Genomic DNA, 56,554 nt, shown 5'->3' on the forward strand with positions numbered 1-56,554 from the left:
CAGCGCACGCTAAGGAGATCGGGCGTATGTTTAATGATATCGCGCAGCGCATGGATAACGGTGTCCTGCGTGTTGGCACAAATCTGCAGCAGCAAATCACCATGGCACAGCGCCGCATCCAGCGAATCATTCGGGAAGCGGGTCATTTTTTGCAGCTTTTTCGGCATCTGCGATTTCAGGCCATAACGTTCATCAAATAGCGAGGCGCCGACTGACAACGTCATCGTCAGGTTGTCTGGCGCAATGTATGCGCCGAGGATACCGGAATCCATAGGGGGTAAACGCGGGTTCGGCGTATCCGGCGCCGGCCCGCCCGTGGTCAGAAACGCAAATCGGGTGGTCAGCAAGCGGAACAAGCGTTCCAGATCAGCCTTATCGCTGGCGAGAACATCGAACGCCACCAGCATCATCGATGCCTGCTGTGGCGTCAGGATCCCTGCCTGATGCTGACCATAAAACGGCTGCACTTCACTACGCGCATCGGGGGACAACGTTCCCGGCGCGCTTTGTGGTTTTTGCGCGTGGGCAACCGGACATCCACCCGCCAGCGCCAGCGCCCCACCCAGGGCGCCCATCCCTTTCAGTAAACGTCGGCGTGAAGGTTCGCTCACGCCGTTTTCATTATCTTGCTGCATTTTGCTTAATCCAGACCCAGAACACCGCGTAATTGCGACAAGTCTTCCGCCAGCGTCGTGATTGGCCCTTTCAGCGCATTGCGATCGGCGTCGGTCAGTTTGTCATAGGTTTCAAAACCGTCTTTGGTACGGTACTTACTCAGAATGGTATCGACTTTTTTGAAGTTCGCATCCACCTTCGCCAACAGCTCAGCATTGGATTTTTGTAACTGAGGGCGCAGGAGATCGACGATTTTCTGCGCGCCATCGATATTGGCCTGGAAATCCCACAGATCGGTATGGCTGTACCGATCCTCTTCTCCGCTGATTTTGCTGGCAGCGACTTCTTCAATCAGTCCTGCTGCCCCGCCAACCACTTTTGACGGTGGGAAGGCCAGTTCGCTAATACGCGTTTGCAGGTCAAGAACATCGCGGTTTAATTGGTCGGCATACTTGTCCATGCCTTTGGTGGTGTTGTCGCCGAACAACGCTTTCTCCAGGCGGTGGAAGCCGGTGAATTTAGGATCGGCGGCTTTTTGCTCATAATCATCTTCACGCGCATCGATGCTACCGTCGAGATCGGAGAACAGTTCAGCAATCGGTTCAATACGCTCATAATGCTGACGGGTTGGCGCATACAGCGATTTCGCTTTTTCCAGATCGCCAGCTTTAATCGCATCGGTGAATGCTTTGGTGCCCGCAACCAGTTGTGCAGTTTCGGCTGTCACATAGGCTTTGTATTCAGTAATCGCGCCACTTAGGCTCAGCAGAGCGTCGCCCTGCGCGGCATCCGCCGTTGCGCTACCTTTCACAATTAGTTTGCCTTTCGGGTTGGTCAACAGACCGCAGGTCATATCATATTCACCTGGCTGCAGGTTAGCTGTCATTTTCTGGCTAAAGCCCGGCGCAATGTTTTCACGTTCTTCAACCACCATAACCCCTTTAAGGATCTCCCACTCCAGCGCTTTCTGGCTGTGGTTCTGGATGATGAACTGCGTTTTCCCAGCGTTAACCGTGATCGTCATCGGCTCACACTGTTTGTCGTTAACCGTGACTTTCACCTGCGGGATATCGGCGGCTTGTGCAGAAAAAGCGGAGGCAAACAGCGCGGCAATACCCAACTGCAGCGCACTACGGCGAAAATTAAACGTCATAACCTATCCCTATAAATAAGTATGTTGTAACTAAGGAGTGTTCTGCATCGCGTTTTTATCAGGGTGCGGTACGCGATGCCGTAGTGCCTGAACGCGGCGGCAGTGCAAACATAATCAATGCCGGAATCAGGTAGATAAACCAAATGGCGACTTCACTGACGCTCGGCGCTTCCTGATAGCCGAAAATACCTTCCATCAATGTGCCAAACAGCGAATGCGTTGAAAGCACGCTGCTCATGTCAAACGCCACATCCTGAAAATGATTCCATAACCCGGCTTCGTGGAACGCGCGGATGGCCCCAGCGGCAAGACCAGCGGCCACCAGCAAAATGAACAGGCTGGTCCATTTGAAGAATGCCCCGAGGTTGAGGCGAATGCCGCCGAGGTAAATCAAGTAACCCAGTACCACCGCGGTGGCCAGCCCCAGCATCGCACCTAACGGTGGCCAAATGCCTACATCCTGCTGGAATGCCGCCAGCAGGAAGAACACCGATTCCAGGCCTTCACGGGCAACGGCAAAAAAGACCATCATCACCAGCGCCCAGCCGTGATGATTGCCGCGTTGCAACGCGTTATCGACAGCCTGTTCAAGCTGGACTTTGACGTTGCGCGAAACTTTACGCATCCAGAACACCATCCAGGTGAGGATCACCACGGCAATGACCGCCACGATGCCTTCAAACAGCTCCTGTTCCTTTTGCGGAAATTCACCGGTGGTTTCATTGATGAAAACGCCTAACGCCAGGCATAACGCCGCCGCCAGCAGAACACCAATCCACATCACACCAATCCATCGACCACGCTGAGTCCGTTTCAGGTAGCTGGCAATCAGGCTGACTATCAGCGCGGCCTCTAACCCTTCGCGCAACATAATAAGAAATGGAACAAACATGCGAAGAACCCTTAAACGTTATTCTCAGTCAATTGATGAAAAGAAAAGTAAATTACAGTGATAGTGATTATCATTACAGTAAAGAAAAACTCAAGCAGAATGTTTTGAGAATGATGACTTAATGTAAACAGTTAGGCGGGTAACGATTAGGGCGGTTTTGCAGCGGGGATAAATAAAAAAGCCCGCACGCGGCGGGCTTATGGAGCGAGGCGGATTACTCTGCCTGTAAACGCGATGGCGGAGCTGTGTGATAATGCGCATCAGCCTCGGCAAAACGTTGCTGCATAGCGGCTGAAGGCGCTTTACCCAACAGGCTGAAGACCACAATACCGATGCTGCCGAAAATAAAGCCCGGGATGATTTCATACAGACCCAACCAGGCAAACTGCTTCCAGACGATTACCGTCACCGCACCGATGAGCATCCCGGCCAGCGCGCCGTTACGCGTCATACGCGACCACATTACGGAGAACAGAACCACCGGACCAAACGCCGCGCCAAAGCCGGCCCAGGCGTAGCTTACCAGACCAAGCACACGGTTCTCCGGGTTCGCCGCCAGCGCGATAGACACCAGCGCTACAACCAGCACCATGATGCGACCAATCCATACCAGCTCTTTCTGGCTGGCATTTTTACGCAGGAACGCTTTATACAAGTCTTCGGTGATTGCGCTGGAGCACACCAGCAGCTGGCAGCTCAGAGTCGACATCACCGCAGCGAGGATCGCAGACAGCAGAATACCGGCAATCCACGGGTTGAACAGGATTTGCGCCAGTTCAATAAACACGCGTTCGGCGTTCTGGTTAACAGCACCGGCAAGCTGTGGGTTGTTGTTAAAGTAAGCGATACCAAAGAAGCCAACGGCAACTGCACCTGCCAGACACAGGATCATCCAGGTCATACTGATGCGGCGAGCATGAACAATGCTATGGTGAGAATCAGCCGCCATAAAGCGCGCCAGAATATGCGGCTGCCCGAAGTAGCCCAAACCCCAGCCCATCAGGGAAATAATGGCAACAAAATTCAGCCCTTTGAACATGTCCACGTTCTCAATGCTCTTTTGTTTAATCACTTCCAGCGAATCGTCAAACCCACCCACGCCAATGACTACCATTACCGGCGTCAGGATCAGGGCGAAGATCATCAAGCTGGCCTGGACGGTATCGGTCCAGCTTACCGCGAGGAAACCGCCGATAAAGGTATAAATAATCGTCGCGGCCGCCCCCGCCCACAGCGCTGTTTCGTAACTCATGCCAAAGGTGCTTTCAAACAGACGCGCCCCTGCCACAATACCGGAAGCACAGTAGATGGTGAAAAACAGCAGAATAACCAGCGCGGAGATAATACGCAGAATTCGGCTTTTATCTTCAAAGCGACCGGTAAAGTAATCCGGTAACGTCAGCGCATTGTTATTGTATTCGGTATGCACGCGTAAACGTCCGGCCACCAGTTTCCAGTTGATCCACGCGCCCAAAATAAGGCCAATAGCGATCCAGCTTTCTGAAATCCCCGACAGGAAAATCGCGCCAGGCAGCCCCATCAGCAACCAGCCGCTCATGTCAGATGCCCCGGCGGATAACGCGGTCACGAATGGACCCAGACTGCGTCCACCCAGAATGTAATCGTCAAAGTTTTTGGTTGAACGCCATGCAATAAACCCTATCAATATCATGCCGAAAATATAGACACAGAATGTCACTAACATCGGTGTGCTAATAGCCATCAAAACTCTCCAAAATTATGTATCAGCAATGCCGTGGCTTGCCGTTTTATTACCCTGCCGGAACGTGGCAAAGATATCTATGTTTACCAGGGCGACCGTATCCTGCCGGAAGCGATGGTCATTCACAATCGATTTAACACACCATTTACATCAAATTTGATCCAGAGTAGATAGCATTTTTCTGTAGGTTGCACTCTCTCACACTTTTTTCGGTTGCACCTTTTAAAAGTGTTAACTACCGCAGAGAAAAAGATTCGGCAACTTTTATAGCCCCCGTCAAAACACTCACGTTTATTAACATTTCATTCATTTCCAAGCTTGCAAACCAAGTCACATTTAACACGGTTGCACAAAGTTGCAACATAGTGGATATTTCTCGGTAACTATCAGACCCGTATTTCAGTACAACAGGAGTAAACGGCATGGGAACCACCACGATGGGGGTTAAGCTGGATGACGCCACTCGCGAGCGTATTAAAACAGCAGCATCACGAATCGATCGCACGCCACATTGGCTGATCAAACAAGCCATTTTTAATTATCTCGAAAGACTAGAAAATGACGACGCGCTTCCTGAACTACCGGCCCTGCTGGCGGGTGCTGCGAATGAGGGCGATGAGTCGACCACGTTGCAAAATGAAGCGCATCAGCCTTTCCTGGAATTTGCTGAACAGATCCTGCCGCAGTCAGTTTCCCGCGCGGCAATCACCGCTGCTTACCGCCGAGCCGAAACCGACGCCGTACCGATGCTGATGGAGCAGGCTCGTCTGCCGCAGCCTATCGCCGAGCAGGCACATAAGCTGGCATACGATCTGGCAGACAAACTGCGTAACCAGAAGACCGCCAGCGGTCGCGCCGGGATGGTACAAGGTTTATTGCAGGAATTCTCCCTTTCTTCACAGGAAGGCGTCGCGCTGATGTGTCTGGCCGAAGCCTTGCTGCGTATTCCAGATAAAGCGACCCGCGATGCGTTAATCCGCGACAAGATCAGCAACGGTAACTGGCAGTCGCACATTGGCCGCAGCCCGTCTCTGTTCGTCAACGCGGCGACCTGGGGGCTGTTGTTTACCGGTCGTCTGGTTTCTACGCATAACGAAGCCAGCCTCTCACGCTCACTCAACCGTATTATCGGCAAGAGCGGTGAGCCGCTGGTGCGTAAAGGCGTCGACATGGCCATGCGCTTGATGGGCGAGCAGTTTGTCACCGGGGAGACCATCGCTGAAGCGCTGGCTAACGCGCGTAAACTGGAAGAAAAAGGCTTCCGTTACTCCTATGACATGCTGGGCGAAGCGGCCCTGACCGCCGCCGATGCACAGGCTTATATGGTTTCGTACCAGCAGGCGATCCACGCCATTGGTAAGGCCTCTAACGGGCGCGGTATCTACGAAGGGCCAGGCATTTCTATCAAGCTGTCGGCACTGCATCCGCGTTACAGCCGTGCGCAGTATGATCGCGTAATGGATGAACTCTATCCTCGTCTGAAATCGCTTACTCTGCTGGCACGTCAGTACGACATCGGCATTAATATCGACGCCGAAGAGGCTGACCGACTGGAGATCTCCCTCGATCTGCTGGAAAAACTGTGCTTTGAACCCGAACTGGCAGGCTGGAACGGGATCGGTTTTGTTATCCAGGCCTACCAGAAGCGCTGCCCGTATGTTATCGACTATCTGATTGACCTCGCCACGCGCAGCCGCCGCCGCCTGATGATCCGTCTGGTTAAGGGCGCCTACTGGGATAGCGAAATTAAACGTGCCCAGATGGACGGTCTGGAAGGTTATCCGGTCTACACCCGTAAGGTGTACACCGACGTTTCTTACCTGGCCTGTGCGAAAAAACTGCTTGCCGTACCGAATCTGATCTACCCGCAGTTCGCCACCCACAACGCCCATACGCTGGCGGCGATTTATCAGTTAGCCGGTCAAAACTACTATCCGGGTCAGTACGAGTTCCAGTGCCTGCACGGCATGGGCGAACCGCTGTATGAGCAGGTCACTGGCAAAGTTGCGGATGGCAAACTGAACCGTCCATGCCGCATTTATGCGCCGGTCGGCACGCACGAAACGCTGCTGGCGTACCTGGTGCGTCGTCTGCTGGAAAACGGCGCCAACACCTCGTTCGTCAACCGCATTGCCGACACGACCCTGCCGCTGGATGAACTGGTTGCCGATCCGGTCGAGGCTGTTGAAAAACTGGCGCTGCAAGAAGGTCAGGCCGGTCTGCCGCATCCGAAGATTGCCCTGCCGCGTGACCTGTACGGTAAAGGCCGCGAAAACTCAGGCGGGCTGGATTTAGCTAACGAACATCGTCTGGCCTCGCTGTCCTCTGCCCTGCTCAACAGCGCGCTACAAAAATGGCACGCTAAACCCATTCTGGAGCACCCGGTTGCTGACGGCGAAATGACGCCAGTCGTTAACCCAGCCGAGCCGAAAGACATTGTCGGTTACGTGCGTGAGGCAACTCACGCTGAAGTGGAACAGGCGTTACAGAACGCAGCGAATAACGCGCCGATCTGGTTCGCCACACCGCCACAAGAGCGCGCCGCCATTTTGCATCGTGCCGCCGTTCTGATGGAAGGTCAGATGCAGCAGTTGATTGGCATCCTGGTACGCGAAGCGGGTAAAACCTTCAGCAACGCCATTGCGGAAGTGCGCGAAGCGGTAGACTTCCTGCATTATTATGCCGGTCAGGTTCGCGATGATTTCGATAATGAAACCCATCGACCGTTAGGACCCGTGGTTTGTATCAGCCCATGGAACTTCCCGCTGGCCATTTTCACCGGGCAGATTGCCGCCGCGCTGGCGGCGGGTAACAGCGTGCTGGCGAAACCGGCGGAACAAACCCCGTTAATTGCCGCCCAGGGCATCGCTATTTTGCTCGAAGCGGGTGTACCGCCGGGCGTGGTGCAACTGTTGCCTGGTCAGGGTGAAACCGTCGGGGCTCAGCTCACTTCCGATGAGCGCGTACGCGGCGTCATGTTTACCGGCTCAACGGAAGTCGCCACGCTGTTGCAACGCAATATTGCCACCCGCCTTGATGCTCAGGGGCGTCCAATCCCGCTTATCGCCGAAACCGGTGGGATGAACGCAATGATTGTCGACTCCTCCGCGTTGACGGAACAGGTCGTGGTCGACGTTCTGGCTTCAGCGTTTGACAGCGCCGGACAGCGCTGCTCCGCGCTGCGCGTCCTGTGTCTGCAGGATGATGTAGCCGACCATACGCTGAAAATGCTGCGCGGCGCGATGGCGGAATGTCGCATGGGTAATCCAGGTCGCCTGACCACCGATATTGGGCCGGTAATTGATGAAGAAGCCAAAACCAATATTGAACGCCATATTCAGGCCATGCGCGCCAAAGGACGCCCGGTGTTTCAGGCCGTGCGCGAAAACAGCGACGATGCGCGTGAATGGCAAACCGGTACATTTATTGCTCCGACGCTGATCGAGCTGGAAAGCTTCGACGAATTACAAAAAGAGGTGTTTGGTCCGGTACTGCACGTCGTGCGCTACACCCGTAACAATCTGGGCAACCTGATTGAGCAAATTAATGCCTCCGGCTACGGCCTGACGCTGGGCGTACACACCCGTATCGATGAAACCATCGCCCAGGTCACAGGATCGGCACACGTTGGGAACCTGTACGTTAACCGCAATATGGTCGGCGCCGTCGTCGGCGTGCAGCCATTCGGTGGCGAAGGCTTGTCTGGTACCGGGCCAAAAGCAGGTGGACCGCTGTATCTGTATCGCCTGCTGGCTAACCGCCCAGAAAATGCGTTAGGCATTACGCTTGCCCGCCAGGATGCCGACTACCCGGTCGATGCGCAGCTTAAAGCTGCACTCGTTCAGCCGCTGGAAGCGCTCAGCGAATGGGCAACCGATCGACCCTCACTGCATGCGCTCTGCCAGCAGTTTGGCGAACTGGCGCAGGCCGGTACTCAGCGTCTGCTGCCAGGACCCACTGGCGAGCGCAATACCTGGACGCTGTTGCCGCGTGAACGCGTACTGTGTATCGCCGATGATGAACAGGACGCGCTGGTACAGGTTGCCGCCGTGGCTTCCGTTGGTAGCTTAATCCTGTGGCCAGATGATGCGTTCCATCGTGAACTGGCAAAACGTCTGCCAGCCGCCGTCTCCGGGCGCATTCAGTTTGCCAAAGCGGACAACATAACCACGCAGCCGTTTGATGCCGTTATTTTCCACGGCGATTCTGACCAACTGCGTTCACTGTGCGAAGCGGTAGCTGCCCGCGAAGGGGCGATTGTATCAGTCCAGGGCTTTGCCCGTGGCGAAAGCAATATTCTGCTGGAGAGGCTGTACATTGAACGCTCCCTGAGCGTCAATACCGCCGCTGCCGGGGGGAACGCCAGCCTGATGACAATCGGCTAAGGTTGTGGTTAATTAAGGCTCCGGTTAGGGGGTAATGCCTGTCAATTAAGCATTACGGCGAACATGTGATTTCGGCTCAGGGTTCCGTTCACCTCAGTGGTATCACTTTTCTGAGGCTCAGACACCCGTGAACGTGCAAGAGAGGCTCACCGCCGCCTCCCTTGCATCCCTGGCTCCCGGCGGGAAAATCGTCGCTGCGCGATTCATTCGTCTTATGCCGTCTGCCTTCGGGTCGGGGCCGGGCCTGCGTCCCTGCAGGCCGCCCCCTCTGCCCGCCTCCCTGCGGGCAGACCCGGTCAGCCGTCAACGCCTCATCGATTTTCAGCCGGAACGGGGTCATCGCTGCAACGCACTGACTTCCAGTTAACTCTGTTTTGCTGTTCAGATAAAAAACGCAGGGGGTCAGGTGTGGGCTGGTCCGGCTGAAAATTGCCGACGTGTTTCCGTAAGGCCGGGAGAACCCGCAGGGATGCGGGTTCAGGGCGCGTTTTACAGGGAAGTTTCCTCGCGCCCGGCCCGGTAGCCTGGAGGAATAAACGGAGGGGACCACGAAGTGGCAATTTTCCCGCCGGGAGCCGGGATTGTTAAGGGTACGGCGATAGTACCCTTAACACGTTCACAGGGAGGATCGTTTCAGAGAAGTGACAAACATAAGGTGAACGTAGCAATATACCGGAGGCAACAGATTCATTACCTCCGTATGTGCCACTCATCCTCGTTAACTGACAAGCATGACTCCGGTAACGGGGCCTTTTTTATGGAGCCAGAGGGAAGCATGAAACGAATCGTACTGACATGTGCAGCGCTGCTGTTGAGCGGCCAGGCGCTGGCGGATGACTGCGCCAACGCGAACACTCAGATTGAGATGAACACCTGTGCGGCAGAGCAGTTTAAGGCGGCCGACACCAAACTTAATGACACTTATCAGAATGCGCTTAAGCGCGCCGCCCCGACCCAGCGCGATTTACTGAAAAAAGCGCAAATCTCATGGATAACCCTGCGCGATGCGGACTGCGCGTTAATCAGTTCCGGCACCGAAGGCGGTAGCGTCCAGGCGATGATTTCCAGCCAGTGTCTGACGGATAAAACCAACGAGCGTGAAGCGTTTCTCGCCTCGCTCTTACAGTGCGAAGAGGGCGATTTAAGCTGTCCGTTACCGCCAGCCAGTTAACGCACGCGGATCCCTTCAATAATCATCCGCTGCACGCTCTCCACCGTTTGGTTAAAAAAGGCTTCATCACGCAGCGTTGCGCCCGTTACCGCCTCTACCTGTGGGGCAAAGTCGGCGTAGTGCTGGGTTGAAGCCCAAATCATAAAAATCAGATGATGCGGATCGACCGGAGCCAGTTTCCCACTTTTGATCCAACCGGCAATCAGCGCCGATTTCTCATCAATTAGCGTTTTGAGATCGCCCGTTAATTCAGCCATCAATAAAGGCGCACCTGCCAGCATCTCCATACAAAACAGTCGTGAAGCCTGAGGGTAATCGCGCGACACTTCCAGCTTAAGGCGAATGTATTCTTTAATGGCCGCCAGCGGCGCAAAGTCTTCGCGAAAAGCCTTCAACGGAGCCAGCCAGACGTCGAGGATTTGCCGCAAAACGGCAATATAGAGCACCTCTTTTGACGGGTAGTAATAAAGCAGATTCGTTTTTGACACACCCGCCTGCTCAGCGACCTGTTCGAGACGCGTGCCATGGATCCCATATTGGGAGAAGATATTTAATGCCGCGGTTAATATGGCCTGGCGTTTTGCACTGACGGCCTGCGAGCGCTTACCTGTTTTTTTCTCTGCGCGTTGGACCATGCGCCCTCTCCTTCTTGTGAGGGCGTCAGCATACCAAATCACGCGGTGAATGGTTAAATTAAAGCGACTCCGGCGGCGCCTCTTGCACTCCCCCTTTTTTCTTTTTGAACTTCAGTTCGCTGACCAGCACGCCAACAATAATGAATGCTGCGCCGAGCAAAGCCAGTAGCGGTAAGCGTTCCCCCGCCAGGCGACCAAAGATCCCCGCCCACACCGGCTCCCCGGTATAAATGACCGTCGCGCGCGTCGGCGAAACGCTGCGCTGTGCCCAGTTCATGGTGACCTGAATAATCGCACTGAAAATCCCCAATCCCAGCGCCACCACCAGCAATCCCGTAGACATCGGTGGTACGGTCTCTCCGGCCGGTCCCATCGCAATAAACGCCACTATCGAAGCGGTTGCCAGTTGTACCACCGTTACCCGCCGCACATCCACTTTTCCCGCCCACGCGCTAATCAGGATAATTTCTGCCGCAATCGCCACCGCGCCGGCGAGTGTGATCCACTCGCCTTCGCCTAAAGCCAGCAAATTGCCTCCTGGTCCGGCGAGAAAAATCAACCCGATAAAGGCCAGCACAATGCCGACACACGGCATCAGGGCGGGCATACGCCCCAGACACAGCCATTGTAAAAGCGGGACCAACGGTACGTACATCGCGGTAATAAACGCCGATTTACTGCTGGGAATAAACTGTAGCCCCCAGGTTTGCAGACTATAGCCCAACGCAATTGCGATACCGATCGCAACGCCTGCTTTGACTTCCAGCCACGTCAGTTTATGCAATGTGCGTAGTGACAAAAGCGCGACCGCCAGCGCAGCGGTGGCAAAACGCACGCCGACAAAGAAAAAAGGTCCGCTCAGGGTAACGGCATATTGCACTGCCAAAAACGTGCCACCCCAGAACATAGTGATCACAATGAGGATCGCTTCCTGAGGTTTAACAGAGAAGGAATAACGAGAAAGTAATGACATGAGACACCCGATTAACTGAATGTCGTTAGTCTGCGTTGCGTTTTGTTACAGTTCAACCTTGCAGACAAAAAAACCGCCGGAAGAAACCGGCGGCGGTGGGTGGCTACGTAACGTCTGACTCTGATCCTCAGCCGTCACGGCATATCTGACAGCTAGCCCGGCAATTACGATTTGTTGTTGCCGTGGCTATTTTTGCCCCCTTTTTTGCCTGCCTCTGAAGCGCGTTGCGGGTCATTCTTAAAATTGCCCCCGCTGTGCTGGCCACCTTTTCGACCTGCTTCTGATGCTCTTTCGCGATCTTCCGCAAAGTTGCCGGAACCGCCTCGATGGTTTGCCATTACTGACCTCCGTCATTGATTAGACATCATATTGCATAGGTACTGAGGAGTGATACCTCACGCAGCGTTACGGGCGATACCCTGAAAATAACTGCGTGGGATTAAGCATAGTGAAGCGTGGCCTGAGCAGCCGCTAACTGTAATATCCTGCAACAGGATTGGTGGTGATAGAGAAATAATCACAGCGAGAAATCAATAAGTCTTTCTTATGACTACCAAATTCCACCCGGTTAAATATGTATCATTTTGCAACAAGAGAAGTTGTTATAAAAATTGTTATAAATCAAAGAAGTGATTGTGAAATTTGCACTCCTGACAGTACGTCATATCTTTAAAGGTAGGTAGCGAGTCGCTACGGACACGGTTAACTCGAGGAGTAGTGTAAAATGGCAAAAGTTCTGGTGCTTTATTATTCCATGTACGGACACATTGAAACTATGGCCCATGCAGTCGCAGAAGGCGCAAATAAGGTTGATGGTGCGGAAGTGATTATTAAGCGCGTACCAGAGACCATGCAGCCGGAGATTTTCCTCAAAGCTGGCGGCAAAACACAAAACGCACCAGTCGCAACCCCGCAAGAACTGGCAGATTACGATGCCATTATTTTTGGTACCCCCACACGCTTTGGCAATATGTCCGGTCAGATGCGCACCTTCCTCGATCAGACTGGCGGGCTGTGGTCTTCAGGCGGCCTGTACGGCAAACTCGCCAGCGTATTCAGCTCAACAGGAACCGGCGGCGGTCAGGAACAAACCATTACATCAACCTGGACTACGCTTGCTCACCATGGGATGGTGATTGTGCCTATCGGTTACGCGGCGCAAGAGCTGTTTGATGTTTCTCAAGTTCGCGGCGGTACCCCTTACGGCGCAACCACCATCGCCGGAGGCGACGGCTCTCGCCAGCCAAGTCAGGAAGAATTATCTATCGCCCGCTATCAGGGTGAATATGTCGCAGGTCTGGCAGTAAAACTCAACGGCTAATCTTCAACAGGAGGATTCGAATGCCAACTCAAGAAGCGAAAGCCCATCGCGTCGGCGAATGGGCAAGTCTGCGCAATACATCGCCGGAAATAGCCGAAGCCATTTTTGAAGTCGCGCATTATGACGAGAAACTGGCGGAAAAAATTTGGGAAGAAGGTAGCGACGAGGTGCTCATCAAAGCCTTTAAGAAAACAGACAAAGATTCGCTCTTTTGGGGTGAACAGACTATCGAACGCAAAAACGTCTAGCGCTCAGACTCCCCCGCGAACACGGGGGAGTTTTTCTTTTACTTAGCCGCCTCATTCAACACGCTGTCGAACTTATCTATCGGGCAAAAGCCATCCGCATCTATCGGACACCCTTTCAGCTCCAGCGTTACACGCTGCGCCGGGGATTTCAGAGTCAGAACGTCTGCATTACGCAACTGCTGCGAGCTCTGATACACGTACTCGATTTTCATCAGATCACGATTCGCGTTGCTGTCATGCCAGCGCTGGAAGACAATCTTCCCGCCAATCGGCGTACGCTCGTTCTGATCGTGAAGCTGGTACGGTTTGAAATCCAGCGCGGTGAGCAGCGATGCGATGTTTGAGTCATGCCCCACCAGCACGGTTATTTTTGGCGCTTTTACGCGTTCAATAACCAGCGCATTATCAATATACTTCACCAGCGGTTTGGCGACATTCTGCGCCACTTCCGGGGAGGTGAACAGGCTGTCCTGATAGCCATTTTTCAGCTTCGACAGAACCTTCCACTGTTGATCGGATTTAATCTCGCCCCAGGCGACCTTATCCATCGGGAAGCCTTCGTAATATTGCAGCGTGAAGGCATCAACCAGCGAATTTCCGACCTTCAGCGGCCCCGAAACCCCAGGCTCCTGCTGGTATTTCGCGCTAAACGTATCTTTGGCATCGGTCAGGGAACACTGCTGTTTTTCTTTGCAGGACGGAGAGTCTTTGTAGTCGGTCATTTGCTCAAGCAACTGATAGCTGTCGTTGAGCTGCATTTGGCTACGCTCTTTCTCCATTGCCTGAACCGCCTGCTGGCTGAAGGCGGCGGAATCATCGGTGATCACCGGGTTAAAGGTGGGATCCATGGTGCCCATTTTTTCCTGATGATGGACCGGGACGTCGCAACCCGGGAAAGCACCGGTGACAAAGAACTGCGCCGTCGCGACCGTACGCTGCAGGCTGTTAGCATAGGTATAGACCGTACCCGGCGCCGGACATTCGCCCGATTTCACCATCCCCTGCTCTGCCAGCCACTCTCGCATATAGTGGCCCATATAGATTTCCAGCACGCCGCCTTTGGTGGTGAGTTGTCCGCCGGGGACATCCCATTCTGGCCATTGTTTGGGGGTGGACTGCTCAAGAACACTGCCATTATTGGCTAAAGGTGCGCGTAAGTTATGCCGACTCATCATCAATACTTGCTGAAGCTGATAGCCTTCCGGCGCGGTCTGCGCCTGCGCGGCGGTTGACATTAATACAGCCCCTGCCACGGCTGCGGCGATTAACGATTTATTCATCCCTACGACCTCTTGTTGTTATCAATCACAACAGAGTGTGACAGAAATATGACATATTTCCCGGAACGCTTTCGCAAAACGAACCATCTACGGTGTCGTTTTAATACCGAACTCGGTTTCTAATTTGCGAATGCCAAGCGGGGTGAAGGTGACGCGGCGACCACTCAGCTCCGTTTTTATCCATCGTTTTTCAATCAGCCAGCGTAGCAGCGATGCGCCAAGCACGCCGCCGGGATGGTAACGTCGTTCACTCCAGTCCAGACAACCGCAGGTTAATTTCCGCCGCGATGGGCCCGCAGCCAGGACAATCCCCATTTGTGCCAGTTTTTCCTGCCCAAGAGACGTCAGCGTTGCACCATCCGGCGTTAACCACTGACGGGAAACCAGCGTATCGAACAGCCTCACCGCCACCTCGCCAGCGAGATGATCGTAGCAGGTTCGGGCATGTCGTAAGCCTGGCGGCGTCGTGATTTTTCGTGGCGTAGATGTAGCCCACGCCACGCCCATCAGGCGCTCCAGCAGTTCAGCGATATCAGAGCCTGCAAGGCGAAAATAACGATGCCTGCCCTGCGCGAGCGCCACAACAAAACGTTGTTCGCACAGACGCGCCAGATGCGCACTGGCGGTTGACGCTGACACATCCGCCACTGCGCTGAGCTCGGTCGCGGTCCAGGCGCGGCCATCCATCAGGGCGCACAACATTCGCGAGCGCGATTTATCGGCCATCGCCGCCGCGGTGAGCGCCATTCGCGACTCCAGAGCGCCCTCTTCCTCACTTAACATCACTGATGCCATAGCGACCTCTTTGACCCTGAATGTCTGAATTAACGATGCCATGAAAGCGTTCTAAAGTCACCGCACAGGTCACGCCGCACGCAGCATCATCTCGATACCCAACCCGACCAAACAAAACAGAAAACAACGTTTAAACACGAGCGGAGAAATAACCCGTCGTACACGGGTTCCTAACCACTGACCAATCAGCGCAGGAACAATGGCCAAAGCCGATAAGCTCAACGACTGTACGGGCAGCGCGTTGTGCCACCACAGACCAAGCGCCAAAGCCAATGTCGAAAACGTAAAAGAGATCCCGAGCGCCTGAACCAGTTCATCTTTCTCAAAACCCAATGACTGGATCCAGGGCACAGCGGGCATCACAAATACACCGGTTCCGCCAGTCAATAAGCCAGTAACAAATCCTATGATGAGGGAGTACGGTTTTTCATGCTGCGGAGCCACTGCAATTTTCTTTCCGGCCAGCGTCCAGATAGCGTAAGCCACCAGCGCCACGCCGAGCGCAAACTGGGTACGGGTGGTGTCGCCGCCGGTAATCCAGGCGCTGGCAAGCAATGTCGCCACCACCACCGTCAATAACATCGGCCACAGTCGTTTGACTAATTGACGCGTATTTCCGCCACCGCCAAACTGAAACAGATTGCTAATCAGCGAAGGCAACAGCAGCATGGCCGCCGCCGCAACCGGCGAAATAAGCGATCCGAGGATCCCCATAGCCACGGTGGGCAATCCCATACCAGTGACGCCTTTTACCATCCCGGCGAGGACAAACGTGGCGGCAATCATCACCACCAGAGCGGGCCCAAACGCTAAAGAACTCGTCATGTTGCACTTTCCTGAAAAAGAGAAGATGACCCATTCTGGACGTTAATCGCAATGCTCGCTTCGCCAGGCAACGAAATATGTCTTCCCGCTTACGGGTAATAATATAAAAAATGCCGGGTTTCCCCGGCACATTATCAGAACGTTTTGGCCCACCACAGCCGCAGCTTCATGCCCCAGTAGCTGGTCCAGCCGCTGGTTGTTGACACCACCCGACCTTGTGACACTACCACCAGCGTGGGCGTGACGCTAATCGCCCAACTGCGGGAAATTGCCCCGTTCGCATCATTGATGACCGGAAAGTCCACGCCTTTACGCGACAGCCAACGAGACACCTCAGCTTCACTGCCGGAGCGTAACGCAATGGTCATCACGTTTTCCCCTTCCGAACGCAGCCTGGCGACTTCCGGCGTCGTGAAGCGGCAAACGCCGCACCAGCTCGCCCAGAAATAAAGCAGCACCGGCTCGTCTTTGCTGAGCGCCGCCAGCGTGACGGTTTCACCATCCAGCGTTTGCAAAGGCGTGCTGTCAAAAGAGCCAGGGAGCTGCGGCGCGCGCCAGACATCCATCAGCAGCATCGCCCCTGCCAACAGCGCCAGTAAGATCAGCCCTTCGCGCAGCCAGCGGCGCAGTTTACTGAGCATTGGCCGCCGCCAGCTTTTCTTTGACCACTTCCTCAAGGGTTTCCCACGGCACCGCACCGGGAATAAGCTCATCACCAATAATCGTTGCGGGGGTGCCCTGCACGCCCACCAGTCGCGCCAGTTGCAGGTTAGTGCTTAGCGTTTCAGCGCTTTGGGCATCCAGCGTCACCGGACTGGCTCCCGATTTTTCCTGCGCCTGTTTGATACTGACATCGGTATGGTAACCCTTTTTCTGCATCAGTTTTTCATGTAGCGCCAGAAACTGCTGCGGATGCTCAAGCCAGGTGGTCAGCACGGTCCGCGCCGCCAGTTCCGAACTTTCCCCTTTAAACGGCAGCGGTTTAATCACTACCGCCACGTCAGGATATTTCTGCACAATTTTTTCCAGCATGGGATCCAGTTGCTTGCAGTACGGGCAGTTGTAATCGGTGAAGTTTATCAGGGTCAGTTTCGCCTGCTTAGCGCCAATCCGCGGGCTGTTGGGATCGTTAAACAGAGCCTCCTGGATTAATGCTTCAATTTGCTTTTCCTGTTCCGGGGTAAACGGTGCAGGCTCTTTCGCTACGCTGACGGCAGAAAACAGGGTTAACAGCAGAACAATCATTATTTTCATGGGGTTACTCCTTTGGCATCGGTCAACGTTTGCAATACCGCATCGCGGGTCAACAACGTTGGTAACGCCTGGCCTTCCGGCAGACCGGGGCCATAAATTTGGTTATACGGCACAGCAACCTGGCCGCGTTTTTTCAGAAATTCGGTGATGGCTTCAGAAGGGAGCGTCCAGTCGCCGCGCAGCGCCACTACATCCGGCTGTTGCAACGCGGCCTGTACGTCATCTTTATGCAACACGTTGTATTTGTTCACCTTACAAGTGATGCACCAGTCGGCAGTGACGTCAATGAACACACGCTTATGTTGCGCCAGCGCATCCTCAATCGCCTGCTCGCTAAGCGGTTGCCAGTTCACGCTTTCTTTAGCGCTAGCGTGTCCGGCCAGCCCTAAATGTGGGAGCAGCAACGTCGCAAGCCAGATAGCCGACCCCAGCATCATGACACCGAGAAGACGCCGCAAAATATTCATCCAGCGTCCCGGACGCGGCAAACGCAGCGCCAGACCGGGACGCAGAGCCACCAGCAGCCACGGCAAGCTCATCCCCAGGCCAAGTGCGATAAACAGTCCCCACAACGTTGGCAGCGAAGCGGTCAATGCCACCGCTACCGCTGTTCCCAGAAACGGGGCGCTGCACGGCGTGGCGAGCAGGGTCGCAAATGCGCCTTGCCAGAAATGTCCCGACAAGCCATTGCCACCGCGAGTCGCCAGCGTGGTGGTCATCGCCGAAGGCAGGCGGAATTCAAACCACCCGAACAGGCTGGCGCTGAATGTCAGCATCACCACGACCATGACGCCAATGAACCACGGGTTCTGAAACTGGATCCCCCAGCCCAGCGCCTGATTGGTTAAACGTAGCACTGTCATCAATAGCGCCAGGGCCATAAAGGAGACCAGGATCCCGGCTACCGATGCGAGGAATTGACGGCGGATCTGGCGACGGCTTTTTTCCTCAACCAGCAAAATAGAGCCCAGTTTCATGCCGAGAACCGGTAATACACAGGGCATCAGGTTGAGGATCAAACCGCCCAGCAGCGCCATTAGCACCACCTGCCACAATGGGAGTGAGGCGTTCTCAATAACCGGGGCTTCGCCAATCGCAAGACGACTTTCCTGGGCAACACTGTTATCTGACAGCACCAGCGTGACCGACTTACCGCGTAAATCCGGCGCGCCTTCCCCCCAACCGTCATGAACAGGTACCGTGGCGCGTAACGTCTCACCTGCGACGTGAATTTGCGGCATGCCAAAATCAGCATCATCAACGGCGTCCAGATACAGCCCAGGCGCAGTCCAGCCTCCCGCGCGGTGAGCCTCGACGACCAGCTCGCCGGCCCGTGCGCCAGCGCGCAAAGTATCGGTCAGGCCGCTGGCAAGCGGGATCTGCCCCATTGCCTGCGCATAGTCATGCGCAAAAGTCGGGTCCTGGGTCGTGGAGGTCACGGAAAAAGGAAAATCCGTCAACAGGCAAACGTTGCTACAGGTGGATAGCGTCAAAACACCGCTAAGCGTGGCGGGCGATCTGCCGCGCACAACCATCGGGAACGTCACATTATCGTGATAGCCCTGGGTCGTGATATTAGCGACCTCAAAGCGTGCAGGGGTTGGCCAGAACCAGTCGACCGCAGGCATTTCCCCTTGCCAGGCGATAGATGGCGCGACGCCTCCCTCACCCGGCGAACGCCAGTAGGTTTTCCAGCCGTCCTGCAGTTTAACATCCAGCAACAGACGAGTTTCGCCGCCTGAGGACGTATCAGCGCGTAACCGCACACTGGCGTGATCGTTATCGGATGAACGCAGCCAGCCGGGTTCAGCCGCCCAGGATACGGGCAGCCATAGCAATAACAGACAGAGCAGCGCCTGCCTGAAAACAGTCATCATATATTTTCTCCGTGAATAATTATCTAACAGTCAGCAACGGCTGTTCTGTCATTCACGGAAGACACAAAATCGCAGATGTACCCTTAGCGTGGGCGGCGAGATGGCTCGCGGTGGGAAAAAAGGCAGACGAAACGCCCGCACTGGCGCCAGCAGCGACAGCAGCAGACACAGCACCAGAATAGCGCCTTCGAACAGTACCGGGGGCGCCGCCAGTAATGATTTCGCGCTCAGTTCACAAGGGGTAACAGACGAGGCCTCATCGGTCTGCGCTTGTGCGCTTACGACCACGCTTGTGGCAACGGTGTTCATCTGCAACGCGTGCAGGCCCGCCATGCGTTGTGCGGTGCAAACCATCACCACAACACATGCCAGACAGAAGAACCACCATCCCATCCGTTGACGTTTCGCCATTATACCCTCACTGATTGATGCGAGTTATCTTAACCACTCACCAGGTTTTGGCAACCTTTGCGCTGTAAAGTTATGTCCTGTCATCAGCAGGATATACCGCGATTTCAATCAGATTGAGATCGGGATCTCTGACATAAACCGAGCGAATCGGTCCCATCGCACCGGTTCGTGCAACCGGTCCCTCAACAATATCGACCCCGTGCGTTTGAAACGTGGCAATCACCTCTTCCAGCGCACGCGTGGTGATAAAACACAAATCCAGCGCCCCCGGCGTTGGCGCGTGAGCTTTGGGTTCAAACTCTTTTCCCCGAATGTGGAGGTTAATTTTCTGATTGCCAAAGACGAAGGCTTTCCGCCCTTGCGCGAAGGTTTCCAGCCTCATCCCTAAAAGTTCGACATAAAAACGAACGCATGCCTCTTCATTATTGGAGGTCAATACCAGATGATCCAGGTGGTCAATCATAGCGATATCCATTTTGGTTGCTCATCTCAGACACTTACCCTATTCATTCACACGCTACAAGAAAAAGAGAATCTTACGGCTGCGTTGACAGAACATAGCGCAAGGCGTTGCGGCTCACGTTTTATAAATTAAATGATAATTAATCATATTTTCGTTTTTATTTATTACAATATAACATTTCCAAAATAATTGCGGAAATATCACGGAAGTGATCATTCACTATTTACGAAGAGTACCAAAGGATATTCGCAGAACAGTACATAAATACTGTCCCGCTACGTATTGATGCGTAAATGAAAGTAAGGGTCAGCGCATTTTTAGGTGATTATCGTATTATAGCCCGACGCAATGAAGAGCGTATTCATTCGCAGAAAATTTGTTTATTGAATGTTATTTAGAGTATATGGAAATGAAAAAATATTTATTACCCCTGATTGGGTTACTTTTTACCGTTAGCGCTCAGGCAGCACCATTTACCGACGGCAAAGAGTTTATCTCACTGGAAAAACCCGTCGCTTCAGCCCCGGCAGCGCTGAAGTTTTTCTCATTCTATTGTCCTTCCTGCTATCAGTACGATGAAGTTTTTGAAATCACTGATAACGTGAAAAAAGTTTTGCCTGCTGACGTCAAACTCACCGAATACCACGTCGACTTTTTAGGCCCTCTGGGGCAAGACATGACGCACGCCTGGTCCGTCGCCATGCTGTTGAACGTGCAAGATAAAGTTAAACCGTTGCTTTTTGATGCCGTGCAGAAAAAACAAACCATTAAATCGGCGGACGATATACGTAACGTATTTATCAGCGCGGGCGTCAGTGCCAGTGATTATGATGCTGCATGGAATAGTTTTGCCGTGAAATCACTAACAGCCAAACAGCAAGAAATGGCTAAAGCCGTAGATTTAACCGGTGTGCCCGCCATTTTTATCAACGGTAAATATATGATCAATCCGAAAGGACTGAAATCTGATGACCTTAACGCGTTCGTACAAAACTATGCTGATACGGTCCGCTTCCTGATCACTAAATCCTGATGTTTAGCTAATCTCACTATTCGCACCACACAACAGACGCCATAACGTTAAAAAGCGCTGTTGGTGGTGCAATGCCCGCATCGTTTATAGCAATATCCTCCCTTCCCGGTTGGCATTCTCCGTTATCAGGATTACCCTAAACTTAGCGGTGATACCTGTTGTCAGGGTTCACCTTCTGCAAGTGTTGATTTACACGAGAGAACGCTATGGAATTAAAGGATTATTACGCCATTATGGGCGTGAAACCGACAGACGATCTCAAGACAATCAAGACCGCCTATCGTCGACTCGCCCGTAAATATCATCCTGATGTCAGCAAAGAGACTGACGCGGAGGCCCGGTTTAAAGAGGTTGCTGAAGCCTGGGAAGTCCTGAGTGATGAACAGCGACGCGCCGAGTACGACCAGTTGTGGCAGCACCGCAACGACCCACAGTTCAACCGTCAATTCCAACAAGGAGAGAATCAACGCTATAACGCCGAAGATTTCGACGATATCTTCTCCTCCATCTTTGGTCAGCATGCGCAACAGTCTCGCCAGCGTCATGCCAGCCGCGGGCACGATATTGAAATTGAAGTCGCCGTATTCCTCGAAGAAACGCTTACCGAGCATAGCCGCACGATCAGTTACACCCTGCCGGTTTACAATGCGTTCGGCATGGTCGAACGTGAAATTCCTAAAACGTTGAATGTGAAAATTCCGGCTGGCGTCGGTAACGGTCAGCGTATTCGTCTGAAAGGCCAGGGCACCCCCGGTGAAAACGGTGGGCCAAATGGTGATTTGTGGCTGGTGATTCATATCGCGCCACATCCGCTGTTCGATATCGTTAATCAGGATCTGGAAGTGGTCGTTCCCCTGGCGCCGTGGGAAGCCGCGCTGGGCGCGAAAGTAACCGTTCCGACGTTAAAAGAGAGCATCCTGCTGACCATTCCTGCGGGCAGCCAGGCCGGGCAGCGGTTACGCATTAAGGGCAAAGGTCTGGTAAGTAAAAAACATACCGGCGATTTGTATGCGGTGATCAAAATCGTCATGCCGCCGAAACCTGACGACGCCAGCGCCGCCCTGTGGCAGCAGTTGGCGGATGCACAAAAGACCTTTGATCCGCGCAAAGAGTGGGGGAAAGCATAATGGCTAACGTCACCGTCACCTTTACCATTACCGAGTTTTGTCTGTACACCGGTGTGTCAGAAGAAGAGCTACATGAGATTGTCGGCTTAGGGGTGATAGAACCTCATGAAGACGAGACTTTTGACGATCATGCGCTGAACGTCATGCGTCGCGCGATACGCCTGCGTCAGGAGCTGGAACTTGACTGGCCGGGAATTGCCGTTGCGCTGACATTGCTGGAAGAGAACGCTCAACTGCGGCAGGAAAACCGCCTGCTGCGCCAGCGATTGTCTCGTTTTATCAGCCATCCTTAATGTGTCAAGGCCAGCATGGTGCTGGCCCTTTTATTATCCGCAACCCGCTCTTAATGACATTGCGCAGCAGATGGCATACAGTCAGCGATAAGAATTATCTCAAACAATAAGACGTTGAGCCATGCAGCTTAAGCCCCTCACAAAAGGTCGTTTTCACAATATCTGGCAGCAAGATGATGCCTTAATTGAGAAGATATTCCAGGAGTTGCTCTCTGAAACACAGATTATCCAGGAAGATGACTATCTTTACCGCCAGGGACAGGTAGTCGATCGACTAATCATGGTGCAGTCAGGGAGAATTTCTCTGCGTTATAGCGCGGAGAATGGTCGCCGTTTTCAACTGGGTGCAATGGAATGTGATGAGCAACTGTTTGGCGAAATGGAGTTTTTTACCGGGTATCGTTGCCAGCTTGATATCGTAGCCGAAGAACCGCTGACCGTGGCGGTATGCAGCAGTGACCGTCTGGAGGAAGCGCTGAACCAGCACCCCAGACTGGCGATATTTTTCGCCAGCGCAATGGCCGTTGATTATCAGGATATGCTGGAAATCTTCCTGCACCGGATGCTCTACCCTATCGTACATAACGTAGCGTATGACCTGTATCGCCAGCATCAGGACAAGCAGCCAATGGATGGTTTTCATAAAAAATACCAGGAAGCTGAGCGATTCGGCACCACCGACCGGGTCTATCGGCGGGCGGTGAAAGCGCTGACGGATGCCGGGCTGGTAACGCGCACGAAGCAAGGACTGGAGATTAAGGATCTGGATGGGCTGCGTAAATTTCTCGGCAATGACATCATTGACTGACACACCAACCCTGGCAAACGGAGCATTGGTGTGTCATTTCAGCGCAATCAGAACTTATAGGTGAGGTTGAAATAGTGACCCAGCCCGGTGGTACGCCCTGCTCCACCGTGGTTTTCCATTAATGCCATGTTGCGGAAATATTTTAAGCCATAACCTACTGCATAATGCTCTGAATGCCAGTAGATGCCGTTATACCATTCAATCGCGTTATTGCTATATAACGGCTGGTTAGCAATCTTGTTCGCGGCGAACTGGTAGTCAAAGTAACCCTGATAGTTCAAATAACTGCCGTTGGCGAACGTATAGAACGGCGTCGACCAGTTGGTCGAGAACATGTAACCATCCCACTTGCCTTCGTTATCTGCACCGTAATTTTCACGTACATAGTGCGCATAAATATTCATTCCCACCAGACCAAACCACGGCACTTTAACATCCGTGCCGAGACCAACGTAATGCTCAAATAATTCCCGGTCACCAATGTTATTTACCGTTGCGATATAGAATTCGTTAAATGGCCCAACGGATAAATCTTTATTAAAAATGGCGTCGAGGGAAAAACGTGGAGATATCTTGGCAAAGAAGTTATCCCCCCCGTGACGATCGTCCTGCTCGCGATCCAAAATATCAAAGAAATCCACATAACCATACAGATCGATAATCCCGGATCGTGCGCCAAACTCCAGTTCAAGATAGGTGTCATTACGAATACCATAAGGCACTTTCGCATCCACACTTTGCATTAAGTTCATCTGCATCCAGTTAAAATCATTTTTGCGGATGTTGCCATCGGCATAATCAGCCGCAAGTACTTGCGTACAGCACATCGCAATTACCGCACCCAGAACTGTTTTTTTCATCATTGATTTATTTTTCTTCAGCATTTTTCAATTCCTTTGAGCAAGGTTGAGTGTCGCCCCACCAGATAAATGGCGTGACGGCGGGCTATCTAATTAAAGAGGTAAGCGTTATTACTGTGTTTAATTACGTTTGAGTTTTAATGTGCCCATCAACATAATAAAGATAATTAAATACAACACCGGTATTGCGTACATAATTTTCTGCAATCCCATAGTTTTTTCCATTAGCGCACTGATCGCCGGACTGAACATGGCGCCAGCACTACCGCTAATTAAAATATAAGAAACGTTCTGGCTACTCGCGCGCTTCACGAAAGAAACCCCGTAGGCAATAAAGGAGTTATACAGCGCTGCGCAGACAAACCCGTAACTATAGGCCAGATAATCAAGCCCGGAGATATTTTCCTTCGTGACAATGATGGTGGTAATAACGCAAGCTAACAAAATAATGCTAAGCAGAAAATAATGTATCTTTACGCGGGAAACAATAACGGTTGAGACTAACGCGCCGACCAGCGCAGCACCCCAGTATTGCGTAATAATATTACCTGCTTCTTCGAAGGGAATACCAAATTTGTTCTTCACAAATAATGGTGCCCAGGTCAGGAAGGTATACAGCGCCAACATACCTAAGAACAGGCCAATGCCTCCGCTGATAATCCCTGGATTCCACTCGGATTTAACCGGGTCTGCGCTATCCGCTGCAGGAGCCGTTTCACAGGCGGTAAAGCGGGTGAGAGCCACAACGCCCAGCGTGAGTAAGGCCACTATGCCTACGCTCAGATAGCTGTAACTCCACGACATATTGTGCGTCAGGGCGAAGGTGGTAATCAGCGGGAAAACTACGCCCGCGACGTTAAAGGTGGCGTCCTGTACCACCAGCATCGTACTTTGAATGCGATCCTGCCAAACCGAAACCACGATCGTTCCCGCCACGCACAGACCAATCCCGCCGCAGAAACCCACCAGGGTCATGGCGACCATCACCGGCCATAAGCCAGGGCTTAAGTGCATTGCCAGAGCGCAGAGGAACACTATCGAATAGATAATGAGCGTCATACGCTTAACGCCGATTTTCTCAATCAGGAAAAAGGCGGCGATGGTCCCGGCTAACGCCCCACCGTTAAGCAATGAAAATATCGAGGCGACGGTATTCACATCGGCACTGTAGCGTACTGCAATCGGTTCAATCAGCATGCCAAACTGACTGGCAAATCCTGCCATAATAAAATTTGCCAGAAAACTAATCAGCGTAAGTGCTATTTTATTCTTCATATAATGCCATCTCTGATTGGTTCATTTAAATGCTGATGCTAAGCCGTAACAGCTGTATTTAGCGCCAGCTCTATCATATTTTTAAAGGTTAACTGCCGTTCTTCTGCTGTTGTTTCTTCTCCTGTCAGGCAATGATCGGATACGGTTAATATAGCCAACGCTTCAATATTAAACTGATGCGCTAAAGCGTATAACCCTGCCACTTCCATATCCACACCCAGCACACCGAACTTTTCCAGTGCAGGTATTAAATTTTCGTCAGGATCGTAATAAAGATCGCCACTGAAGACATTGCCGACTTTAACGTCAATACCGGCCTTCTGCGCCAATGCCCACGCCTGCTGCAATAATGGGAAATGGGCAGATGTCGCCATCGCGTAGCCCGCGCTACGTTTTAAATTAGTAACGGAATCCGTTCCGGCGGCGATGGCAAGAATAATATCTCGCATTTTGACATGATGTTGTGTTGCCCCCAGACTGCCGACACGAATAATTCGCTGTACACCGAAGTCATGTACCAGTTCATGAGCATAAAGCGTCATTGACGGAATACCCATGCCATGTCCCATCACCGAAACAGGTTGCCCAAAATAAAGACCGGTATAGCCCAGCATATTGCGTACATTGGTGACTTCGCGGTAATCCATTAGATAATTTTCGGCAATAAACTTAGCGCGAAGCGGATCGCCCGGCATAATAACGGTTGGCGCAAAATCACCCGCTTTGGCATTAATATGTGCAGTCATAACAATTCCTGAATTATGGGTATTGAAGATATGCAGGGATTGTAACCAGATGATTGCACAGGATTGAGGACAAAAGTCCTGCTCAGAGGATCGGCCTCTCATTTCTGAGAGTTAGTGTTGCGGGCAGATGGAAAAGCAGAAAACGGCGTCCCCGCCGCGCAGGCAGGGAAAACGCGCAGGACTATCAGGATTTATCGTTCTGTCTGAACAATAGAGCGGTGTAACGAGTATTCACTTTCCCGCTACGCTTACCATCTGGCCCGAAATAGCGATCGTTTCTACACAGACGCTCGGTGCCGGACTGGTTAGTCCGGTCGTTGCTGCGTATGCTGACAATGGCAAAACGCTCATCGCTAGCAAGATGCTAACTTTTGTCATCGTGTTGTCCTTATCTCATTTTGCTTGCGCCGGATAACAGTCCCAACAATGACATATTAAACTAAAGAGTTGTAAATATTTCGGTAAGATTAAATTTTTTATATGCTTTTTCTTTTATAGTGCCATTCGATATCAACGTGCTCATTTCAGTGACAAAATTTATAATATCATCACACTTGCTGTTATCGGGTAAATCGGTGTAATTATAGTTCCACCATTTTATTTTTAACAACTGTTCAATAATATCTGACTCAAATCTGTATTTGATAATTTTCGCAGGAACCCCTGCAACAATAGCATATGGAGGCACATCTTTAGTAACAACGGAATTTGCTGCAACAACAGCACCATCACCAATTGAAATACCACCTTTTAAAACGACATCATTGCCAATCCAGACATCATTGCCAATCGTTGTATTTTTAGGCTTTGTAATAAATGGTTTCAATACCCAGTTTTGTCCGAACTCGTTGGCAGCATATTTATCAAACTCGCCATTATAAGTAAGCATATGAGTTGTAAAACGATTCATAGGATGGTTCCCTCCCATGATTTTTACGTTTGATGCAATACTACAAAATCTTCCGATATTTACATTACCCGGAAAATAACAGGTTGGAAATGAAAACGCACCAACGCTAGAAAAACTTTTTACTGGCATTGTGGAATATTGTTCAGCAATAACATCAGCTTCAATTCTAATTTTGTCACCTTTCGAGAATAGTAACAAATTTCTTTCTTTATAAACTTTCTTACCTCTATGATTCAAAAAGATATCGTTATCCATGCAAAATTCATAGTGCTTCCGAGTCCATCTAAAAACAAAAATTTCATTTATGTCTTCTGAAAAATTATAGAGTCTGGTTTTCATACTGTTATTGTCTGCTTTTATTTGAAAATCTACGATTAGATTAAAGATACTCTAAACCCTAACCTTAATCAACTATTACAGCATGAAATAATACATATTGTAAATCACCTTGTTGTGACATTTACTCTTACCACTAATAATTTAGTTTCTATAATATTCTGCTTAGAGAATGAATACAGATATGTTTTGAGACGTCGTTTTCAAAAACAAAATGTCAGATGCTTTTCTATTAGGGCAATCCAGGTAATGAAGAAAAAAATGCAGCCCCAGTTGCAAATGCCTGGCAGCCCAATAAGATGCAATTCTTTTTTCTATCCCAAGAGGACGCTGAAAACCTTAGTTCTCGCGACAGCCTGACCTTCTGCGCGAAGAGTTTTGTTAAGTGTTTCTGCCTGATTGCACTCTATGGAGACCGCCCAAACAACCACTTATAACCCGTAATGAGAATAGCTCCGTATGCAATTGCGAGTCTGTCTCTTACTGCTCAATATTGTTTTTAAAGTGGTCTTATTGTTATTATCATTTTCCGTTCTAAATTTGAGTTATGCTGCCATGATCCCATTTAGGTTTAGTGAGATGACTCCCGCCGATATTCCTGCTGTTCAGTCGTTTCTTGTTGAGCATCTTAATTTATTCTTCAATGCCGGTAGAGCCATGCCTTCTGCCGAAGAAGATCTCTTTGATCTCGAACAACAGTATATCTTGCAGGAAAGGAATTTATTACTTTGCGCGTGGAGTGAAAACCAGGAATTAATCGCTACACTGGCGGTATGTCAATATGATGATCGTATTACTGAACTACGTGGTCGCTATAACTTGGCTGAAACGGCGGAAATTTGTCGTTGTTACGTAGATGAGCGCTACCGCAGACAGGGGATCGGAAGTCAGTTGTTTGCTTTAACTGAGGTATTCTGTCAGCAACATCAATATAAGACTTTGTATCTCCACACACATCATTTTTTACCCGGAGGGTATTATTTCTGGTTGCGTAACAATTTTAACGTGATTATGGATATGCAGGATGAATGGCAATTGGTACATATGGAGAGTACACAAAAAAAGAGTCAAGCGCTGATATGCGGAACTTTTGATGGTGATCAATATGTTTCATACACAGAAGTTTCAGCATGCGTGTAATTTGATCAATATCAACCAATTCTCATTTAGCTTCCTGTTGCTATTTTCATTTACAACATCGCAGTAACCAACAAAATCATAACTCACTGTATTAAATGGGTATTTTTTTCTACACCACTACCTTTTATCTCTTACCCTCTATGGTTGACCTTGTTAACAATTGCCGCTAGAGTCGCTTTCGACAGCATTTCATTACATTTTTGTATATGAATAGGAATATGGTGAGAATTATTCAATTCAATTCCATAACTGCCCCCGCAACTGTAGGCGGATGCAGAATATCCCTGTGTGGCTCATAAACCACAGGTCACTGTAAAGTTCATCTTTATGGGAAGGCCGATATTCTGATTACCGTGAGTCAGGAGACCTGCTGTCAAAGGTATATGCCATTGAGTGGACGGGATGGTCCATGGGATGAATTATTTGACGCAAGCGGTAGTGTATTTATGAATAAGATTTTGGCTGAGTAAAGCTTATTTGCATTTTTTGCATATCTTCATTCTTAAATTTCACGATTCAATGTCATCTATCTTCATGTCTCCTCCCGATATATGGAATGAAATAAGCCATGACCAGACCTTAAGATTCTGGCATCAACGGGACGATGATAATGCACGCTAATTCTACCTTTTACTTCTCTAAAAAAACGCTTCTGGCTATTTTTGGCACGACTGCTCTCCTGCTTACTTCCGGTTTTTCCGAGGCAGCAAAAACCGAATATCCTCTGACGATTAAAAACTGTGGCCGCGATATTACCTTCAATCAGGCACCAACGCGCGTGGCGACGGTGGGTCAGAACAGTACCGAGATTCTCTATTCACTGGGGCTGGCCGATCGCGTCGTGGGTACTTCGCTGTGGTTTGGCCCGGTACTGGAGGCTTATAAAACAGCAAACGAAAAAGTCGCCGTTATCGCGCAAAATATTCCAAGCTTTGAAGGGATCGTGGCGAAAAAACCGGATCTGATCGCCAGTCAGTTTGAGTGGCAAATCGGCCCTGCTGGCACGGTTGCCTCTTACGAACAGTTTAGTGAACTAAAAATTCCCGTTTACACCGCGCCAGCTGACTGTGCGAAAGATAACGAAGATGGTGGTGACGGTGTCCGTAAGGGCATGTTTGATATTGCCATGGTGTATCAGGAAGTCGCCGATCTGGCGAAAATCTTCGATGTTCAGGATAAAGGCGAGGCGCTGATTGCCAGCCTTAAAGCACGTGAAGCCGCAGCGAAAAACAAAATTACCGGAATGAATGAGAATGTTTCCGCCGTGTTCTGGTTCTCAAGCGCCGATCTCCAGCTTGACCCTTACGTTGCCGGGAAGTTTGGTCCGGCGGCATGGATCGCCCAAACGCTGGGAGTGAAGAATGTGATTGATTCTGCTGAAGAGTGGCCAACGGTGGGTTGGGAAACCATCGCAAAAGCGAATCCTTCACTCATTGTGCTCGGTGAGATGAGCCGTCGCCGCTTCCCGGCGGATGACTGGAAGGTCAAGATGGAATACCTCAAGTCCGATCCTGTCGCCAAACTGGTTCCTGCCGTCAAGGAAAACCATCTACCGGTCATTGACGTACAGACCATGAATGCCGGGATCAGAACTATTGATGGTGTGGAAAAACTGGCTGATGCCCTTGTTGAATATGGCTTAGCACATCCGCAGGCTGCTCATTAATCTACGTTTTGCGCTATATCCTCGCACGGTGTAGCGCATCTCCGTTACTCAGGAACGCAGATAATCATGAGTGATTCACGCAGGATGCGTCGCGCTGTTGGTCAGCTTGCGGTGAGAGTCAGTGGGCATGCCGTTTGGGTCAGTGCGCTAATGTGTGGCGTACTGCTGGCGGGGATTTCCATCGGCGAAACGCTTATCCCCTGGCAGCATGTTCTCAGCACGCTGGCAAATCATCTTTTTGATACACACTATCCTGTCGATGCGCTGGATGCAGGGATCGTCTGGAACTACCGCCTGACCCGAGCGCTGGTCTCGGCCAGTTGCGGCGCGTGCCTGGCTGTTTCCGGCGTAGTGTTACAGTCGCTGCTACGCAATGCGCTCGCCGAACCCTATCTACTGGGGATTTCTGCCGGAGAGTCCACCGGAGCGGTGCTGATTGCTCTCACTGGACTTGGGGCTGGCATCATCAGTATGTCATTGGGCGCTTTCATTGGTGCGCTGACGGCATTTCTGTTCGTTGCGCTATTGGCGATGGCCGCTGGCGGTAGACAAGGTGGGGGTGTAACAACCCAAATCATCCTTGCCGGGATCGCCAGTTCCCAGCTTTTCAATGCGATTACATCGCTTATCATCACCCGCTCAGCAAACGCCGAGCAAGCACGCGGTATTATGTTCTGGCTGTTGGGCAATTTGAGCGGTGTACGCTGGCCCGATGTTGTCTTAGCCATTCCTACCGCTCTGGTCGGTATCGCGCTGTGCTTCTGTTATGCCCGCCATCTTGACGCTTTCTCCTTTGGTGCGGAGTCTGCGGCATCGCTGGGCATTCCGGTAAAACGTACCCGTGCGGTGCTGATTGCCGCCGTCACCGGCATGACGGCGATTATGGTCTCCATTGTGGGTGCGATCGGCTTTGTCGGTCTGGTGATCCCTCATGCTGCTCGTCTGCTGGTCGGCAACCAGCATCATCGACTGCTGCCGGTTAGTGCGCTTACCGGAGCTATTTTCCTCATTATCGCTGATGTTATTTCCCGCACGTTACTACCCGGTCAGGTACTCCCAATAGGCGTGATCACGGCTCTGGTTGGCGCTCCTGCGTTTTCAATCATTCTGATTAGAGGAAACCAGAACAAATGACGGTGAACCTCGTACAACCACTCGTTACCTCTGCGCAAGTCGTTATTGAAGCCTGTAATTTGTACTGGAAGGTAAAAGGTAAGACGATTGTTGAAGATATTTCACTCAGCGTAACGCCCGGCGAGTTTGTCGGCATCATCGGTCCCAACGGCTCGGGCAAAACGTCACTGATTTCACTGCTGGCCGGTTTGCTGAAGCCAACTTCCGGGCGTATCACCCTGCAGCAAAAGGCGCTCCAGCATTATTCGCGGCGTCACCTTGCGCAGCGGGTGGCGTTGGTCGAACAACAGGCAGAAACCAGCGAGCGTCTTACCGCTTTACAAGCCGTTTCTCTGGGGCGCACGCCCTGGCTTAGCCTGCTCTCGCCCTGGTCCGCCAAAGATGACGATATCGTGCAAACTATGCTGGAAAAGGTCGATCTCCGTGAATTACAGCACCGATGCTGGCATACCTTTTCCGGGGGAGAAAAACAGCGCCTGCATATCGCCCGGGCGCTGGCGCAGCAGCCGCAGTTGTTACTGATGGATGAACCCACCAACCATCTCGACATTCAACATCAGATTGGCCTGCTTAGTCTGGTTAAACGTGAAAAGCTCACGGTCATTGCCGCTCTGCACGACCTCAATCATGCCGCGATGTTCTGCGATCGCATCATCGTCATGACATCCGGGCATATGGCGATGCAGGGGACTCCTTGCGCCGTGTTTACCCGCGAAAACCTCCATGCCTGGTTTGGTATCGACGCCATTGTTGAACATGAAACAGGCGCTGAAAACTGTTTTATCCGTTATCAAAGACCTGATGAATTTTAAGGAAGAATCGATGAAATATCTCAAACAGAGTCTGAAAATTTTATGTTTACTCGCCCTCGCCTCTTCAACCTTCGCACAAACTCACGACGTTTTGATGAAAAATCGTGGGTCTGCGGGACCAATGGTCTATGAGCCGGATTATCTGGAGATCCAGCCCGGGGATACGGTGAAGTTTATCCGTAAACATAAGAGTCACAACGCGGCTTCAATCGCTGAATTGTCTCCGGCTAACTATCCCGGTTTTTTGGGAAAAATCGATGAAGAGATCGAAGTAACTTATGACAATGCCGGATTTTACGGAATCAAATGTACACCGCATTACGCTCAGGGCATGGTGATGCTGATAAAGGTTGGAGATGCCACGTTACCAGCAAGCTATCGGGCATTCAAAGCGCCGGGTATTGCTGATAAGCGCTTTCAGGAAATTTACGCGCGTATCGACAAACGTTAATCCGCGATGCTCAGGGAGAAATACGAGGTGACAGAGAATAAACTTGCAGATGGCGAAATCCAGGAACAGCGCCGGGAATGTCTGTGTAAACTGACAAAATTCGTCGGTGCGGCAGGCGTCGCTGCTGCCGTCTGGCCGCTGGTTTCGGCCCTGGGTCCGGATGAGAAGACTCTTGCGGAAAATGAACCGATTGATGTCTCTCTTGCGGGGGTTGCTGCTGGACAAACCGTCAGACGCGTATGGCAGGGAAAGCTGATTCTTATTCACCATCGCACCCAGGATGAGATTATTACTGCCAGAAGTGCCGACTGGCATACGCTTATCGACCCACAACCGGACAGCGAGAGGGTCTCTGCTACTCATCCTCAATGGCTGGTGGTTCAAGGGTATTGTCCACATGCCGGGTGCGTACCCAACGCCCGACCAGGAGGGGGGGGTTGGATCTGTCCGTGCCACGGCTCAGAGTTTGATACCTCCGGGCGCGTGACGCGCGGCCCCGCGACGACCAACCTGGCAATCCCGGACTACGTTATTCATTCGGATGGTCAGGCCGTGCGTATCGGCACGAAGGAAGCCTGAAATGAGGAGTGAGCGCGTCTATTCGCTTCGCTGGCGTATCCCGTTTCCTCGCTCGATTGCCGGACTCTGGGTATTCGCAATCGGCGCAATCCTGCTGGTTATACTCGGTGTGCAGATCCTTACGGGTATCGTGCTGGCGATGTTTTACGTACCGACGGCCGAGCTGGCATTTGACTCCATTATTCATATTATGCGTGCGGTTCGCCATGGAGAACTGTTACGCAACATGCATGCTATTGGCGCGTCGCTCTTTTTCTTTGCCTGTTATCTGCATATTTTTCGTGGCATGTACTACAGCGTTTACCGCAAGCCCTGGACGACAATGTGGATGATTAGCGTGACGCTATATATCCTGCTGATGATGACCGCATTTCTTGGTTATAGCCTTATCTGGGGGCAAAAAAGCTACTGGGCGGCCACGGTAATTACCCGCTTTGCCCAGGCCATTCCGCTGGTGGGTGATACCCTTTACGCATATTTAGTCGGCAGCCATACTCCGGGAACGCCGATGCTTGGCCGCTTTTTTGTTCTCCACTTTATTCTTCCCTTTGTGATTGTTGGAGCAACGGTTTTTCATATTCGCACCGTACAGTCGGCGTTTGCGCAGGCGATGAAAAAGAGGTTTAGCGAGAAAGAGTCCAGGAGCCTGCTGTTCGATTACAAAATTACCGATCTTGATGCCATCAAAATCATCCTTTTTTTGATGATCTTCGCCTGGTTCTTATTCTTCGCGCCGCACTATCTGAGCAGCGCCGATAATTTTATTCCAGCGGACCCAACAGTTACACCCGCGATTGTTGCGCCGGAATGGTATTTTCTCCCCTTCTTCTCCATCTTGCGTTGCTTCCCAAATGAATTCGTTGGCTTAGCCGCAATGTGCAGCTCGGTACTGATTTTCTATTTCCTTCCCTGGCTTGATACTTCCCGGGCTCGTTTTCGCCATTACAGCAAACTGGTTAAATGCGGATTCTGGCTGTGGGTCATTAATGCCTGCTTTTTAGGCTGGTTAGGGTCGAAAGCGCTGGTTGGCCCCGATCTTATTGACGGTTTCCGTAACGAAGAGGGCTGGATCCGTGCCGCATCGCAGCTTTCGACTCTCATTTGGTTTGCCTGGTTTTTAATCGTATTACCTTGCCGTCGTTTTCTGGAAAAACAGGACTGATGATGAAACAACTATTGAAAATCAGCATTCTGTCCTTTTCTCTGTTGGGACTGGGTTCCTCCTATGCGCAGGAAGCCACGCCTGAACGGCAGGAATGGAGCTTCAGCGGCATCAATGGCCAGTATGATAAAGCGCAGCTTCGGCGTGGCCTGCAGGTTTATGAAGAGAAGTGTCGCGCTTGTCACGGCATGAAGCACCTTAGCTTTCGGTCGTTGACCAGGCCCGGCGGTCCGGAACTCACGGCTGAAGAAGCAAGAAGTATCGCCAGCGGCTATCAGTTTCCTGAGCTTCAGGATGACGGCCAGATTGGCGAGCGAGACGGGACGCTAAATGACAGCTTCATCTCGCCGTATCTAAACGAGCAGGAAGCACGATACTTTAACAATGGCGCTTCTCCCGTTGACCTGAGCTATATCGTGCGTGCCCGCTCATACGATCGCGGATTCCCGCAATTTCTGTTGGATGCTTTTCTGCCCTACACGGACCAGGGAGCAGATTACGTCTACGCACTGCTAACCGGTTATCAACCTGCCGATCCCGAACTGAAGGCTAATCGCTATTTTCCCGGTGGCGTGATTAACATGCCGAAACCGCTGACCAGCGGAGAGATTCAATGGCGCCCGGCGTCGCTACAAGCTGAAACGGAGGAGCAATATGCCAGGGATGTTACCGCCTTTCTGGCATGGGCGGCCGACCCAACGCTCGCAGAACGAAGACAGCAGGGATATTACGTTATGGGCTACCTGACCTTTATGCTGGGGATGCTATGGATATTACGACGAATGAAAAGACGTTCGCTCATGTAGGCATTGCCAGATATGAAGATGATTTAGTTCGTCAGCTTTCCGCCGGGCAGCAGCGCTGAGTTGCCCTTGCGCGACTAAGGCTGGTGAAAGATGGCATGACATAAACTGCACAAAACGACAAAACCCCAAGCTATTAAATAGCTTGGGGTTTATGTTTGGCGGACGCGTAGAGATTCGAACTCTAGAACCCTTTCGGGTCGCCGGTTTTCAAGACCGATGACAATTTCAATAAAATCAATGAAATGATGTTTTTTCTTGGTAAATTGTACGAACTTTGCACCCAGAAAAAACAACATGTTAGGCACAACCTTGAAGATAGTATACCAACACTTTCAAAGAAATCTGCCTTCCATGGCTATCAATTCCCGTTCATCATAATCACCATCATCAGGTGGTGTTCCCGGTATTGGCGGCCGTGGTTGTATTAGTGCCACTGCTCCCCCTTTTTCTTAATTCCCTCACCAGTATTCCCAGTAAATCTTTTCCATCCTGACTGCGTAAAAAATCCGGCTGCACAGTAATATTTTCAGCCACAAATTTTAAATCATCGCCGGGCAGAGATTCTTCAAGAACGGCAATAATTGTCTGCATGGGTTGCGGCGCCTCTGGTTGGCGCTCCTGAATGTACCTGTCGACTTCAGTTCGGATACTCTGCACAAAATGATCGTTTTTCTGAGACTGCATGGCTTTTCGCCCCATATCCTGTGAGGCCTTAAAAACACGGTTGGTTACATCAGCCAGCGTTTCATTTGCTTTGACGGCGTTAACCAGTTTGTTGCTTAATTCAGTCCATGCGTTTGCGTATTCAACAACAACGTTTGCTGATAATGCGGTCGCTACCGCTGATGCAACGGCGCTTAATTTGCCAAATGAGGCACTGACTTTTTTTACGGAATTATCAGTTTTGTCAAAACCCGACTGCATTTTTTTGTTCGCGCTATCAACCTCTTTTTGTGCGATCAATAAAGGGGCTGTCTGGGCATTTACTGTGTAATAAATGCCTCCCAGGTCTTCTGACATGATTTCCTCCGGGCAATAAAAAACCCCGCCGGAGCAAGGTTTTAGTTATTTAAAATTATTATCTATTTAGCGTTAAAACACCCTGGCAGGGTTTTATCCAGTATCAGGTTGCCTTCAACCGTAAACCCCTGAACACCAAATAAAAATGCGTACATATAGTGTTCGACAACAACATTAGTTAATCCCACAGCGCAACGATCTTTCTCAATAGCCTTGTCCGCTGCTTCCTTAACATTTGGCATACCGAGAGGGAAAATAACTATCGCGGAACTATCCTCCCCGGTAACACGATTACCGGTGACAAATTGTCCTCCGTTCATATTGTAATTTTTAGTGCTTGCCACCGTCAGATCAGCAACGCGCTGACTGCACCCCGATAAAAATAACACTCCCAAAATACACATCGCCACTCGTTTCATTTTACAACTCCATGCCTGGAAAAATCGCACCGTATCACTACGCGCGAACAGTGCCAGAGCGAATCCGTGATTTTAACAACTTTAGGAATTTATAAAAATTAACTGAAATTATTCATTAGAAGTAAACATTCACTGCAATAGATGATCTTAATAACAGTGATTTTTATCACGATGAGTTATTTACGGATACTAATCTATTAGTCTCTTCGTTTAAAAGTGCTGTTGGCGCGGAATATATTCAGTACTGGCGGTGAGTTTGTTGTGACGACAAACAAAGGCGGTCGGGTGATCCCGAAACGTTGAATAACTGGTGGAACGATGCGAAACGAACTGCAGAGCAGAAAGCCGGCGTTCCGTTCGGCTGCAATTTCCACGACATTAAAGCGAAGGGGATTTCGGACTACGAAGGATCCAGCCGGGACAAGCAGCTGTTCTCCGGCCACAAAACTGAAGGTGTACGATCGAAAAGCGAAGGTGACGCCGACGTTGGACGCTCCATTCATTGAAAAACAACACCGTTGTATTTAGATCAAATTTAGACTAAATTAAGACTCCCATAACTGATAAAGGAAAGTGCGATGCGAATTGAGACTATTAGCTTCGTTAAGAAAAATGCAGCTTCTCTCAATTTATCTGAGCCGATCCTAGTAACACAAAATGGCACTCCCGCGTACGTTATCGAGTCTTATGAACAAGTGCAGGAGCGGGAAAATGCTATTGCTCTTCTGAAGCTACTCACACTGTCTGAGAAAGATAAATCTGACGGTAAGGTACTTTCGAAGGAGCAGTTACTGGATGGGCTTATATGAGGGAATACTGATATAAGGATCCTGTAATGGAAAGCGTCAAAATCGAATACACGCATACAGTCAAAACCTGCATTGATGACATTGCCAACTATCTTTATCACGTTGACGTGGAAGTGAAGCCCGTGATTACCGACATTCTTGAGCAGTTTGAGAAACAGGTCAGCCAGTTTCCCCTCGGTTGCCAAGTTTGCCCGGAGTTGATCAAGATTGGGGTTGCAAAGTATCGTGAGTGTAACACTGCAGGTGGTTATAGAGTTTTGTATTCGGTAGATGGTTCAACGATTACGGCACATGCAATTTTGTCACACCGCCAAGACGTCAAACAGTTGCTGTTTAAACGACTAATCCAAGCCTAGAAATCTCCCGCTTCGGCGGGATTTTTTTCGTCTAAGTTCCGACAGATGAGGAAAATATTCCAACAAGATATTCCAATAGCCGAAAACAACAAGGGGCTACCTTTCGGTAACCCCTTGTTTAATTTGGCGGAAGCGTAGAGATTCGAACTCTAGAACCCTTTCGGGTCGCCGGTTTTCAAGACCGGTGCCTTCAACCGCTCGGCCACGCTTCCAATGAGGCGCACTATAAACATCCCGAACGGACCTGTAAAGCACCAATGCGTTCGTTTGCCTGAAAAACAGCCAAAATATTGTTAATCGACTGAAATAACAACAGATTGACCGTTTATTCAGCACAAATACTGGCTACAGCGCTTAATGTTTTTTGATGAACATATCTTTGGTGTAGTAATTTCCCCGGTTATCTGGCGCAAATCCTCCCACCCACGGCTTCACAAGATGCGTGCGGACATAGTGGTAAACCGGAATCGCTGGCACATCCTCTCCTAAAAGGTCTTCAGCCTGCTGGTAGTATTTGCCTCGCTCCTCCAGCGAAGTTGCTTTCGCCGCCTTGCGCATCGCGTCATCAAAAGCGGGATTGCTGTACCTGGTGGTATTCTCGCTATCGCCGGTACGGAAAATATTGAGGAAACTTGAGGCATCATCATAATCGGCGATCCATGCGTAGCGCACGACGTCAAAATTACCGGTGTGCATGGTATCCAGCATGGTTTTCCATTCCTGATTTTGCAGCTTCGCCTCTACGCCGAGATTTTTCTTCCACATTGACGATGCGGCAATGGCAATACGCTGGTGCGTTTCGAAGGTGTTATAGAGCAGATTTAGGCTAAGCGGATGCTCAGGGCCATAACCGGCTTCAGCCAGCAGTTTCTTAGCCTCGGTAATGCGTTTTTCGAGCGGCCACGCCGCATATTCCGGCGCATGCAGTTGCACTCCCCCTATTTCCGGCTGGCTGATAACCCACGCCGCGCGTTGCCCCTGCCCCATCACCTTTTGTGCGATGATGTCTTTATCTAACGCCATATTCAGCGCCCGGCGCACGCGCGGGTCATTAAACGGCGCTCGAGTCGTATTGAACTGATAGTAATAGGTTGAAAGCTGAGGTGAGACATGGAGTTCATCGCCCATCGTCTTTTTCAACTGCGCGAACTGATTGACCGGGACGCTATACACAATGTCGATTTCGCCGGCCTTATAGCGGTTAACGTCTGCGGACTCTGAACTGATGGGCAAATAAGTGACCTTATCAATGACGGTGTGCCGATCGTCCCAATAATGCGGGTTACGCACGGCAACGATGCGCTCATTGACTACCCACTGCGATAACTTGTACGCCCCGCTGCAGACAAAATGTTCTGGCCGGGTCCACTTATCACCAAAGCGGCCGATCAGCACTTTATCCAGCGGAACCAGTGACGGGTGCGCCAGCATCGCCAGAAACGCCGCCGTTGGCTGCGTCAGGGTAATTTCCAGCGTGCTATCATCCAGGGCTTTGACCCCGATATCGGCAGGATCTTTTTTCCCTTGGGCAATATCGAGGGCGTTTGCTACGTGCATATTGCCCAGATACGAGGAATAAGGTGAAGCTGTTTGCGGTGAGACCAGACGCTGCCAGCTCCAGACGACATCCTGTGCGGTAATGGCAGACCCATCTGACCAGGTTATGCCCGGACGTAAATGAAAGGTCCAGACGGTGTTGTCTTTGTTCTCCCAGGACGCGGCCAGCCGGGGTTCGATAGACCCATCCGACTTAACCGCCACCAGTCCGTCGAACATATCGCTGATTAAATTAAATTCAACGTTGCTTTCGACTTTATGCGGATCCAGCGACGCTGGCTCACTGCCATTGTTTCTGACCAGTTCCTGTTTTTCTGCAAGTATTGTTCCTGCGGGAACATTTGCCGCCATCGCCACGCCGTTGATAGACATCAAACAGACAGCCAACAGCGTAAACGTCAATATCTTCGATTTATGTTGAATCATTCCCTTTACCTTATTGCTCTGTTTTATGTAGACACCGTTGTCACTGTCAGAGAGAAACAGGAATAACGCAATATTTTTCAGTTACCTGGCAGATATCTAACAGGCATTTTTACACATATAGTGCTAACATCTGATTCGGGAGCTTTTGTTGAAATAATATGCTTAAGCCTGGCGGGTTAAGATGCGTAAAGATGGGTAAAACCGCTGTGTCATTCCCCTTGATTTCATTATCCTCCATCATTAATTACATCTGTCATAAGAGAGTGACTCATGGATCGTATTATTAGTTCTTCACGCGATCGTACATCGCTACTCAGCACGCATAAGGTGCTGCGCAATACCTATTTCCTGCTCAGCCTGACGCTGGCGTTTTCGGCGCTCACTGCGACTGCCAGTACCGTACTGATGCTGCCTTCTCCGGGGCTTATCCTGACGCTGGTGGGTATGTATGGTCTGATGTTCCTGACCTATAAAACGGCGGATAAACCGGTTGGTATTCTGTCAGCTTTCGCTTTCACCGGCTTCCTGGGCTACATTCTGGGACCGATCCTGAACACATACCTGTCTGCGGGCATGGGTGATGTTATCGCCATGGCTTTGGGCGGTACGGCGCTGGTCTTCTTCAGCTGCTCAGCCTACGTGCTGACCACGCGGAAAGACATGTCCTTCCTCGGCGGTATGCTGATGGCAGGGATCGTGGTGGTGCTCATTGGTATGGTTGCGAATATCTTCCTGCAGTTGCCGGCTTTACATCTGGCGATCAGCGCGGTGTTTATTCTGATTTCTTCAGGCGCAATCCTGTTTGAAACCAGTAATATCATCCGTGGCGGTGAAACCAACTATATCCGTGCCACCGTCAGCCTGTACGTTTCGCTGTACAACATCTTCGTCAGCCTGCTGAGCATTCTGGGCTTCGCCAGCCGCGATTAATCAGCATCACTGATACGAAAAAAGAGAATGCCATTGGCATTCTCTTTTTTTATACCTTATTGACCCCGGCAGATATAGGTAGGATAGCGCCGGTCCTGAATAAGCCACACAGCAGGTGAAAGTTCAGAGATCGTCAGGTAGTAGCGTGAGGTCGGATAGGCGAAACTCCCCCATTGGGCATTCGGCGTATTGTCATTGTGGCGAAGCCAGGTTTTGGTGTAGGTCAATACAATGACGTTGTCATCGTCCCGCTGCTCCCACGTAAAGTCTACATCCCTGTCAACGATAAAATTTTGCCCGCCAGCTCTTGCCGCACCTTTATAGGTGGTCAACCCTGTACCGTCCCGATGAAAATAGAACTGAGCAAGGGCATTTACCTTCACCTCACTTGCTTTCCCTTCATTGCGCGTAAAGTTAAATTCAGTGCTGCAGGCCAGCACATCGCTTTTTCCCGTCGCGCCGCAATAGTAAAATAGCGCCAGCGCGCCGCCGACCAGGGCTCCGCCCAGTCCAAAAAGAAGCCTTATTTTCATTTTCCAGCCCCGTTTTTATAGCGAATGGTCTTGCACAGACGTGTTTTATTGACCGGGCAGGCCCCGATAAACAGTTCATCAGCAGTTGCAAGCGAAAAACGGGCGCTGAAAAAATAAATAGCATACTCCTCGCGCTCGCAAGCCACGTCATTGGCCTCCAGTCGCTCTGCTAATTTTGATAGCACTAACGGCCGTCCATGATCTTCGATAACCCAGATACTACAACGCGCGATTTTTTCCTGGACCGGCTTTAATTTCGCCGGAACAGTTATCTCCTGCGGGCGGCTAACGTAAAAGATCGCTCCCAACGGCACGGCAATCAATGCCCCTATTCTGAACCACTTTTTCAGGGATACTCGCCGGGGCAGAACGTCTTGTTGCGCTGAGGGGGGGTGCGGATCAACGGCTTGAATTTTCTCTCCAGGCTGAAAAATCACATCAGCATCAAAACGGAAACCATAGCGCGGGACAGTGACGATCAATTCGTGCCCCTCTCCCAGAGACTGGAAGCTTTTACGCAGTTCGCTTACCGCTTTATTGAGATTATTTCCTGATGGCGTAAAGCCAAATTCTTCCCACACGCGAGCGATCAATTCCTCCCGGCTTAAGTCGCGTCCTCGGTGTTTAATGAATTCCTGTAAAAGACGAACGGCTGGCGCCGAAAGTGTTAATACAGACTCGGGTTGTCCAACAAGACTTATTGCATGTGCTTCAGGATCAAATAACAACGAATTATTGCATATAAAAAACATCTTTTATTCTCGGCTGTTACCGCATGCTTTTTATTCCATGGTACGTCGATATGAAAACCGCCCCCTGACCTGCTTATTTTTTCATCAGAAGGAATTTTCCTCCCATCCTTGGCCGCGGTATTTTCGCTTAACTATACAACCTTAAAGCCAGAAAAGCAGGATAAAAAACTGTATATAACGAGTTAACTAATACAAATTTTCACAAATCGCTGTTCTGGTTAAAGTTTCCCTGCCCTGAAGCGATACGAAAGCAGACGGTGTCCTGGTGTTAACGCGCCGCCTTTAAACTCAGAGCAGGCAGACTGATTGTGAAACAGAAAAAAAGAGTGAGCATGACAACCGCCTTTTATGTCGCCGCGCTGTCATTGCCATTTTTCTCAGAAATGACAATGGCCAATATGAGCGTGTATCCCATGGAGCTGAATGTAGACAGATCCGGTGCGGCGCAAATAAAGGTGGCTTCAAAAACGGATGATATTCAGTTCATTCGGGTGAGGCAAAAGAAAATTCTTAATCCCGGAACAGCCCAGGAAAAAGAAATTGACGTCGCTTCGTGGAAAGAAGGTGGCGTGGTGGTTACGCCCGAGAAATTTGCTCTGGCTGCAGGCGCGATGCGCGTTGTTCGTCTGGTATCGCTTATACCTCCGAAAAAAGAGACCACCTGGCGTGTCTATTTTGAAGGGGTAAAACAACCTGACAGCATTATTCCGGGCAAGGCAGAAACCTCTGCAGCAATGGCGACATTAGGTGTCAATGTGATCTGGGGCGCACTGGTCCACATTGCTCCAGAAGAAAACGTAATTTCACTGTCGATTGACCCTCGCCGGGGAACGTTAAAAAACAACGGCACATTGCGTGTGCCGCTCAGAGAGATTGGTATTTGTGATGCTATTTCATCGTGTAAATGGATAAAAGAAGACGCGACGATTTATCCGGACACTGAACGAAAATTAAAAACGCTCACTATGAAACAGGGTCAGAAATATAAGTTCCGCTACTTCAACTGGGTGAATAAAACCGCTGAAGAAGCTGATTTACCCGTCGTGCAATAACACGACGGCACAGTAAAAACCCACGTAGTTTGTTTAAAGAGCCAAGGTGCTCATTTGTAAATATGGAGATATCAATGCGTAACTATATTAAACCTCTGATGATTGTTGCCGCGATGGCCTCGTCCTTTAGCGCGCTGGCGATTCAAAAAGATATTACCGTCAACGCCAGCGTTGACTCACAGTTGGATATGACTCAGGCCGATAACACGCCACTGCCGGCCAGCATCGACATGCAGTACCTGCCAGGTCGTGGGCTGGAAAGCTACCGCCTGAACACCAAGGTGTGGTCTAACTCTGCCACCAGCAATGTCAAAGTGCGCCTCGTTAGCGCAGCTAAGCTCACCAATATGGATGGCGACGAAACTGTACCGATGACGGTGATTCTGGGTGATAAAACACTGTCTACCACCGATGCCGAATTTACCGGAACTGAACTGTTCCCAGGCAGCATTGAAAACGGTTCAGCGGTACTGCCACTGACCATTTCTCAGACCACCAAAGGCATTCTGAAAACCGGTCAGTACAGCGGCGTTGTCAGCCTGATGCTGACGCAGGCGACGACCACGGAAGGCGGTGCGTAACACCACAGTACATAAGGGATAACGTCAGAGGGTGCCCACCCTCTGACGTCAGGATGATGTCGAGGCTTGGTCATGGCGTTTCACAGAAATACTCTCCTCTTAGTTGCTTTATTACCCGCATCCATCCAACTCGCCTGCGCCGAGATGGCCGTCCCGGCAGGTTTCGAAGATCTGGCGAAAACGCAGCGCCTGTGGATAGAGGTTAACCTCTATGGCGAATCGCTTGGCCTTTTTGAAACGGATATCACACTTGAATCGGTAAGTTTTGTCGCACCCGAAACCGTGGTCGCGGCTATCAAACGTCAGTTTAATGACGCTCCTGCCCTCGTTGCCACCGTGTCCGCAGCTCTCGCCGTTCCACTTGCCCGTAACGGCAACCTGGCGTGCAGCAGCAATGGCTCCGCAACGGGATGTGATTACATTGATACCCATCGTGCGGCCATTATCTATGATGAGAATAACGCGCGCATTAGCCTGTTTTTGGACAAGAAATTTCTGCCTAAACAGACCACAGAAAACCAGTGGTATCAGCCTACGCAGGGCACTGAGAATGCGTTGATCCATCAACAGAATATCAATTATGTTGCCGACAGGGATTACCAGTCAGCCACCGTTCAGGGCAATGGCGCGCTGGCCATGACGCAGGACGGCTACTTTAATCTCGACTGGACCTGGCTGGGGCAGCGTTCAAGGCACCAGCAGCAACAAGAAATAACCGTCAACAATGCCTGGTTTCGCCAGGATATCTGGCGTCAGTACTATATTCAGTTAGGCGAGATGGATACCCGCGATCTGTTCAGTAATGCTGGTGGGAATATCAACCTCAGCCAACTGCCGCTGGGCAAAATTCGCGGCCTGCGCACAGGCTCGACAAGGGCATGGATCAATCCGGTTCAGCATTCAAAGGGTACCCCCATCACCGTGCTGCTTTCCCATGATGCGCGTATTGACGCCCGCCGGGGCAATCAGCTGCTGGCCAGTTTTTATCTCAATGCCGGGGCTCAGACCCTGGACACGCGATCGTTCCCAGATGGGAGCTATACCGTGACGCTGTCCGTCTATGAAAATAACCGGCTGACACGTACCGAGCAGATACCGTTTACCCGCACCGGTATTACGCCGTTTGACCGCGTCGAGTGGTTCCTGCAGGCGGGAGAAACCGACAATAACAATCAAAACGATGAACGCAGCGCGGTCGCGCAGGCGGGTGTCCGCCTGCCTGTCACTCCAACGCTGGCACTCACCAGTGGCGCAGCGATAAAGAAAAACCAACGTTTTCTGGAAAATGCACTCGACTGGAGTCGTGGTTTCAATGCGGGTCCGATCGATGGCGTACTCTCGACCCGGTTTAGCTACCTTTACGGCAGCGAAGGACAACGCGGCAATATTCAGCAAATCAGCTATAACGACGGTTTTTCACTGAGCTTCTATCGCAACGCGTTATCAGCGGAAAACTGCAATACCCGAAGCGCGGGATATGACGCCGTAAATGGCTGTTACCGAAGCCTGTCGGTGATGTTCTCCGTCCCTGTCGGCACCTGGTACGCCAGCCTGGGATATTCGGATAACCGCAACGAAGGACGATACGTTTCTCGTCGGGAACTCCCGGACAGTGACGATCGCCACGATGCTGGCTTGCCCTGGGAGTCGGTTTATATGACCCGCTCACGCACGCGGGCCTGGCAGGGTGGCTTGAGTACGGCTTTCAGCACACGCGGTCTGAACATCAACAGCAGCATTAACCTTTTCATGCGTAACGATGACTCACGCGAAGGCAGGGATAAAGGCGGCTACCTGAGTGTGAGCTTATCAATGGCGCATAACCGTCAGGGCAATGCGACAAGCTATACCTCTCTGGGCGCGACATGGCAGCACCAGCAGCATGATAAAAACCAACTGAGCTATAACGTGGCGCACAACTGGTATGCCGACGCACGTGGTGAAAATGAGTATGGACTGAGCGCATCAGGTATTAACAGCGATTCACTCAATACCTCTGCCTACACGCGCCAGGGCGGACGATATGGCAACGGGAGCCTGACAGTCAGCGATGCCTGGGATCGTCAGGATCGGCGCCATACCCTGAGCAGCAGCGGCAATTACAACTCCACGCTTGCGCTGTCGCGCTCTGGTCTGTGGCTGGGCCGCTGGAGCGACGGACGTCCTGCTTCAGCCATCGCGGTTAACGTTGCCACACCGGAAGATTCCCAGGATCCGAGCATTGCCGTGTCGCTGGATAACGGCGGCAGTGCAGACATTCCAGGCAATAGCCGCGCCCTCTTCGCCGTGCCGGGCTATCAGCAGACTACGTTGACGATTAACGAATCGCTGGATGTCTCGCGGGGTGCCAGCAGTGAAATCACACAAGGTTCAGGCAGCAGAACGTTATTTATGGTGCCAGGCAAACTGCTCCGCCGGGACGTGCAAACCACGGCAAGCTACACCTGGCTCGGCCAGTTAACTGACGAGCAACATTCGCCGTTTATCGGCGGCGTGCCACTGAACGTTAACGGCTGGAGCGACCTTGGCAACGGCGGGTTTAGCGCTCAAAGCGACGCTCTGCTGCATAACCTCTACCTGGTGCGTCAGCAGCAGTTTTATCAGTGCGAGCTGAATGTAAAGACTATGCGCGACGTCGTGCGTTACGTCGGGTCGATCCCTTGCCGGGAATTAACCTTCTCTGCCCTGCCGGATACTGTCCAGCAACAGGCACAGCTGATGCTCGCCGGACGATCGGTACCAACGGGTCCAACTGCCATGAATGCAGACAACGTCACAAAAGGGAAATGATGTGAACAAGCACTTAATTATTTTACTTTTTTTAAGCCTGTGGGCGGGTCAGACTCAGGCAGCGGCCCCTGCCGGAAGAAACACCAGCGTCGAAATCAGCTTCGATCGCATGGCCCCCCCCGCGCGCTTTGATATCTGGGTTCATGAACCGAGCGGCTATGATGTCGCCGATCCGCAAAAGTGGGGACGTAATACTCTGACGTGTCTGTCCCGTACCGACTCCACAGTTGGCGCCTGCATGACCGCCCCGGCCTGGTTCACGGCGAACCCGGGGACACCTTTTGCCATCAATTTACGTTTTACGCATGCCCTTACCAGCAAAACGGTGGATCTTAAGGTCTATGGCGACCACTACATGTTTTTCAATAATAAAGTCTTTACCTATCCCAGTTTTATCACGGGAGGGACAGAGATTGTTGCAAACTGGACCAGAGAACCCTACTTCGATTTCTATATCGTGAAAAGCGAACTGGAAAAGCTCGCTCTGCCGGGTATCTGGACCGCCACGCTGAGGCAGAACCTGCGTCAATGGGATAGTGGCAACTGCGGCGGGAACTTCGCTGACCCCAATACCGGATGTCCAGGCTATCGCGCCATTGCTAGCTGGCAGGCCACGATGCGCATTGAGGTTGTCGATCCGGGTAATCAGCAGATTTATCTGCCGGCATTTCCGCACTCAACGCCTATCGTTAACCTCAACCTGACCAACTTCCCGGGGCGGCCGGGTGGCAGTGAAATCCAGGGTGAAAACACGCTGGATATGTGCCTGTACGACGGCAAAAACAGTACCAGCACCCGCACTTATCTTCGGTTTGAGGACGACGGACTCCCCTCAACGGACCGTGCTGAAGAGGCATTTTCAATCCGGCGACGCGGCGGAAGTCAGACCGATGCGCGGGATCGTCTCGACTATCAGGTCTTCGTCACTAATCCCGTCACGGGCGCAACCGAAACCGTCGCCAACGGTAAAACCTTAGTCTGGCAAGGCACCAACGATCCGCAGCATCTGCGTCAGGTCGTCCTGCCCGGCGGACGTGAGAGCGTACTGTGCGTACCAGCCCCTATTGTTTTGAAAACCCCTGCGTTTGCAGCCAGCAGTAAAAACGCCGGGGATTACACCGGCACGCTACGCATCATCTACACACCCAGTACGTTATAAAGAGGCCGCCGTGAATTACGTCATTCTTGATAATAATCGTTTTTATGCCGAAGGGTTGCGCTACGCCCTTCTGCGCCGTAACGCTCACACTCAAGTTGAGAGCGGCGCGTTACAGTGGCACCGTTCGCTGTTGGCCTGCGACACCCTCGTTGTGCGTTGCCGCTTTTCCGTCGCGAGGACGCATCTGGCGCTGGTCGACATTCTGCTTCAACTGGAGGCCAGGCGCTGGGAGGGAACGGTTTATCTGGTGTGCAATGAAAAAGGCTGGGCACTGGCCACGCATTTACGAAAGCGTTTTGCCACGCTGACCTTACATATCATTGATGACAGAATTGCCGTCGTGGATGCTGCGTATCTGCTTGCTAAAGAGCCCCGTCGGGTACGCAGTCTGAATTGCTGCCTGACTGGCATGGAGTTCAATGTTCTCGACAGGCTGGTTAACGGTCAATCGGTAAAACATGTTGCGCATATGACGCAGATTAGCGAAAAACAGGTATCGACGTATAAATGCAACGCGCTGAAGAAGCTTAATGCCAACAATCTGCTACAGCTTCTTCTGTAGGTCGAGGTTTCTCACGCCGCCCCTTATTTGCTAAACTAAGGGCGGTTTTTACTTTATCGACAGAGCACTATGTTCATTTTTGCAGGCCATGAAATTGAGACCGATAGCGAAGGCTATCTGAAAGACACCACGCAATGGAGCGAGCCGCTGGCGGAGAAAATCGCCGAAAACGAAGGTATCGTTCTCTCCCCCGAACACTGGGAAGTGGTGCGTTTCGTTCGCGAGTTTTATCTGGAGTTTAATACCTCCCCCGCAATCCGCATGCTGGTAAAAGCGATGGCCAACAAGTTTGGCGAAGAAAAAGGCAACAGCCGTTATCTCTATCGCCTGTTTCCGAAAGGCCCAGCTAAGCAGGCAACTAAAATTGCCGGCCTGCCGAAACCGGTGAAATGTATTTAATAGCGGATACTAAATCCCTTTAGCTCGTCGCCAGGGCGGTGCGGTTCGCTGAGAACCCGATCAACCCTGGCGCTGCGCGGTCCCCCAGCTTTCAACCACTTCATCAGTTGTTCCACCCGCTCGCTTTCACCACAGGCGACAACTTCTACGCTGCCGTCATCCATATTCTTCGCATAGCCGGTCAACCCCAGCCGTTGCGCTTCATGCTGGGTGGTGTAGCGAAATCCTACCCCCTGAACCCGGCCATAGACCCAGGCGATGATGCAGACTTTCGACATTGCGGTTCTCCTTATCAACATAAATGAAAGAACAGGTACCGATGGACAGATGACCGGCAATCACCTGAGCTGTCCATAGATTAGCAGGGGATAACTGAATAAGTTGTCGCACCTGTCAGTGAGATTAAACCGTCGCTCGATAAGCAGGGGCCCCGCCATACCATCATGCAGTAGCGCCAGACGCTGATGATTGACCTCATCATCTGTGCTACTCTACGCGCCATTTTATTTTAATGGTTTCAGGTTGGTACTTTCATCCAACCCGCGTCACTGTTTGTGAGAGGTTGCTCCGCATGACTGAATCTACAATTCCACATTATCCTCGTTTAGTGTTAGGGAAGGTGCGAATAAGCGGGGAAATTCTTCTCGGCTGACTCAGTCATTTCATTTCTTCATGTTTGAGCCGATTTTTTCTCCCGTAAATGCCTTGAATCAGCCTATTTAGACCGTTTCTTCGCCATTTAAGGCGTTATCCCCAGTTTTTAGTGAGATCTCTCCCACTGACGTATCATTTGGTCCGCCCGAAACAGGTTGGCCAGCGTGAATAACATCGCCAGTTGGTTATCGTTTTTCAGCAACCCCTTGTATCTGGCTTTCACGAAGCCGAACTGTCGCTTGATGATGCGAAATGGGTGCTCCACCCTGGCACGGATGCTGGCTTTCATGTATTCGATGTTGATGGCCGTTTTGTTCTTGCGTGGATGCTGTTTCAAGGTTCTTACCTTGCCGGGGCGCTCGGCGATCAGCCAGTCCACATCCACCTCGGCCAGCTCCTCGCGCTGTGGCGCCCCTTGGTAGCCGGCATCGGCTGAGACAAATTGCTCCTCTCCATGCAGCAGATTACCCAGCTGATTGAGGTCATGCTCGTTGGCCGCGGTGGTGACTAGGCTGTGGGTCAGGCCACTCTTGGCATCGACACCAATGTGGGCCTTCATGCCAAAGTGCCACTGATTGCCTTTCTTGGTCTGATGCATCTCCGGATCGCGTTGCTGCTCTTTGTTCTTGGTCGAGCTGGGTGCCTCAATGATGGTGGCATCGACCAAGGTGCCTTGAGTCATCATGACGCCTGCTTCGGCCAGCCAGCGATTGATGGTCTTGAACAATTGGCGGGCCAGTTGATGCTGCTCCAGCAGGTGGCGGAAATTCATGATGGTGGTGCGGTCAGGCAAGGCGCTATCCAGGGATAACCGGGCAAACCGACGCATGGAGGCGATTTCGTACAGAGCATCTTCCATCGCGCCATCGCTCAGGTTGTACCAATGCTGCATGCAGTGAATGCGTAGCATGGTTTCCAGCGGATAAGGTCGCCGGCCATTACCAGCCTTGGGGTAAAACGGCTCGATGACTTCCACCATGTTTTGCCATGGCAGAATCTGCTCCATACGGGACAAGAAAATCTCTTTTCTGGTCTGACGGCGCTTACTGCTGAATTCACTGTCGGCGAAGGTAAGTTGATGACTCATGATGAACCCTGTTCCATGGCTCCAGATGACAAACATGATCTCATATCAGGGACTTGTTCGCACCTTCCTTAGCCAAGGGGCGCGAAAAATCATTACTTCGCCGCCATCCATGGGTATTTTCCGGTGCTGTCGCACGTATGGAAGGTAAAGCCAACCTCGGTGAAACCGTTGATATCGTTGACCACCAGGGGAAATGGATAGCGCGTGGTGCGTTCTCTCCGGCGTCGCAGATCCGTGCGCGCGTCTGGACCTTCGATAAGTCTGAATCCATCGACATTGATTTCTTTACCCGTCGTCTGCAGAAGGCGCTGACATGGCGTGACTGGCTGGCGAAAAAGGACGGTCTGGACAGCTACCGTCTGATCGCCGGAGAATCCGACGGCCTGCCGGGTGTCACTATTGACCGCTTCGGTAACTTCCTGGTATTGCAGTTGCTCAGCGCGGGGGCTGAATACCAACGCGCCGCGCTGATTAGTGCTCTGCAAATTGTTTTCCCGGACTGCGCTATTTATGACCGTAGCGATGTGGCCGTGCGTAAAAAAGAAGGTATGGCGCTGACCCAAGGGCCCGTCACGGGCGAACTGCCGCCTGCTCTGCTGCCTATCGAAGAGCACGGGATGAAGCTACTGGTTGATATTCAGCACGGTCACAAAACCGGCTATTACCTCGATCAACGCGATAGCCGCCTGGCGACGCGTCGTTATGTGGAAAACCAGCGTGTCCTGAACTGTTTCTCCTATACCGGCGGCTTTGCGGTCTCCGCATTAATGGGCGGATGCCGTCAGGTGGTCAGCGTCGACACCTCTCAGGAAGCACTCGATATTGCCCGCCAGAACGTGGAACTGAACAAGCTGGATCTGAGTAAAGCCGAGTTCGTACGTGATGATGTGTTCAAACTGCTGCGCGCCTATCGCGATCGCGGTGAGAAATTTGATGTCATCGTGATGGATCCGCCGAAATTTGTCGAAAACAAAAGCCAGTTGATGGGCGCCTGCCGCGGTTATAAGGACATCAATATGCTGGCTATTCAGTTGCTGAACCCAGGCGGCGTACTGCTGACATTTTCCTGCTCCGGGCTGATGACGACCGATTTATTTCAGAAAATCATCGCTGATGCCGCAATAGATGCTGGTCGTGATGTACAATTTATAGAGCAGTTCCGTCAGGCCGCCGATCATCCGGTGATCGCTACCTACCCGGAAGGGCTGTATCTGAAAGGGTTTGCCTGTCGCATCATGTAACTTGAAAAGTGGAATATTACCCTTACATAGAGGGTATCTATTTCCCGGGAGGTGACTATGATTGCCAGCAAATTCGGTATCGGCCAGCAGGTCCGCCATTCCCTGTTAGGTTACCTCGGAGTGGTCGTGGATATCGACCCGGAATATTCGCTTGATGAGCCGTCAGCCGATGAGTTGGCGGTTAACAGCGAACTTCGCGCCGCTCCCTGGTATCACGTGGTGATGGAAGACGATAATGGTCTGCCAGTGCATACGTATCTGGCCGAAGCACAACTGAGTAGCGAGCTACAGGAAGAACATCCGGAGCAACCGTCAATGGATGAACTGGCGCGCACAATCCGTAAACAGCTTCAGGCTCCGCGCCTGCGTAATTGATACTAACACAGGCCCGATGGCGCTTCGCTTATCGGGCCTGTGCGTTTCATCCGGCGACAGTCAAACTTTACTTCGCCAGTCCCAGTCGCGGGATCTCAATCGCCGGGCAACGATCCATCACCACCGTCAGCCCCGCATCACGCGCCAGCACGGCCGCCTGCTCGTTAATTACGCCAAGCTGCATCCATAGCGTCTTCGCGCCAATGGCGATAGCCTCCTGAGCGACGCCCCACGCCGCTTCAGAATTACGGAAGACATCGACCATATCCACTTTCTCTGGCACATCCGCCAGCGTTGCATAGCCCTGCTGCCCCAGCAGCATTTTCCCGGCAACCTTCGGTGAAACGGGAATAACGTGATAACCCTGGTCGAGTAAATACTTCATCACGCGATAGCTTGGGCGATCGGGTTTATCGCTTGCGCCAACCAATGCAATCGTGCGGGTAGATGTCAAAATGCCAGCAATATCGGTCTCTTTCATCGTTTTCCTCCAGGCTGTTTAACAAAGTGTACGACAAACCTGACCCCGCAACCATTCATCCCATACTGGCGTATGAGAGCTAAACTCAAAAATATGTCTATATGTTAGTAAACGTGATTATCGAAAAATTTAGATACATGTTTGCAGCTATTTTCTGGACAGGAGAAACCTATGAAAGCCGGCATTGTGACAGCCTTAATTGCCCTGTGTTTGCCGGTAACCGTTTTTGCTACCTCATTACGCCTGTCTAATGATATTGACCTTTTGGTGCTGGACGGAAAAAAAGTCTCCAGCTCATTACTGCGTGGCGCCGACAGTATCGAGCTGGAAAATGGTCGCCACCAGCTCGTATTTCGCGTAGAAAAAACCATTCGCTTGTCCAGCCACGAAGAACGTCTGTATATTTCGCCTCCGCTGGTCATCAGCTTTGATACCCAACTCGTCAGCCAGGTTAATTTCCACCTCCCGCGTCTGAACAATGAGCGGGACACAGCGCATTTTGATGACGCTCCACGCGTGGAATTGCTGGATGGGGACTCCATGCCTATCCCCGTCAAGCTGGATATTTTGTCAATCACATCCACAGCGAAAATCGTGAATTATGAAATGGAAACTGAACGCTATAACAAAGCGGCTAAACATGCGTCATTACCGCAGTTTGCTACGATGATGGCCGATGACAGCTCGCTGCTTTCCGGGGTATCTGAACTGGATCGCGTGCCGCCTCAGTCGCAAACGCTGACCGAACAGCGTTTAAAATATTGGTACCAGCAGGCCGACGCGCAAACGCGAAGTAACTTTTTGCAATGGGCTCAGAAACAGCCTCCTTCATGACATTTATGTTCGCATACGCATTTTTTTTGTCTTTCTCTTGCAGCATCAAGAGCTTCCAGTACTCTGTAACCAGGTTAACTTGGGAGCTGTACTATGGAATTAACAACTCGCACATTGCCAGCGCGTAAACATATTGCGCTGGTTGCACACGATCACTGTAAAAAGATGTTGATGAGCTGGGTGGAACGCCACCAGCCGTTGCTGGAAAAGCACGTTCTGTACGCCACAGGCACGACGGGAAACTTAATCCAACGCGCAACGGGAATGGACGTCAACGCTATGCTGAGCGGTCCGATGGGGGGTGACCAGCAGGTGGGTGCGCTGATTTCAGAAGGGAAAATTGATGTGCTGATTTTCTTCTGGGACCCGCTAAACGCCGTACCTCACGATCCTGATGTCAAAGCGCTACTGCGTCTGGCGACGGTATGGAACATTCCGGTTGCCACCAACGTGTCGACCGCCGATTTTATTATCCAGTCGCCAAACTTCAACGATGCAACGGACATCTTGATCCCAGATTACGCCCGCTATCTGGCAGAGCGCCTCAAATAAACGCCGGGCAGGCGGCAATTGCCGCCTGCTATTCAGGGTTTTCTTGCTACCGGAACATCCAGTTGTTTAAGTTCATCAACAAAGCACGACGGTGTTTCTTTATTAAACAGCAGCCATACCCGATGCCGTGCCCGCGTTAGCGCCACATACAGCAAGCGTCTCTCTTCAGCATCCGGGAAATCCTCCACCGCCGGAAGCAACGCCTCTTCCATAATCGACTCGCGGGCCGGGGCGGGAAAACCGTCATTCCCATCATGAAGCCCCACAACAATAACGTAATCTGCCTGCTGTCCCTTACTGGCATGGATAGTCATGAAATCCAGCTGTAGCTTAGGCCAACGGGTAGCTGCTTTCTCCAGACTGGCAGGTTTCAGATGATGGTATCGCGCCAGCACCAGAATTCTCTCTTCTGCCTTCACAAATCCCGACAGCTTATCAAGCAGCAGATCCAGCTGGCTTTCATCGAGCAACGTGACGGCTTTTTTATCGCCTGCCATCAGACTGTTGAGCGGTTTCGTAAGCTGATGAGGGTTTTGCTGGATAAACTGGTTTGCGACTTCACCAATACGGCTATTAAAACGGTAAGTCGTATCCAGATTACAACGGTCGCCCTCGCCGAAGTTTTGCTGGAATGCGGTGGTCAACGAAAGCTGTGCTCCGCTGAACCGGTAAATTGCCTGCCAGTCATCCCCTACGGCGAACAGCGTAGTGTGTGAGTTTTGCTTGCGCAGTGCGGCTAACAGGGCGGCACGCTGAGGAGAAATGTCCTGAAATTCGTCGACCAGAATGTGTTTCCACGGACTGATAAACCGGCCTTTTTCCAGAATGACAATGGCCTGATGAATCAACCCGGAAAAATCGACGGCATTCTCATCCTTCAGGGCGCCCTTCCAGGCCTTGAGCAGGGGAGACATCAGCTTAATGCGTTTACTGAACAGATCGCGAATCTCCTCCGGAGCATTGGCGATCATCTCCGCCTGCGCTCCGCCATGCATACGCATCAGGCTAACCCAACGATCCAGCCGGGAAGCCAGCCGGCGCTGTAATTTTTCGTCATCCCAGAAGTTACCTTCGGGTACAGACCACTGCATCTCTTCTTCTAACCATTGCCGCCAGCCTTTGGCCTGTGCCTTTTTCTCACTGCACTGCTGACGCCAGGTCGTGATAAAAAGTTTGCTGCGCGCGGCAACATCATTTTCCAGCTTGCTAACCGTCGGGACTTTTTTACTCCCCTGAGAAATAATGTGCAACGCCAGTGAATGAAACGTCCTCGCGGTGATCTCTTCCGTATGCAGACGTTCACGGATGCGATCGTCCATCTCCTGGGCCGCTTTGCGTCCAAACGCCAGCAGCAGGATTTGTTCGGCCGCCGCTTCCCCTCGCGCAAGTAGCCAGCCCGCACGGGCGACCAATACGGATGTTTTGCCGCTTCCGGCCCCCGCAAGAACCAGTAATGATTGTTCGCCGTTCACCACCGCCCGCGCCTGGGCCGGATTCAGCGGCGAGGACTCAATTTGCTGGAAAAAATCGGCATGTTCTTCCAGCATGGCATCGGTATACGCCTGGTTGTGCTGCAAGCGACAAGCTTCAATGTCCTTCAACCATGCCTGGCATTGACGTAACGCCTCACGGCAATTTTCAAATTCTTCCAGCCGGTTAATCGGGAGCGGCAATGCGGCAAAGGCGCGGCGGATCTGCTGCTGTAGCCCTGACGTCTGTTCGCGCGTCAGCCATTTATTCTCACTGGTGCGGGTGGCGATCGCCTCCAACTGCTGCTGTAAAACTCCCGCAGCGACGTCGCTCATTTCCTGACTCCACTGCTGCCAGAGCGAATTCAAATGGTGATGGAAGCGCTGGGTTTCAGCCCATTCTGTGCCGTGAAGACGAACCACCTTATCATCCGGGAGCACAAACTCCAGCTCCCCCCATACTAGGCCGCGTTTACAATGAATAGCAAGTAACTGATTGAAGGGAATAAGATACTCGTGACGATCGCCGGAAACCTTAATCCCGGCATTGAGAATAACGGCCCGATCGTAAGGGTGTTGTGCCAGACGTTTTCCAAGAGAAGTTGCTTTCAGTTCCATAAGACTCAAGCGGATCCACACGAAGAGGTTTGCTTATCAGTGTAACCGCCAGAGAAAACGTGCTCCAGCCCAAAAAAACGTTACAATTGCCGAATTCACAGAAAACCAGAGTTAACCGAGGGTTTATGCGTACTGTTCTGAATATTTTAAATTTTGTGCTCGGGGGATTCGCCACCACCTTAGCCTGGTTACTGGCTACGCTGGTCAGTATTGTGCTGATTTTTACTCTCCCCCTGACCCGCTCATGCTGGGAAATAACCCGACTCTCGCTGTTTCCCTACGGTAACGAAGCGATTCATGTCGATGAGCTTAATCCAGCGGGCAAAAACGTCCTGTTGAATACCGGAGGCACCGTGCTCAATATTTTCTGGCTGATTTTCTTCGGCTGGTGGTTGTGCCTGATGCACATTGTCTCCGGTATTGCCCAGTGCATTACGATTATTGGTATCCCGGTTGGCATTGCGAATTTCAAAATCGCGGCGATTGCACTGTGGCCGGTGGGTCGCCGGGTAGTGTCAGTTGAAGTTGCTCGCGCAGCGCGTGAAGCCAACGCGCGTCGTCGCTTCGAATAATCAGGACCGATGGCCTTTATGTTAAGTCCTCTGCTCAAACGCTATACCTGGAACAGCACCTGGCTGTACTACGTGCGGATTTTTATCGCGCTTTGCGGCACAACAGCGCTGCCCTGGTGGCTGGGTGACGTTAAGCTGACCATCCCGCTCACGCTGGGTATGGTCGC

59 protein-coding genes, 1 tRNA gene, 3 pseudogenes and 1 riboswitch (2 of these 64 cut by a window edge) are annotated in these 56,554 nt (G+C 51.4%); of the genes and pseudogenes, 32 read left to right on the plus strand and 31 right to left on the minus strand.

Annotated features, from left to right (window positions below):
* The 4 genes from efeB to putP form a co-directional block, all read right to left on the minus strand.
* A protein-coding gene (gene efeB, locus HV311_RS15660) for an iron uptake transporter deferrochelatase/peroxidase subunit (RefSeq protein ID WP_191220150.1) crosses the window boundary here: on the minus strand, positions 1 to 635 show its 5' end (the start). 649 nt of this gene lie to the left of the window's left edge; the window shows 635 of its 1,284 coding nt (coding positions 1-635); its start codon is at positions 633 to 635; the stop codon falls past the left edge of the window.
* Between the two features lie 5 nt (positions 636 to 640).
* Entirely contained in the window at positions 641 to 1,768 is a 1,128-nt protein-coding gene (gene efeO / locus HV311_RS15665) for an iron uptake system protein EfeO (protein ID WP_016156169.1), read from the minus strand.
* A 58-nt stretch (positions 1,769 to 1,826) separates the two neighbouring features.
* Entirely contained in the window at positions 1,827 to 2,660 is an 834-nt protein-coding gene (gene efeU / locus HV311_RS15670; RefSeq protein WP_019076441.1) for an iron uptake transporter permease EfeU, read from the minus strand.
* A 214-nt stretch (positions 2,661 to 2,874) separates the two neighbouring features.
* Positions 2,875 to 4,383: a sodium/proline symporter PutP gene (gene putP / locus HV311_RS15675; protein WP_016152586.1), complete on the minus strand. Its 1,509-nt coding sequence runs from the start codon at positions 4,381 to 4,383 to the stop codon at positions 2,875 to 2,877.
* A gap of 422 nt (positions 4,384 to 4,805) precedes the next feature.
* Between putP and putA the strand changes: the two genes are divergently transcribed.
* Positions 4,806 to 8,768 carry a trifunctional transcriptional regulator/proline dehydrogenase/L-glutamate gamma-semialdehyde dehydrogenase gene (putA, locus tag HV311_RS15680; protein WP_191220151.1) on the plus strand — a complete coding sequence of 1,321 codons (3,963 nt, stop codon included), beginning with the start codon at positions 4,806 to 4,808 and terminating at the stop codon, positions 8,766 to 8,768.
* 775 nt (positions 8,769 to 9,543) lie between these two features.
* Positions 9,544 to 9,939, plus strand: a complete 396-nt coding sequence (locus HV311_RS15685; RefSeq protein ID WP_016152584.1) for a lysozyme inhibitor LprI family protein — start codon at positions 9,544 to 9,546, stop codon at positions 9,937 to 9,939.
* Here the strand turns inward: HV311_RS15685 and rutR are convergent.
* The 3 genes from rutR to HV311_RS15700 all read right to left on the minus strand — a co-directional run bounded on the left by rutR (position 9,936) and on the right by HV311_RS15700 (position 11,885).
* Positions 9,936 to 10,574 carry an HTH-type transcriptional regulator RutR gene (gene rutR / locus HV311_RS15690; protein ID WP_053389923.1) on the minus strand — a complete coding sequence of 213 codons (639 nt, stop codon included), beginning with the start codon at positions 10,572 to 10,574 and terminating at the stop codon, positions 9,936 to 9,938. The genes HV311_RS15685 and rutR overlap by 4 nt on opposite strands.
* 58 nt (positions 10,575 to 10,632) lie before the next feature.
* Positions 10,633 to 11,547, minus strand: a complete 915-nt coding sequence (locus tag HV311_RS15695; RefSeq protein WP_109018043.1) for a DMT family transporter — start codon at positions 11,545 to 11,547, stop codon at positions 10,633 to 10,635.
* A gap of 164 nt (positions 11,548 to 11,711) precedes the next feature.
* Positions 11,712 to 11,885, minus strand: a complete 174-nt coding sequence (locus HV311_RS15700; RefSeq protein WP_003036022.1) for a general stress protein — start codon at positions 11,883 to 11,885, stop codon at positions 11,712 to 11,714.
* 386 nt (positions 11,886 to 12,271) lie between these two features.
* Between HV311_RS15700 and wrbA the strand changes: the two genes are divergently transcribed.
* Both wrbA and HV311_RS15710 read left to right on the plus strand, forming a co-directional pair.
* Positions 12,272 to 12,868 (plus strand): NAD(P)H:quinone oxidoreductase, encoded by a 597-nt coding sequence (gene wrbA, locus HV311_RS15705; protein ID WP_191220152.1) that lies wholly within the window; start codon positions 12,272 to 12,274, stop codon positions 12,866 to 12,868.
* Positions 12,869 to 12,888: 20 nt separating this feature from the next.
* Entirely contained in the window at positions 12,889 to 13,116 is a 228-nt protein-coding gene (locus tag HV311_RS15710; protein ID WP_016152581.1) for a YccJ family protein, read from the plus strand.
* A 38-nt stretch (positions 13,117 to 13,154) separates the two neighbouring features.
* Here HV311_RS15710 and agp read toward each other — a convergent pair whose 3' ends face one another.
* The 8 genes from agp to HV311_RS15750 all read right to left on the minus strand — a co-directional run bounded on the left by agp (position 13,155) and on the right by HV311_RS15750 (position 20,033).
* Positions 13,155 to 14,396: a bifunctional glucose-1-phosphatase/inositol phosphatase gene (gene agp, locus HV311_RS15715; protein ID WP_131405788.1), complete on the minus strand. Its 1,242-nt coding sequence runs from the start codon at positions 14,394 to 14,396 to the stop codon at positions 13,155 to 13,157.
* Between the two features lie 87 nt (positions 14,397 to 14,483).
* Entirely contained in the window at positions 14,484 to 15,191 is a 708-nt protein-coding gene (locus HV311_RS15720; protein ID WP_191220153.1) for an ArsR/SmtB family transcription factor, read from the minus strand.
* 69 nt (positions 15,192 to 15,260) lie between these two features.
* Positions 15,261 to 16,016 carry a sulfite exporter TauE/SafE family protein gene (locus HV311_RS15725; protein ID WP_191220154.1) on the minus strand — a complete coding sequence of 252 codons (756 nt, stop codon included), beginning with the start codon at positions 16,014 to 16,016 and terminating at the stop codon, positions 15,261 to 15,263.
* Between the two features lie 134 nt (positions 16,017 to 16,150).
* A complete protein-coding gene (locus HV311_RS15730) occupies positions 16,151 to 16,657 on the minus strand; it encodes a protein disulfide oxidoreductase (protein WP_016152577.1) in 507 nt (168 codons plus the stop codon).
* Positions 16,647 to 17,270, minus strand: a complete 624-nt coding sequence (locus HV311_RS15735; RefSeq protein WP_046274457.1) for a DsbA family protein — start codon at positions 17,268 to 17,270, stop codon at positions 16,647 to 16,649. The genes HV311_RS15730 and HV311_RS15735 overlap by 11 nt, the downstream gene beginning before the upstream one ends.
* Positions 17,267 to 19,147, minus strand: a complete 1,881-nt coding sequence (locus tag HV311_RS15740) for a protein-disulfide reductase DsbD family protein (RefSeq protein ID WP_191220155.1) — start codon at positions 19,145 to 19,147, stop codon at positions 17,267 to 17,269. The genes HV311_RS15735 and HV311_RS15740 overlap by 4 nt, the downstream gene beginning before the upstream one ends.
* Before the next feature lie 48 nt (positions 19,148 to 19,195).
* Positions 19,196 to 19,558, minus strand: coding sequence for a copper resistance protein (locus tag HV311_RS15745; protein WP_191220156.1), 363 nt, complete (start codon positions 19,556 to 19,558; stop codon positions 19,196 to 19,198).
* A 70-nt stretch (positions 19,559 to 19,628) separates the two neighbouring features.
* Positions 19,629 to 20,033: a VOC family protein gene (locus tag HV311_RS15750; protein WP_016152573.1), complete on the minus strand. Its 405-nt coding sequence runs from the start codon at positions 20,031 to 20,033 to the stop codon at positions 19,629 to 19,631.
* A 397-nt stretch (positions 20,034 to 20,430) separates the two neighbouring features.
* On the opposite strand from HV311_RS15750, the gene dsbA reads away from it, so the two are divergent.
* The 4 genes from dsbA (at position 20,431) to HV311_RS15770 (ending at position 23,282) form a co-directional block, all read left to right on the plus strand.
* Entirely contained in the window at positions 20,431 to 21,054 is a 624-nt protein-coding gene (gene dsbA, locus HV311_RS15755) for a thiol:disulfide interchange protein DsbA (RefSeq protein WP_016156157.1), read from the plus strand.
* A 206-nt stretch (positions 21,055 to 21,260) separates the two neighbouring features.
* The gene (cbpA, locus tag HV311_RS15760) at positions 21,261 to 22,181 is read left to right on the plus strand and encodes a curved DNA-binding protein (RefSeq protein ID WP_016152571.1); all 921 of its coding nucleotides are present in this window, start codon (positions 21,261 to 21,263) and stop codon (positions 22,179 to 22,181) included.
* Positions 22,181 to 22,474, plus strand: a complete 294-nt coding sequence (gene cbpM, locus HV311_RS15765; RefSeq protein WP_016156156.1) for a chaperone modulator CbpM — start codon at positions 22,181 to 22,183, stop codon at positions 22,472 to 22,474. Before cbpA ends, cbpM begins: the two co-directional genes overlap by 1 nt.
* A gap of 121 nt (positions 22,475 to 22,595) precedes the next feature.
* Positions 22,596 to 23,282 carry a Crp/Fnr family transcriptional regulator gene (locus HV311_RS15770; RefSeq protein WP_191220157.1) on the plus strand — a complete coding sequence of 229 codons (687 nt, stop codon included), beginning with the start codon at positions 22,596 to 22,598 and terminating at the stop codon, positions 23,280 to 23,282.
* A gap of 47 nt (positions 23,283 to 23,329) precedes the next feature.
* Here HV311_RS15770 and HV311_RS15775 read toward each other — a convergent pair whose 3' ends face one another.
* The 5 genes and pseudogenes from HV311_RS15775 to HV311_RS15795 form a co-directional block, all read right to left on the minus strand.
* On the minus strand, positions 23,330 to 24,166 hold the full coding sequence (locus HV311_RS15775) for a nucleoside-specific channel-forming Tsx family protein (protein WP_049271392.1): 837 nt from the start codon (positions 24,164 to 24,166) through the stop codon (positions 23,330 to 23,332).
* A gap of 96 nt (positions 24,167 to 24,262) precedes the next feature.
* On the minus strand, positions 24,263 to 25,417 hold the full coding sequence (gene tsgA, locus HV311_RS15780) for an MFS transporter TsgA (RefSeq protein ID WP_016156155.1): 1,155 nt from the start codon (positions 25,415 to 25,417) through the stop codon (positions 24,263 to 24,265).
* 38 nt (positions 25,418 to 25,455) lie between these two features.
* Positions 25,456 to 26,163 carry a purine-nucleoside phosphorylase gene (gene deoD / locus HV311_RS15785; protein WP_101699902.1) on the minus strand — a complete coding sequence of 236 codons (708 nt, stop codon included), beginning with the start codon at positions 26,161 to 26,163 and terminating at the stop codon, positions 25,456 to 25,458.
* A gap of 184 nt (positions 26,164 to 26,347) precedes the next feature.
* Positions 26,348 to 26,455 (minus strand): annotated as a pseudogene (locus HV311_RS28040) (YcgJ family protein); the annotation flags it as partial.
* A 147-nt stretch (positions 26,456 to 26,602) separates the two neighbouring features.
* On the minus strand, positions 26,603 to 27,412 hold the full coding sequence (locus tag HV311_RS15795) for a CatB-related O-acetyltransferase (RefSeq protein ID WP_191220158.1): 810 nt from the start codon (positions 27,410 to 27,412) through the stop codon (positions 26,603 to 26,605).
* 552 nt (positions 27,413 to 27,964) lie between these two features.
* Here HV311_RS15795 and HV311_RS15800 point away from each other — a divergent pair.
* The 8 genes from HV311_RS15800 to HV311_RS15835 all read left to right on the plus strand — a co-directional run bounded on the left by HV311_RS15800 (position 27,965) and on the right by HV311_RS15835 (position 35,159).
* Complete coding sequence (locus HV311_RS15800) at positions 27,965 to 28,549, plus strand: GNAT family N-acetyltransferase (RefSeq protein ID WP_317985461.1); 585 nt, start codon at positions 27,965 to 27,967, stop codon at positions 28,547 to 28,549.
* Positions 28,550 to 28,714: 165 nt separating this feature from the next.
* Positions 28,715 to 28,938: riboswitch (cobalamin riboswitch) on the plus strand.
* A gap of 221 nt (positions 28,939 to 29,159) precedes the next feature.
* The gene (locus HV311_RS15805; protein WP_149381045.1) at positions 29,160 to 30,215 is read left to right on the plus strand and encodes an ABC transporter substrate-binding protein; all 1,056 of its coding nucleotides are present in this window, start codon (positions 29,160 to 29,162) and stop codon (positions 30,213 to 30,215) included.
* A gap of 66 nt (positions 30,216 to 30,281) precedes the next feature.
* Entirely contained in the window at positions 30,282 to 31,349 is a 1,068-nt protein-coding gene (locus HV311_RS15810) for a FecCD family ABC transporter permease (RefSeq protein WP_191220159.1), read from the plus strand.
* Positions 31,346 to 32,161 (plus strand): ABC transporter ATP-binding protein, encoded by an 816-nt coding sequence (locus HV311_RS15815; RefSeq protein ID WP_153690541.1) that lies wholly within the window; start codon positions 31,346 to 31,348, stop codon positions 32,159 to 32,161. Before HV311_RS15810 ends, HV311_RS15815 begins: the two co-directional genes overlap by 4 nt.
* Positions 32,162 to 32,171: 10 nt before the next feature.
* Entirely contained in the window at positions 32,172 to 32,612 is a 441-nt protein-coding gene (locus tag HV311_RS15820; RefSeq protein ID WP_155574280.1) for a pseudoazurin, read from the plus strand.
* A gap of 27 nt (positions 32,613 to 32,639) precedes the next feature.
* Positions 32,640 to 33,191: a ubiquinol-cytochrome c reductase iron-sulfur subunit gene (petA, locus tag HV311_RS15825; protein WP_191220160.1), complete on the plus strand. Its 552-nt coding sequence runs from the start codon at positions 32,640 to 32,642 to the stop codon at positions 33,189 to 33,191.
* 1 nt (position 33,192) lies between these two features.
* The gene (locus HV311_RS15830; RefSeq protein ID WP_047501122.1) at positions 33,193 to 34,353 is read left to right on the plus strand and encodes a cytochrome b; all 1,161 of its coding nucleotides are present in this window, start codon (positions 33,193 to 33,195) and stop codon (positions 34,351 to 34,353) included.
* Between the two features lie 2 nt (positions 34,354 to 34,355).
* Positions 34,356 to 35,159, plus strand: coding sequence for a cytochrome c1 (locus HV311_RS15835; protein WP_191221201.1), 804 nt, complete (start codon positions 34,356 to 34,358; stop codon positions 35,157 to 35,159).
* Positions 35,160 to 35,546: 387 nt separating this feature from the next.
* Here HV311_RS15835 and HV311_RS15840 read toward each other — a convergent pair whose 3' ends face one another.
* Positions 35,547 to 36,179: a hypothetical protein gene (locus tag HV311_RS15840; protein WP_191220161.1), complete on the minus strand. Its 633-nt coding sequence runs from the start codon at positions 36,177 to 36,179 to the stop codon at positions 35,547 to 35,549.
* A gap of 62 nt (positions 36,180 to 36,241) precedes the next feature.
* Positions 36,242 to 36,598 (minus strand): hypothetical protein, encoded by a 357-nt coding sequence (locus HV311_RS15845; RefSeq protein ID WP_101699898.1) that lies wholly within the window; start codon positions 36,596 to 36,598, stop codon positions 36,242 to 36,244.
* Positions 36,599 to 36,802: 204 nt separating this feature from the next.
* On the opposite strand from HV311_RS15845, the pseudogene HV311_RS15850 reads away from it, so the two are divergent.
* The 3 genes and pseudogenes from HV311_RS15850 to HV311_RS15860 form a co-directional block, all read left to right on the plus strand.
* A pseudogene (locus HV311_RS15850) lies at positions 36,803 to 37,126 on the plus strand (integrase); the annotation flags it as partial.
* A 50-nt stretch (positions 37,127 to 37,176) separates the two neighbouring features.
* Entirely contained in the window at positions 37,177 to 37,407 is a 231-nt protein-coding gene (locus HV311_RS15855; protein WP_049040815.1) for a type II toxin-antitoxin system Phd/YefM family antitoxin, read from the plus strand.
* 26 nt (positions 37,408 to 37,433) lie between these two features.
* Positions 37,434 to 37,763 carry a type II toxin-antitoxin system RelE/ParE family toxin gene (locus HV311_RS15860; RefSeq protein WP_103766111.1) on the plus strand — a complete coding sequence of 110 codons (330 nt, stop codon included), beginning with the start codon at positions 37,434 to 37,436 and terminating at the stop codon, positions 37,761 to 37,763.
* A 124-nt stretch (positions 37,764 to 37,887) separates the two neighbouring features.
* Here the strand turns inward: HV311_RS15860 and HV311_RS15865 are convergent.
* Positions 37,888 to 37,975 (minus strand) — tRNA-Ser (locus HV311_RS15865).
* Between the two features lie 142 nt (positions 37,976 to 38,117).
* A complete protein-coding gene (locus tag HV311_RS15870; RefSeq protein ID WP_137381078.1) occupies positions 38,118 to 39,746 on the minus strand; it encodes an ABC transporter substrate-binding protein in 1,629 nt (542 codons plus the stop codon).
* Positions 39,747 to 40,016: 270 nt separating this feature from the next.
* Here HV311_RS15870 and yccA point away from each other — a divergent pair, with 270 nt between their 5' ends.
* The gene (gene yccA, locus HV311_RS15875; protein WP_016152501.1) at positions 40,017 to 40,676 is read left to right on the plus strand and encodes an FtsH protease modulator YccA; all 660 of its coding nucleotides are present in this window, start codon (positions 40,017 to 40,019) and stop codon (positions 40,674 to 40,676) included.
* 56 nt (positions 40,677 to 40,732) lie between these two features.
* Here yccA and HV311_RS15880 read toward each other — a convergent pair whose 3' ends face one another.
* Positions 40,733 to 41,209: a hypothetical protein gene (locus tag HV311_RS15880; protein ID WP_019076424.1), complete on the minus strand. Its 477-nt coding sequence runs from the start codon at positions 41,207 to 41,209 to the stop codon at positions 40,733 to 40,735.
* Positions 41,206 to 41,961: a winged helix-turn-helix domain-containing protein gene (locus HV311_RS15885; protein WP_049042089.1), complete on the minus strand. Its 756-nt coding sequence runs from the start codon at positions 41,959 to 41,961 to the stop codon at positions 41,206 to 41,208. The genes HV311_RS15880 and HV311_RS15885 overlap by 4 nt, the downstream gene beginning before the upstream one ends.
* Positions 41,962 to 42,269: 308 nt before the next feature.
* Between HV311_RS15885 and HV311_RS15890 the strand changes: the two genes are divergently transcribed.
* From HV311_RS15890 to tusE, 6 genes are all read left to right on the plus strand, one after another.
* A complete protein-coding gene (locus HV311_RS15890; RefSeq protein ID WP_168188429.1) occupies positions 42,270 to 43,013 on the plus strand; it encodes a fimbrial protein in 744 nt (247 codons plus the stop codon).
* 74 nt (positions 43,014 to 43,087) lie between these two features.
* Positions 43,088 to 43,594, plus strand: a complete 507-nt coding sequence (locus HV311_RS15895; RefSeq protein ID WP_016152497.1) for a CS1 type fimbrial major subunit — start codon at positions 43,088 to 43,090, stop codon at positions 43,592 to 43,594.
* 72 nt (positions 43,595 to 43,666) lie between these two features.
* Positions 43,667 to 46,384: a TcfC E-set like domain-containing protein gene (locus tag HV311_RS15900; RefSeq protein WP_191220162.1), complete on the plus strand. Its 2,718-nt coding sequence runs from the start codon at positions 43,667 to 43,669 to the stop codon at positions 46,382 to 46,384.
* 1 nt (position 46,385) lies between these two features.
* Positions 46,386 to 47,543, plus strand: coding sequence for a CfaE/CblD family pilus tip adhesin (locus HV311_RS15905; protein WP_191220163.1), 1,158 nt, complete (start codon positions 46,386 to 46,388; stop codon positions 47,541 to 47,543).
* A 10-nt stretch (positions 47,544 to 47,553) separates the two neighbouring features.
* Positions 47,554 to 48,105: a LuxR C-terminal-related transcriptional regulator gene (locus HV311_RS15910; protein WP_016152494.1), complete on the plus strand. Its 552-nt coding sequence runs from the start codon at positions 47,554 to 47,556 to the stop codon at positions 48,103 to 48,105.
* Positions 48,106 to 48,174: 69 nt separating this feature from the next.
* A complete protein-coding gene (gene tusE, locus HV311_RS15915; protein WP_016152493.1) occupies positions 48,175 to 48,504 on the plus strand; it encodes a sulfurtransferase TusE in 330 nt (109 codons plus the stop codon).
* On the opposite strand, the gene yccX is transcribed toward tusE, so the two are convergent.
* The 3 genes and pseudogenes from yccX to HV311_RS15925 all read right to left on the minus strand — a co-directional run bounded on the left by yccX (position 48,501) and on the right by HV311_RS15925 (position 50,245).
* Positions 48,501 to 48,782 carry an acylphosphatase gene (gene yccX, locus HV311_RS15920; protein WP_016152492.1) on the minus strand — a complete coding sequence of 94 codons (282 nt, stop codon included), beginning with the start codon at positions 48,780 to 48,782 and terminating at the stop codon, positions 48,501 to 48,503. The genes tusE and yccX overlap by 4 nt on opposite strands.
* Before the next feature lie 34 nt (positions 48,783 to 48,816).
* A pseudogene (locus HV311_RS28045) lies at positions 48,817 to 48,962 on the minus strand (AraC family transcriptional regulator); the annotation flags it as partial.
* Positions 48,963 to 49,264: 302 nt separating this feature from the next.
* Entirely contained in the window at positions 49,265 to 50,245 is a 981-nt protein-coding gene (locus HV311_RS15925) for an IS5-like element IS5 family transposase (protein WP_064349473.1), read from the minus strand.
* Between the two features lie 53 nt (positions 50,246 to 50,298).
* On the opposite strand from HV311_RS15925, the gene rlmI reads away from it, so the two are divergent.
* On the plus strand, positions 50,299 to 51,486 hold the full coding sequence (rlmI, locus tag HV311_RS15930) for a 23S rRNA (cytosine(1962)-C(5))-methyltransferase RlmI (RefSeq protein WP_191220164.1): 1,188 nt from the start codon (positions 50,299 to 50,301) through the stop codon (positions 51,484 to 51,486).
* A 57-nt stretch (positions 51,487 to 51,543) separates the two neighbouring features.
* Entirely contained in the window at positions 51,544 to 51,861 is a 318-nt protein-coding gene (gene hspQ / locus HV311_RS15935; protein ID WP_016152490.1) for a heat shock protein HspQ, read from the plus strand.
* Positions 51,862 to 51,928: 67 nt separating this feature from the next.
* On the opposite strand, the gene HV311_RS15940 is transcribed toward hspQ, so the two are convergent.
* Positions 51,929 to 52,342 (minus strand): CoA-binding protein, encoded by a 414-nt coding sequence (locus HV311_RS15940; protein ID WP_016152489.1) that lies wholly within the window; start codon positions 52,340 to 52,342, stop codon positions 51,929 to 51,931.
* 171 nt (positions 52,343 to 52,513) lie between these two features.
* Here HV311_RS15940 and csgI point away from each other — a divergent pair, with 171 nt between their 5' ends.
* A complete protein-coding gene (csgI, locus tag HV311_RS15945; RefSeq protein WP_016152488.1) occupies positions 52,514 to 53,176 on the plus strand; it encodes a curli synthesis inhibitor in 663 nt (220 codons plus the stop codon).
* 93 nt (positions 53,177 to 53,269) lie between these two features.
* Complete coding sequence (mgsA, locus tag HV311_RS15950; protein ID WP_016152487.1) at positions 53,270 to 53,728, plus strand: methylglyoxal synthase; 459 nt, start codon at positions 53,270 to 53,272, stop codon at positions 53,726 to 53,728.
* 32 nt (positions 53,729 to 53,760) lie between these two features.
* On the opposite strand, the gene helD is transcribed toward mgsA, so the two are convergent.
* The gene (gene helD / locus HV311_RS15955; protein WP_019076416.1) at positions 53,761 to 55,815 is read right to left on the minus strand and encodes a DNA helicase IV; all 2,055 of its coding nucleotides are present in this window, start codon (positions 55,813 to 55,815) and stop codon (positions 53,761 to 53,763) included.
* Positions 55,816 to 55,940: 125 nt separating this feature from the next.
* On the opposite strand from helD, the gene HV311_RS15960 reads away from it, so the two are divergent.
* Together HV311_RS15960 and yccS are read left to right on the plus strand one after the other, a co-directional pair.
* Entirely contained in the window at positions 55,941 to 56,387 is a 447-nt protein-coding gene (locus HV311_RS15960) for a YccF domain-containing protein (RefSeq protein ID WP_016152485.1), read from the plus strand.
* Between the two features lie 18 nt (positions 56,388 to 56,405).
* Positions 56,406 to 56,554, plus strand: the beginning of a protein-coding gene (gene yccS, locus HV311_RS15965; protein WP_191220165.1) for a YccS family putative transporter. The gene runs 2,005 nt beyond the window's last position; 149 of the gene's 2,154 nt are visible here — the first part of the coding sequence; it begins with the start codon at positions 56,406 to 56,408; its stop codon lies beyond the right edge, outside the window.

Origin of the sequence: Citrobacter sp. RHBSTW-00881 (genome assembly GCF_013728515.1) — a bacterium.
GTDB classification, from domain to species: Bacteria; Pseudomonadota; Gammaproteobacteria; order Enterobacterales; family Enterobacteriaceae; genus Citrobacter; species Citrobacter braakii.

Bases quoted from the DNA above. Each gene is read 5' to 3' on its own strand.
- efeO (WP_016156169.1), bottom strand. From the start codon at position 1,768: ATGACGTTTAATTTTCGCCGTAGTGCGCTGCAGTTGGGTATTGCCGCG.
- efeU (WP_019076441.1), bottom strand. From the start codon at position 2,660: ATGTTTGTTCCATTTCTTATTATGTTGCGCGAAGGGTTAGAGGCCGCG.
- putP (WP_016152586.1), bottom strand. From the start codon at position 4,383: ATGGCTATTAGCACACCGATGTTAGTGACATTCTGTGTCTATATTTTC.
- putA (WP_191220151.1), top strand. From the start codon at position 4,806: ATGGGAACCACCACGATGGGGGTTAAGCTGGATGACGCCACTCGCGAG.
- HV311_RS15685 (WP_016152584.1), top strand. From the start codon at position 9,544: ATGAAACGAATCGTACTGACATGTGCAGCGCTGCTGTTGAGCGGCCAG.
- rutR (WP_053389923.1), bottom strand. From the start codon at position 10,574: ATGGTCCAACGCGCAGAGAAAAAAACAGGTAAGCGCTCGCAGGCCGTC.
- HV311_RS15695 (WP_109018043.1), bottom strand. From the start codon at position 11,547: ATGTCATTACTTTCTCGTTATTCCTTCTCTGTTAAACCTCAGGAAGCG.
- HV311_RS15700 (WP_003036022.1), bottom strand. From the start codon at position 11,885: ATGGCAAACCATCGAGGCGGTTCCGGCAACTTTGCGGAAGATCGCGAA.
- wrbA (WP_191220152.1), top strand. From the start codon at position 12,272: ATGGCAAAAGTTCTGGTGCTTTATTATTCCATGTACGGACACATTGAA.
- HV311_RS15710 (WP_016152581.1), top strand. From the start codon at position 12,889: ATGCCAACTCAAGAAGCGAAAGCCCATCGCGTCGGCGAATGGGCAAGT.
- agp (WP_131405788.1), bottom strand. From the start codon at position 14,396: ATGAATAAATCGTTAATCGCCGCAGCCGTGGCAGGGGCTGTATTAATG.
- HV311_RS15720 (WP_191220153.1), bottom strand. From the start codon at position 15,191: ATGGCATCAGTGATGTTAAGTGAGGAAGAGGGCGCTCTGGAGTCGCGA.
- HV311_RS15725 (WP_191220154.1), bottom strand. From the start codon at position 16,016: ATGACGAGTTCTTTAGCGTTTGGGCCCGCTCTGGTGGTGATGATTGCC.
- HV311_RS15730 (WP_016152577.1), bottom strand. From the start codon at position 16,657: ATGCTCAGTAAACTGCGCCGCTGGCTGCGCGAAGGGCTGATCTTACTG.
- HV311_RS15735 (WP_046274457.1), bottom strand. From the start codon at position 17,270: ATGAAAATAATGATTGTTCTGCTGTTAACCCTGTTTTCTGCCGTCAGC.
- HV311_RS15740 (WP_191220155.1), bottom strand. From the start codon at position 19,147: ATGATGACTGTTTTCAGGCAGGCGCTGCTCTGTCTGTTATTGCTATGG.
- HV311_RS15745 (WP_191220156.1), bottom strand. From the start codon at position 19,558: ATGGCGAAACGTCAACGGATGGGATGGTGGTTCTTCTGTCTGGCATGT.
- HV311_RS15750 (WP_016152573.1), bottom strand. From the start codon at position 20,033: ATGGATATCGCTATGATTGACCACCTGGATCATCTGGTATTGACCTCC.
- dsbA (WP_016156157.1), top strand. From the start codon at position 20,431: ATGAAAAAATATTTATTACCCCTGATTGGGTTACTTTTTACCGTTAGC.
- cbpA (WP_016152571.1), top strand. From the start codon at position 21,261: ATGGAATTAAAGGATTATTACGCCATTATGGGCGTGAAACCGACAGAC.
- cbpM (WP_016156156.1), top strand. From the start codon at position 22,181: ATGGCTAACGTCACCGTCACCTTTACCATTACCGAGTTTTGTCTGTAC.
- HV311_RS15770 (WP_191220157.1), top strand. From the start codon at position 22,596: ATGCAGCTTAAGCCCCTCACAAAAGGTCGTTTTCACAATATCTGGCAG.
- HV311_RS15775 (WP_049271392.1), bottom strand. From the start codon at position 24,166: ATGCTGAAGAAAAATAAATCAATGATGAAAAAAACAGTTCTGGGTGCG.
- tsgA (WP_016156155.1), bottom strand. From the start codon at position 25,417: ATGAAGAATAAAATAGCACTTACGCTGATTAGTTTTCTGGCAAATTTT.
- deoD (WP_101699902.1), bottom strand. From the start codon at position 26,163: ATGACTGCACATATTAATGCCAAAGCGGGTGATTTTGCGCCAACCGTT.
- HV311_RS15795 (WP_191220158.1), bottom strand. From the start codon at position 27,412: ATGAAAACCAGACTCTATAATTTTTCAGAAGACATAAATGAAATTTTT.
- HV311_RS15800 (WP_317985461.1), top strand. From the start codon at position 27,965: ATGATCCCATTTAGGTTTAGTGAGATGACTCCCGCCGATATTCCTGCT.
- HV311_RS15805 (WP_149381045.1), top strand. From the start codon at position 29,160: ATGCACGCTAATTCTACCTTTTACTTCTCTAAAAAAACGCTTCTGGCT.
- HV311_RS15810 (WP_191220159.1), top strand. From the start codon at position 30,282: ATGAGTGATTCACGCAGGATGCGTCGCGCTGTTGGTCAGCTTGCGGTG.
- HV311_RS15815 (WP_153690541.1), top strand. From the start codon at position 31,346: ATGACGGTGAACCTCGTACAACCACTCGTTACCTCTGCGCAAGTCGTT.
- HV311_RS15820 (WP_155574280.1), top strand. From the start codon at position 32,172: ATGAAATATCTCAAACAGAGTCTGAAAATTTTATGTTTACTCGCCCTC.
- HV311_RS15830 (WP_047501122.1), top strand. From the start codon at position 33,193: ATGAGGAGTGAGCGCGTCTATTCGCTTCGCTGGCGTATCCCGTTTCCT.
- HV311_RS15835 (WP_191221201.1), top strand. From the start codon at position 34,356: ATGAAACAACTATTGAAAATCAGCATTCTGTCCTTTTCTCTGTTGGGA.
- HV311_RS15840 (WP_191220161.1), bottom strand. From the start codon at position 36,179: ATGTCAGAAGACCTGGGAGGCATTTATTACACAGTAAATGCCCAGACA.
- HV311_RS15845 (WP_101699898.1), bottom strand. From the start codon at position 36,598: ATGAAACGAGTGGCGATGTGTATTTTGGGAGTGTTATTTTTATCGGGG.
- HV311_RS15855 (WP_049040815.1), top strand. From the start codon at position 37,177: ATGCGAATTGAGACTATTAGCTTCGTTAAGAAAAATGCAGCTTCTCTC.
- HV311_RS15860 (WP_103766111.1), top strand. From the start codon at position 37,434: ATGGAAAGCGTCAAAATCGAATACACGCATACAGTCAAAACCTGCATT.
- HV311_RS15870 (WP_137381078.1), bottom strand. From the start codon at position 39,746: ATGATTCAACATAAATCGAAGATATTGACGTTTACGCTGTTGGCTGTC.
- yccA (WP_016152501.1), top strand. From the start codon at position 40,017: ATGGATCGTATTATTAGTTCTTCACGCGATCGTACATCGCTACTCAGC.
- HV311_RS15880 (WP_019076424.1), bottom strand. From the start codon at position 41,209: ATGAAAATAAGGCTTCTTTTTGGACTGGGCGGAGCCCTGGTCGGCGGC.
- HV311_RS15885 (WP_049042089.1), bottom strand. From the start codon at position 41,961: ATGTTTTTTATATGCAATAATTCGTTGTTATTTGATCCTGAAGCACAT.
- HV311_RS15895 (WP_016152497.1), top strand. From the start codon at position 43,088: ATGCGTAACTATATTAAACCTCTGATGATTGTTGCCGCGATGGCCTCG.
- HV311_RS15900 (WP_191220162.1), top strand. From the start codon at position 43,667: ATGGCGTTTCACAGAAATACTCTCCTCTTAGTTGCTTTATTACCCGCA.
- tusE (WP_016152493.1), top strand. From the start codon at position 48,175: ATGTTCATTTTTGCAGGCCATGAAATTGAGACCGATAGCGAAGGCTAT.
- yccX (WP_016152492.1), bottom strand. From the start codon at position 48,782: ATGTCGAAAGTCTGCATCATCGCCTGGGTCTATGGCCGGGTTCAGGGG.
- HV311_RS15925 (WP_064349473.1), bottom strand. From the start codon at position 50,245: ATGAGTCATCAACTTACCTTCGCCGACAGTGAATTCAGCAGTAAGCGC.
- hspQ (WP_016152490.1), top strand. From the start codon at position 51,544: ATGATTGCCAGCAAATTCGGTATCGGCCAGCAGGTCCGCCATTCCCTG.
- HV311_RS15940 (WP_016152489.1), bottom strand. From the start codon at position 52,342: ATGAAAGAGACCGATATTGCTGGCATTTTGACATCTACCCGCACGATT.
- csgI (WP_016152488.1), top strand. From the start codon at position 52,514: ATGAAAGCCGGCATTGTGACAGCCTTAATTGCCCTGTGTTTGCCGGTA.
- mgsA (WP_016152487.1), top strand. From the start codon at position 53,270: ATGGAATTAACAACTCGCACATTGCCAGCGCGTAAACATATTGCGCTG.
- helD (WP_019076416.1), bottom strand. From the start codon at position 55,815: ATGGAACTGAAAGCAACTTCTCTTGGAAAACGTCTGGCACAACACCCT.
- HV311_RS15960 (WP_016152485.1), top strand. From the start codon at position 55,941: ATGCGTACTGTTCTGAATATTTTAAATTTTGTGCTCGGGGGATTCGCC.